The organism is Bartonella bacilliformis Ver097 (assembly GCF_000709795.1).
GTDB lineage: Bacteria > Pseudomonadota > Alphaproteobacteria > Rhizobiales > Rhizobiaceae > Bartonella > Bartonella bacilliformis_A.
The window spans coordinates 115,344-173,014 of sequence record NZ_KL503805.1; the positions used below are offsets into that span (position 1 = coordinate 115,344).

General features: G+C 37.4%; 49 protein-coding genes, 2 tRNA genes and 4 pseudogenes (1 of these 55 only partly in view). 29 read left to right on the plus strand and 26 right to left on the minus strand.

Annotated features, from left to right (window positions below; genetic code table 11):
* Positions 1–728: the 3' portion of a redox-regulated ATPase YchF gene (ychF, locus tag H710_RS05180; protein WP_041849762.1), read on the plus strand. The gene continues 376 nt to the left of window position 1, outside the view; the window shows 728 of its 1,104 coding nt (coding positions 377–1,104); its start codon lies beyond the left edge, outside the window; its stop codon occupies positions 726–728.
* A 156-nt stretch (positions 729–884) separates the two neighbouring features.
* Here ychF and H710_RS05185 read toward each other — a convergent pair whose 3' ends face one another.
* Positions 885–1,328 carry a PRC-barrel domain-containing protein gene (locus tag H710_RS05185; RefSeq protein WP_041849763.1) on the minus strand — a complete coding sequence of 148 codons (444 nt, stop codon included), beginning with the start codon at positions 1,326–1,328 and terminating at the stop codon, positions 885–887.
* Positions 1,329–1,781: 453 nt separating this feature from the next.
* Between H710_RS05185 and H710_RS05190 the strand changes: the two genes are divergently transcribed.
* Positions 1,782–2,249 (plus strand): tRNA (cytidine(34)-2'-O)-methyltransferase, encoded by a 468-nt coding sequence (locus tag H710_RS05190; RefSeq protein ID WP_041849764.1) that lies wholly within the window; start codon positions 1,782–1,784, stop codon positions 2,247–2,249.
* An 18-nt stretch (positions 2,250–2,267) separates the two neighbouring features.
* On the opposite strand, the gene H710_RS05195 is transcribed toward H710_RS05190, so the two are convergent.
* Positions 2,268–3,521 carry a CCA tRNA nucleotidyltransferase gene (locus H710_RS05195; protein WP_041849765.1) on the minus strand — a complete coding sequence of 418 codons (1,254 nt, stop codon included), beginning with the start codon at positions 3,519–3,521 and terminating at the stop codon, positions 2,268–2,270.
* Between the two features lie 240 nt (positions 3,522–3,761).
* On the opposite strand from H710_RS05195, the gene H710_RS05200 reads away from it, so the two are divergent.
* The 4 genes from H710_RS05200 to H710_RS05215 are packed head-to-tail and all read left to right on the plus strand — an operon-like array spanning position 3,762 to position 10,595.
* The gene (locus H710_RS05200; RefSeq protein WP_041849766.1) at positions 3,762–4,793 is read left to right on the plus strand and encodes an AAA family ATPase; all 1,032 of its coding nucleotides are present in this window, start codon (positions 3,762–3,764) and stop codon (positions 4,791–4,793) included.
* Positions 4,793–5,704: a DUF58 domain-containing protein gene (locus H710_RS05205; protein ID WP_041849767.1), complete on the plus strand. Its 912-nt coding sequence runs from the start codon at positions 4,793–4,795 to the stop codon at positions 5,702–5,704. The genes H710_RS05200 and H710_RS05205 overlap by 1 nt, the downstream gene beginning before the upstream one ends.
* Positions 5,701–8,499, plus strand: coding sequence for a DUF4159 domain-containing protein (locus tag H710_RS05210; RefSeq protein ID WP_041849768.1), 2,799 nt, complete (start codon positions 5,701–5,703; stop codon positions 8,497–8,499). The genes H710_RS05205 and H710_RS05210 overlap by 4 nt, the downstream gene beginning before the upstream one ends.
* Complete coding sequence (locus tag H710_RS05215; RefSeq protein WP_041849769.1) at positions 8,499–10,595, plus strand: glutamine amidotransferase; 2,097 nt, start codon at positions 8,499–8,501, stop codon at positions 10,593–10,595. Before H710_RS05210 ends, H710_RS05215 begins: the two co-directional genes overlap by 1 nt.
* Positions 10,596–10,653: 58 nt before the next feature.
* Here the strand turns inward: H710_RS05215 and H710_RS05220 are convergent, their stop codons facing one another.
* Positions 10,654–11,211 carry a GNAT family N-acetyltransferase gene (locus tag H710_RS05220; RefSeq protein WP_041849770.1) on the minus strand — a complete coding sequence of 186 codons (558 nt, stop codon included), beginning with the start codon at positions 11,209–11,211 and terminating at the stop codon, positions 10,654–10,656.
* Between the two features lie 261 nt (positions 11,212–11,472).
* Between H710_RS05220 and H710_RS05225 the strand changes: the two genes are divergently transcribed.
* A complete protein-coding gene (locus H710_RS05225) occupies positions 11,473–12,369 on the plus strand; it encodes a metallophosphoesterase family protein (protein ID WP_041849771.1) in 897 nt (298 codons plus the stop codon).
* A 181-nt stretch (positions 12,370–12,550) separates the two neighbouring features.
* Here the strand turns inward: H710_RS05225 and H710_RS05230 are convergent, their stop codons facing one another.
* Positions 12,551–13,465: a cation diffusion facilitator family transporter gene (locus tag H710_RS05230; RefSeq protein ID WP_041849816.1), complete on the minus strand. Its 915-nt coding sequence runs from the start codon at positions 13,463–13,465 to the stop codon at positions 12,551–12,553.
* A gap of 856 nt (positions 13,466–14,321) precedes the next feature.
* Here H710_RS05230 and H710_RS05235 point away from each other — a divergent pair.
* Positions 14,322–15,137: a TrmH family RNA methyltransferase gene (locus tag H710_RS05235; RefSeq protein WP_041849817.1), complete on the plus strand. Its 816-nt coding sequence runs from the start codon at positions 14,322–14,324 to the stop codon at positions 15,135–15,137.
* A 104-nt stretch (positions 15,138–15,241) separates the two neighbouring features.
* Here H710_RS05235 and mnmA read toward each other — a convergent pair whose 3' ends face one another.
* Positions 15,242–16,414: a tRNA 2-thiouridine(34) synthase MnmA gene (mnmA, locus tag H710_RS05240; RefSeq protein WP_041849772.1), complete on the minus strand. Its 1,173-nt coding sequence runs from the start codon at positions 16,412–16,414 to the stop codon at positions 15,242–15,244.
* A 252-nt stretch (positions 16,415–16,666) separates the two neighbouring features.
* Here mnmA and H710_RS05245 point away from each other — a divergent pair, with 252 nt between their 5' ends.
* Complete coding sequence (locus H710_RS05245; RefSeq protein ID WP_041849773.1) at positions 16,667–16,942, plus strand: DUF1153 domain-containing protein; 276 nt, start codon at positions 16,667–16,669, stop codon at positions 16,940–16,942.
* Between the two features lie 130 nt (positions 16,943–17,072).
* Here H710_RS05245 and H710_RS05250 read toward each other — a convergent pair whose 3' ends face one another.
* Positions 17,073–17,459, minus strand: coding sequence for a hypothetical protein (locus tag H710_RS05250; protein ID WP_041849774.1), 387 nt, complete (start codon positions 17,457–17,459; stop codon positions 17,073–17,075).
* Positions 17,460–18,025: 566 nt separating this feature from the next.
* On the opposite strand from H710_RS05250, the gene ctrA reads away from it, so the two are divergent.
* The gene (ctrA, locus tag H710_RS05255; protein WP_041849775.1) at positions 18,026–18,727 is read left to right on the plus strand and encodes a response regulator transcription factor CtrA; all 702 of its coding nucleotides are present in this window, start codon (positions 18,026–18,028) and stop codon (positions 18,725–18,727) included.
* Positions 18,728–18,917: 190 nt separating this feature from the next.
* Here ctrA and chpT read toward each other — a convergent pair whose 3' ends face one another.
* Entirely contained in the window at positions 18,918–19,556 is a 639-nt protein-coding gene (gene chpT / locus H710_RS05260) for a histidine phosphotransferase ChpT (protein ID WP_041849776.1), read from the minus strand.
* A gap of 194 nt (positions 19,557–19,750) precedes the next feature.
* On the opposite strand from chpT, the gene H710_RS05265 reads away from it, so the two are divergent.
* Positions 19,751–20,344, plus strand: coding sequence for a DUF1134 domain-containing protein (locus H710_RS05265; protein WP_041849777.1), 594 nt, complete (start codon positions 19,751–19,753; stop codon positions 20,342–20,344).
* 103 nt (positions 20,345–20,447) lie between these two features.
* Positions 20,448–20,708 (plus strand): hypothetical protein, encoded by a 261-nt coding sequence (locus tag H710_RS05270; protein ID WP_041849778.1) that lies wholly within the window; start codon positions 20,448–20,450, stop codon positions 20,706–20,708.
* A 191-nt stretch (positions 20,709–20,899) separates the two neighbouring features.
* Here H710_RS05270 and H710_RS05275 read toward each other — a convergent pair whose 3' ends face one another.
* Together H710_RS05275 and H710_RS05280 are read right to left on the minus strand one after the other, a co-directional pair.
* The gene (locus H710_RS05275) at positions 20,900–22,018 is read right to left on the minus strand and encodes a DegT/DnrJ/EryC1/StrS family aminotransferase (protein ID WP_041849779.1); all 1,119 of its coding nucleotides are present in this window, start codon (positions 22,016–22,018) and stop codon (positions 20,900–20,902) included.
* A gap of 50 nt (positions 22,019–22,068) precedes the next feature.
* On the minus strand, positions 22,069–23,022 hold the full coding sequence (locus H710_RS05280) for a Gfo/Idh/MocA family protein (protein WP_041849780.1): 954 nt from the start codon (positions 23,020–23,022) through the stop codon (positions 22,069–22,071).
* A 171-nt stretch (positions 23,023–23,193) separates the two neighbouring features.
* Between H710_RS05280 and H710_RS05285 the strand changes: the two genes are divergently transcribed.
* Positions 23,194–23,267, plus strand: a tRNA-Met gene (locus H710_RS05285).
* 504 nt (positions 23,268–23,771) lie between these two features.
* On the opposite strand, the pseudogene H710_RS05290 reads toward H710_RS05285, so the two are convergent.
* From H710_RS05290 to xseA, 10 genes and pseudogenes are all read right to left on the minus strand, one after another.
* Positions 23,772–24,122, minus strand: a pseudogene (locus tag H710_RS05290) (phage tail protein); the annotation flags it as partial.
* A gap of 268 nt (positions 24,123–24,390) precedes the next feature.
* Entirely contained in the window at positions 24,391–24,603 is a 213-nt protein-coding gene (locus H710_RS06405; RefSeq protein ID WP_041849781.1) for a hypothetical protein, read from the minus strand.
* A 1,064-nt stretch (positions 24,604–25,667) separates the two neighbouring features.
* On the minus strand, positions 25,668–26,450 hold the full coding sequence (locus tag H710_RS05305) for an ABC transporter ATP-binding protein (RefSeq protein ID WP_041849782.1): 783 nt from the start codon (positions 26,448–26,450) through the stop codon (positions 25,668–25,670).
* A complete protein-coding gene (locus H710_RS05310) occupies positions 26,447–27,322 on the minus strand; it encodes an ABC transporter ATP-binding protein (RefSeq protein ID WP_041849783.1) in 876 nt (291 codons plus the stop codon). Before H710_RS05310 ends, H710_RS05305 begins: the two co-directional genes overlap by 4 nt.
* Entirely contained in the window at positions 27,315–28,244 is a 930-nt protein-coding gene (locus tag H710_RS05315) for an ABC transporter permease (RefSeq protein WP_041849784.1), read from the minus strand. The genes H710_RS05310 and H710_RS05315 overlap by 8 nt, the downstream gene beginning before the upstream one ends.
* A 2-nt stretch (positions 28,245–28,246) precedes the next feature.
* Entirely contained in the window at positions 28,247–29,320 is a 1,074-nt protein-coding gene (locus H710_RS05320; RefSeq protein WP_041849785.1) for an ABC transporter permease, read from the minus strand.
* A 118-nt stretch (positions 29,321–29,438) separates the two neighbouring features.
* Positions 29,439–31,043, minus strand: a complete 1,605-nt coding sequence (locus tag H710_RS05325; protein ID WP_041849786.1) for an ABC transporter substrate-binding protein — start codon at positions 31,041–31,043, stop codon at positions 29,439–29,441.
* A 424-nt stretch (positions 31,044–31,467) separates the two neighbouring features.
* On the minus strand, positions 31,468–33,093 hold the full coding sequence (locus H710_RS05330; RefSeq protein ID WP_041849787.1) for an ABC transporter substrate-binding protein: 1,626 nt from the start codon (positions 33,091–33,093) through the stop codon (positions 31,468–31,470).
* A 245-nt stretch (positions 33,094–33,338) separates the two neighbouring features.
* Complete coding sequence (locus H710_RS05335; RefSeq protein ID WP_041849788.1) at positions 33,339–33,965, minus strand: DNA-3-methyladenine glycosylase I; 627 nt, start codon at positions 33,963–33,965, stop codon at positions 33,339–33,341.
* Positions 33,943–35,373, minus strand: a complete 1,431-nt coding sequence (gene xseA / locus H710_RS05340) for an exodeoxyribonuclease VII large subunit (protein ID WP_041849789.1) — start codon at positions 35,371–35,373, stop codon at positions 33,943–33,945. The genes H710_RS05335 and xseA overlap by 23 nt, the downstream gene beginning before the upstream one ends.
* A gap of 363 nt (positions 35,374–35,736) precedes the next feature.
* Between xseA and H710_RS05345 the strand changes: the two genes are divergently transcribed.
* A complete protein-coding gene (locus H710_RS05345) occupies positions 35,737–36,015 on the plus strand; it encodes a DUF6460 domain-containing protein (protein ID WP_041849790.1) in 279 nt (92 codons plus the stop codon).
* A gap of 150 nt (positions 36,016–36,165) precedes the next feature.
* Here the strand turns inward: H710_RS05345 and H710_RS05350 are convergent, their stop codons facing one another.
* Positions 36,166–36,831 (minus strand): hypothetical protein, encoded by a 666-nt coding sequence (locus H710_RS05350; protein WP_052472894.1) that lies wholly within the window; start codon positions 36,829–36,831, stop codon positions 36,166–36,168.
* A gap of 272 nt (positions 36,832–37,103) precedes the next feature.
* Here H710_RS05350 and H710_RS05355 point away from each other — a divergent pair, with 272 nt between their 5' ends.
* Genes H710_RS05355 through H710_RS05365 form a run of 3 tightly spaced genes read left to right on the plus strand, consistent with a single transcriptional unit; the run spans position 37,104 to position 40,494 of the window.
* Entirely contained in the window at positions 37,104–37,856 is a 753-nt protein-coding gene (locus H710_RS05355; RefSeq protein WP_041849791.1) for an electron transfer flavoprotein subunit beta/FixA family protein, read from the plus strand.
* Between the two features lie 46 nt (positions 37,857–37,902).
* Positions 37,903–38,832: an electron transfer flavoprotein subunit alpha/FixB family protein gene (locus tag H710_RS05360; RefSeq protein ID WP_041849792.1), complete on the plus strand. Its 930-nt coding sequence runs from the start codon at positions 37,903–37,905 to the stop codon at positions 38,830–38,832.
* Positions 38,833–38,835: 3 nt separating this feature from the next.
* Entirely contained in the window at positions 38,836–40,494 is a 1,659-nt protein-coding gene (locus H710_RS05365) for an electron transfer flavoprotein-ubiquinone oxidoreductase (protein WP_414946182.1), read from the plus strand.
* Between the two features lie 391 nt (positions 40,495–40,885).
* Here H710_RS05365 and H710_RS05370 read toward each other — a convergent pair whose 3' ends face one another.
* The 6 genes from H710_RS05370 to H710_RS05395 all read right to left on the minus strand — a co-directional run bounded on the left by H710_RS05370 (position 40,886) and on the right by H710_RS05395 (position 46,279).
* Entirely contained in the window at positions 40,886–42,028 is a 1,143-nt protein-coding gene (locus H710_RS05370; RefSeq protein ID WP_041849794.1) for a flagellin, read from the minus strand.
* Between the two features lie 140 nt (positions 42,029–42,168).
* Positions 42,169–42,948, minus strand: a complete 780-nt coding sequence (locus H710_RS05375) for a pyrroline-5-carboxylate reductase (RefSeq protein WP_041849795.1) — start codon at positions 42,946–42,948, stop codon at positions 42,169–42,171.
* A gap of 186 nt (positions 42,949–43,134) precedes the next feature.
* Positions 43,135–43,473, minus strand: a complete 339-nt coding sequence (locus H710_RS05380) for a YraN family protein (protein ID WP_041849796.1) — start codon at positions 43,471–43,473, stop codon at positions 43,135–43,137.
* Between the two features lie 6 nt (positions 43,474–43,479).
* Positions 43,480–44,367, minus strand: a complete 888-nt coding sequence (gene rsmI, locus H710_RS05385; protein ID WP_041849797.1) for a 16S rRNA (cytidine(1402)-2'-O)-methyltransferase — start codon at positions 44,365–44,367, stop codon at positions 43,480–43,482.
* 57 nt (positions 44,368–44,424) lie between these two features.
* The gene (gene pyrF / locus H710_RS05390) at positions 44,425–45,123 is read right to left on the minus strand and encodes an orotidine-5'-phosphate decarboxylase (protein WP_041849798.1); all 699 of its coding nucleotides are present in this window, start codon (positions 45,121–45,123) and stop codon (positions 44,425–44,427) included.
* 61 nt (positions 45,124–45,184) lie between these two features.
* Positions 45,185–46,279, minus strand: a complete 1,095-nt coding sequence (locus H710_RS05395; RefSeq protein WP_041849799.1) for an Mrp/NBP35 family ATP-binding protein — start codon at positions 46,277–46,279, stop codon at positions 45,185–45,187.
* Positions 46,280–46,825: 546 nt separating this feature from the next.
* On the opposite strand from H710_RS05395, the gene rpmH reads away from it, so the two are divergent.
* From rpmH to H710_RS05445, 12 genes and pseudogenes are all read left to right on the plus strand, one after another.
* Positions 46,826–46,960, plus strand: a complete 135-nt coding sequence (gene rpmH / locus H710_RS05400; RefSeq protein ID WP_041849800.1) for a 50S ribosomal protein L34 — start codon at positions 46,826–46,828, stop codon at positions 46,958–46,960.
* A 128-nt stretch (positions 46,961–47,088) separates the two neighbouring features.
* Positions 47,089–47,448: a ribonuclease P protein component gene (gene rnpA, locus H710_RS05405; RefSeq protein WP_041849801.1), complete on the plus strand. Its 360-nt coding sequence runs from the start codon at positions 47,089–47,091 to the stop codon at positions 47,446–47,448.
* A gap of 16 nt (positions 47,449–47,464) precedes the next feature.
* Complete coding sequence (yidC, locus tag H710_RS05410) at positions 47,465–49,300, plus strand: membrane protein insertase YidC (protein ID WP_041849802.1); 1,836 nt, start codon at positions 47,465–47,467, stop codon at positions 49,298–49,300.
* Positions 49,301–49,948: a ribosome biogenesis GTP-binding protein YihA/YsxC gene (yihA, locus tag H710_RS05415; RefSeq protein WP_041849803.1), complete on the plus strand. Its 648-nt coding sequence runs from the start codon at positions 49,301–49,303 to the stop codon at positions 49,946–49,948.
* Between the two features lie 135 nt (positions 49,949–50,083).
* Positions 50,084–50,776: a glutathione S-transferase family protein gene (locus H710_RS05420; RefSeq protein ID WP_041849804.1), complete on the plus strand. Its 693-nt coding sequence runs from the start codon at positions 50,084–50,086 to the stop codon at positions 50,774–50,776.
* Positions 50,777–51,213: 437 nt separating this feature from the next.
* A complete protein-coding gene (gene dapB, locus H710_RS05425) occupies positions 51,214–52,026 on the plus strand; it encodes a 4-hydroxy-tetrahydrodipicolinate reductase (protein ID WP_041849805.1) in 813 nt (270 codons plus the stop codon).
* A 20-nt stretch (positions 52,027–52,046) separates the two neighbouring features.
* Positions 52,047–52,667 carry a 2,3-bisphosphoglycerate-dependent phosphoglycerate mutase gene (locus H710_RS05430; RefSeq protein ID WP_041849806.1) on the plus strand — a complete coding sequence of 207 codons (621 nt, stop codon included), beginning with the start codon at positions 52,047–52,049 and terminating at the stop codon, positions 52,665–52,667.
* Positions 52,668–52,773: 106 nt separating this feature from the next.
* Positions 52,774–52,858, plus strand: a tRNA-Leu gene (locus tag H710_RS05435).
* Between the two features lie 501 nt (positions 52,859–53,359).
* Positions 53,360–53,822 (plus strand): annotated as a pseudogene (locus H710_RS06495) (DUF1561 family protein).
* Positions 53,823–53,921: 99 nt separating this feature from the next.
* Positions 53,922–54,014 carry a hypothetical protein gene (locus tag H710_RS06500; protein WP_348519597.1) on the plus strand — a complete coding sequence of 31 codons (93 nt, stop codon included), beginning with the start codon at positions 53,922–53,924 and terminating at the stop codon, positions 54,012–54,014.
* 22 nt (positions 54,015–54,036) lie between these two features.
* Positions 54,037–54,895, plus strand: a pseudogene (locus tag H710_RS06560) (DUF1561 family protein); the annotation flags it as partial.
* Positions 54,896–55,363: 468 nt separating this feature from the next.
* A pseudogene (locus H710_RS05445) lies at positions 55,364–57,285 on the plus strand (DUF1561 family protein).
* The last annotated feature ends 386 nt before the right edge of the window (positions 57,286–57,671 follow it).

The window sequence follows — 57,671 nt, forward strand, 5'->3', positions numbered from 1 at the left end:
CGACGATTGTTGAAACTGAACTTATGCTCTCAGATCTTGAAAGCTTAGAGCGACGTATCATACCAATCCGAAAGACTGCAACTGGAAAAGACAAGGAATCTCTAACAATCCTGCCTATCATGGAAGCAGCACTAGCCTTGTTGCAAAAGGGAAGTCCTGTGCGATTATTGCTCAAAGATCTTCCTTCTGATGAGCGACGTATTCTTAATAGCCTAAATCTTTTAACCTCAAAACCTGTGCTTTATGTTTGTAACGTAAATGAAAATGAAGCTGCTCATGGCAATGATTTTACTCAAGTGATTGAAAAAATAGCAGAAGAACAGAACGCACAAACTATTATCATTTCTGCTTCTATCGAATCTGAAATTGCCCAACTCACTGATGAAGAAGCAACAGAATATCTTAATGCTCTAGGATTATCTGAGCCTAGTCTAGATCGACTCATTCGTGCTGGTTATCGTTTGCTTGATCTCATTACTTATTTTACCTGTGGACCTAAAGAAACACGGGCATGGACAATTGTCCGTGGCACAAAAGCACCCCAGGCAGCAGGTATTATCCACTCAGACTTTGAACGTGGTTTTATTCGTGCTCAAACTATCAGCTATGAAGATTATATTACTTTAGGAGGAGAAAACGGAGCAAAAGAAGCAGGAAAAGCTCGTGATGAAGGAAAAGAATATATTGTACAAGACGGTGATGTCATGCTGTTTAAGCACAATACTTAATTTCTTTCTTTTGCAATTTCATGACCTCTTAGTAACTAAAAGGAAATTTCTTTGCGTCAGATTATCTTTATGCCTTTAAGAATACTCTTCAACAAAAATAAGCCCTATAATGAGCGCACTATTTTTTAATCTTCCATAAAAAATAAAAACGCAAAATTAACGTACCCAAAGGCCTTCATACTTAAATTCTGGAGCGTCCTGCAAAGCATCCTTTGTCATATGCGTGATAAGCTTCCATTTGCCATCATCATATGTCATCTTAATTGCTACTGAAGGAACAACAACATAACGATCCCCCATACCTAAAAAACCACCAAAAACGATAATAATTCCCTCAATATTATTTTGACGCAAAAGAACATCTTTTACTTTGCCAATATTTTCACCTTCCATAGTGTATATATCTGCACCAATAAGACTTGAAACAACAAAATCAGCTGTTAAAGGTGTTACCTCATAATGAGGAGATATATCTGAATCAACCTGTACAACATCACTTGCCAAAACTGTTTCAAATTCTGAAGGGAGCGTAAAAGATTGACTATAAGCATGAGAAAGCATAAAAATTAACACAAGAGCAATGGAAGTCATTTTCTTCATTATTCATCTCCGTTTTTATTTAATGCATCATCATCGAATTTTTTCCCTCTATGCTTTCAAACCAGTGACTTTATCACTTTTTTTTTCAATTTTTCTTAGATCTTTCATCTAAAATAGGCCAAATTTGTTTTTTGCAATATCAATAAACTTCATCCCAATAATTAAAAGCAAGTCTTACTAATTATAAGAAGATAAACTGCTTACAGTTAAATGCTCAAGTATCGCACATGCAATTTTCAAACTTTTTTGAAATTCCATCCTCATAGGTTAAAATAAGGCACCGCTCAAAAAAATCCTGAACACAATGAAAAAGCTAAAACATGACTTCACTCTCTAAAGAAAAATAACTTACATGACAACACAGATAAACAAAAAAACCTAACTCCCCTTATACCTGAATTAACCTGCATCACTTCTTTACAAGTGAGTATATAAAATCATATTGGACAAAGTATGACACTTCACATCGCTCTTTTTCAACCAGACATTGCTGGTAATACTGGAACAATTTTACGTCTTGGTGCATGTCTTGGCGTGCATGTGCATATCATTGAACCTGCAGGCTTTGATCTATCAGATCGCAATCTCAAACGGGCAGGTATGGACTATCTTGAACGTTCCTCTTTAGAGAGACACATTGATTGGCAACATTTTCTTGATGCCATGCAGAAATTTAATCGTCGTCTTTTGCTCCTGAGTACAAAAGCAACAACGTATTACACAAATATATGTTATCAGAAAAATGACGTTTTACTTTTTGGTCGTGAGTCAGTAGGTGTTCCTGCTTATGTTCATCAAGCAGTTGATTATACATTAAAAATTCCTATGCAACAGCAAATGCGTTCTTTAAATCTCGCAATGAGCGTGGCCATAACAACAGGAGAAGCTCTACGCCAAATTGGTTATGATGGATTAAAGTAAAAAAAACAAAGAATAATGTTACGGTTCAAATTTTTCTAATAGCTCATTACGATCTATTAAAAACCCGCTTTCAACCCATATCATCTCTAATTCTTTGAGTTTTTGTCCTACAATCTTCCCTTTAGCAAAACCTCTTTCTATTAAATCCTTACCACTGACAGGAAAGACAGGCATCTCCCACCTTTGAGCAAGCTGATAAAGCTTCATATAATGCTCTATTCTTTGAGAATTCTCGTTTCCCTCTACAGGACCAGCACATACAATTGCTACAGATAAAGATAAATGATCTAAAATCGGCTGTCGACCATGAAAATAAATTAGTTTTTGCAAACAGATCTCTGAACAATTTTGACTTATTGATTCTACCTTTGCCCACTCTCTTAACCGCGTTTTTTCCTTATTAGAAAAACGTAAACGACGAGCAATATCTTGAAGGCGTTCAGAATCAGGTGGAAGAAGACTTTGTAACCTCAATAACGGATCTTCTTTCCAACCAAGAACATGCTCTGTTTTCACAAGTGAGTGAATTGCATCAATACCCCATTTTTCTGTTTCAGGAAAAATAAGTGTTAAAATGCCACTTTGACGCATCCATAAAAGGGCACGTGTTGGATCTGAAGCAGCAAGAAGTTTTTTTATTTCTTCCCAAACACGTTCAGATGAGAGTTTATGCAAACCTTGTTTTAAAGCAACACACGCTTTCAATCCTTGTGCATCAGGCCGTCCTGCTCCATACCAAGCAAAAAAGCGAAAAAAGCGTAAAATACGCAAATAATCTTCACAAATACGCTGTTCTGCAACACCAATAAAACGTATTGTACGGCTTGCAATATCACTCAAACCTCCTACCAAATCATAAAGTTGGCCAGTGGCATCACAATACAGTGCATTAATAGTAAAATCTCGTCGTTCAGCATCTTTTTTCCAGTCACGGCCAAAAGCAACTTTCGCGTGACGGCCATCTGTTTCAACATCAGAACGAAGAGTTGTCACCTCATAAGAACATGATTCAGCAACCACCGTTACTGTACCAAAATCAATACCAGTAGGAACAGCTTTAAATCCTGCTTCTTCTACGCGCTTGATAACTTTCTGTGGCAAACAAGTTGTCGCAATATCAATATCACTAATGGGCTGTCCTAGAAGTTGATTACGGACTGCACCACCAACAACACGCGCCTCCTCATTATCCAACGACAAAATACGAAGAAGTGTTTGAATATTTTTATGCTGCAACCAATCAGCCTGTTTGAAATTCGGTATTGTGTTCACTCTCCTTTAGCCCTTTAACGAATTTTCATGATCAGCGCTCCATAACGCCAATATTGGAATACTTTCCACAGTCTACCATCTCTCTTCAATGCAGCATATCTTTATTATCTATATATAAAATACCAAAAAAACGCCTATCACACTTATTTTCTCTTTATTTTTTGATACAAATCATAAAATATTTATGATCAATATAAAAACAATTATTATTTTGCGACAAATGCCTTAAGGAAGAAATCAATGAGTCAAGATGATACATTATCCAACTCTGTCAAAAAGGCCAATATGAATGATGATGGAAAATTCACCGTTAGTGATATTGATAAGGCACATAAAGAATTAGATCTTCTGCAAAAGGAAATTGACAAAGTTATTTTTGGCCAAAATCATGTAATTGAACACACCTTAACAGCTATTTTAGCAGGGGGTCATACCCTTCTCGTTGGCGTTCCAGGGCTTGCTAAAACACGCCTTGTCGACACATTAGGAACTGTATTAGGACTTGATACAAAGCGCATCCAATTTACACCCGATTTGATGCCATCAGATATTATCGGTTCTGAAATTATGGACTCAGATAAAAATGGTAAACGCTCTTTCCGTTACATTCAAGGTCCTATTTTTGCACAAATTCTTATGGCTGATGAAATTAATCGTGCTTCTCCTCGTACACAATCAGCCCTTTTGCAAGCTATGCAAGAATACCATGTTACTGTTGCTGGAACCCATTATAACTTACCACAATCTTTTCATGTCCTTGCAACCCAAAACCCTCTTGAACAGGAGGGAACCTACCCGCTTCCTGAAGCACAGCTTGATCGCTTTTTAATGCAAATTGACATTGATTACCCTGATTTAGAAACAGAACGGCGTATTATTTTAGAAACGGTAAATCAAAAAAGCCAAGTTGTAAAATCAGTTTTGTCGACTAAAAAATTGCAAAAAATTCAAAAAATCGTTCGCACAATACCCGTTTCTGAAAATGTTGTTGAAGTTATTTTGAAGTTGGTGCGTTCAGCTCGCCCTCATAAAGATAATTCGCTTGCGAATAAATATATTGCTTGGGGTCCTGGTCCTCGAGCATCACAGGCACTTTCACTTTGTGCCCGTGCTCGTGCTCTCTATCACGGACGTTTATCTCCCTCACTTGATGATATCCAAGCCTTGGCACAACCCGTATTGCAACATCGGATGGCACTCAATTTTTCTGCACGTGCTGAAGATATAACTGTAAGAGATATTATTGCTACTCTTGTGAAAGGCGCTCTTTAATGGCCATTGGCAGAAAAGTTTTTAAAGAAAGTGCAAAATCGCTTACAAAAAAACTACATAAAGATGTAGCCAATATACCCTATTGCCTCTTACAAGCACGCCTTATAGCAAACACAATGATAACCGGATGGCACAGCCAGCGCAAACATGGCAATGGAGAAAATTTCTGGCAATTTCGTCTTTATACTGAAGGAGAACCCATTACACGCATCGACTGGCGCCGCTCAGCACGTGGTAAAAATACTTACCTACGCGAATATGAATGGGAAATGGCGCAAACCGTTTGGATTTGGCCTGATCAAAGTGCCTCTATGCAGTATTGCTCGCGCTTTTCTAAAAGCTCTAAAGGCAATTATGCTATCATTCTTTCTCTTGCATTAGCAACACTTCTTGCGCGAAGCGGTGAGCATATTGCTATCCCTGATTTAATGGCTCCCACCATGACATCCAATGTCGCGGAACGCATGGCTCTAGCTTTAATTCATTACCAAGATGAAAATCCATTTCCGAATTTTTCAACTATAACACGATTCTCACAAGTCATCATCATCAGTGACTTTCTAGATCATCCTGAAATGATTATTCAAAATTTAGGAGCTTTAGCTGCAAAACAGGTCAACGTACATCTGATTGAAGTTGCTGATCCAGCCGAGGAGTCTTTTCCTTACACAGGTCGTACAGAATTTTTTGATCCTGAAACAAAAGAAAAAATTCTTCTAGGAAGAGCAGAACACCTCCGTGAGGATTATTGCAACCTCTACCAAGCAAGACGACAAGAATTGATCAATTTTTGCTCACACCAAGGATGGACCTACTATGTTAGTAAAACTGATCGGCCTTTAACAGAAATTATTTTGCAATTCGCAAACAGAATGAGTGGTGCTACATCTCATGGAAGGAGATCACTTTGAGTTTTGGTGCTCCCTTAATTTTACTTGGTTTTTTTGCTCTGCCTATGATTTGGTGGTTATTGTGGATAACGCCTCCCAAACCTCATAAAGAGATCTTTCCTCCTTTGCGTCTTTTGATTAAACAAACTAATCAACAGACAACAACCAACCATACACCTTGGTGGTTATTGTTGTTACGATTAGCCATAGCAGCGCTTATCATTATCGCTTTGGCACGTCCCTCTTGGCATCAAAATCCAATTATACTCTCTGGATCTCAACCGCTTGCACTCATTATTGATAATGGATGGGCCTCTGCTGAAGAGTGGAAAAAATATATTGTTGTTGCGGAAACTTTACTTGATCAAGCAACAAAACAAAAAAAAGATGTTTATTTTCTTGCAACAGCTGAAAATGACCCCAAAGAAATTGGCCCTTTACCCGCAGAAGTTGCAAAACAACATTTAATGCATTTACAACCTCAACCCTGGCCTATCGACCGCTTAAAGGCATTGAATCGGCTCATTGAAAAAACTCGTGGTCAAACACTTGATATTGCCTATTTGAGTGATAGCTTACAAACAAATGAAGATGATCAGGCTTTTACTCTCATTGAACAGTTAAAACCTGAAACATTCCTGTGGTATTCATCCGATATTTCTAAACTTACCGGTATAAAAGCTATCGATAATCATAATGGAAACATGGTAGCACGCATTATTCGTGCAACTACTCAAGGTGAAACTCCGATAACGCTAAGCCTTTATGATTTTAAAAGTAAACCCCTTGGACGCTTTACAACAAATTTTCATGAAGGAGAAGAAGAAGTTCTGGTTCCTTTCAACTTACCGCTTGAATTACGCAATGATATCTCATGGATTAAAATTGATAATCATGCCCACGCTGCTGCAACGTTTTTAGTTGATAGCCGTAACCGAATAAACCGTGTTGCTCTCTTATCATCAAGTATCAATGAAATGGTACAACCATTACTATCTCCATTTTATTATGTCATTAAAGCATTGCAGGGCTACGCAGAACTTATAACAACAGGAGGAGGAGAGCTTTCAGCTGACATTGATTACTTACTCAAACAAAACCCTTCTGTCTTCATTTTGGGTGACATTGTTAACATGCCACAAGCAGCAGAAAAAAAGCTCTCTGATTTCGTCAATAAAGGGGGAACACTTATTCGTTTTGCTGGAGATAATCTCAGTTCAACAGAACAATATGATAGCTTATTACCTGTGCCATTGCGCCCTGGTAAACGTTCACTCGGCAGTGTTATGTCATGGGCTAAACCACAAAAATTAGCACCTTTTGTGCAAAATAGCTTCTTCTCTGATCTTCTTTTTCCAGAAAATGTAACTGTTTCACGCCAAATTTTAGCAGAACCAACCCCAGATCTTTTTGAAAAAACATGGCTCAGTCTTGCTGATGGATCCCCTTTTATCACAGCAACTGACTACGGAAAAGGTGTTCTCATTTTTATCCATACCGCACCTGATCCTACATGGTCTAATCTTGCGCTTTCTGGATTTTTTGCACAAATGTTGCAAAAACTTATCACACTCAGTGTATACAACAACACCTCCTTAACTCAAATGAAAGCAATGGCACCACAAAATCCCTGGCGGATATTAAATGCCGATGGACAATTGCAATCCCCTCCCTTTCATGTTGTTCCACTCATTATTGATGAACAAAAATTCCCCATACCATCCTATCATACCCCACCTGGGTTTTATGGCGTTAACAATAATTTTTATGCTTTGAATCTCTTAACGCCTTCTTCTCGCTTAATAAAAACTTCATTACCAAATTCCTTAGGAAAAAATCCTTTATCATATGAAATGAAAGAACAACATTTTACTGGACCACTTTTAGGATTAGCGCTTTTATTATTTGCTTTTGATAGTTTTTTCGTTTTATGGATGAGAAAAGCTTTTTTTTTCAATCGACAACTCAGTATGTTCCTTCTATTACTTTTTATAATAGGCCTGGCCAGCTTATTCTCAGATATATCAAATGTCTACGCACAAACCACAAAAACTCATGATGAAATCATGGTGAAAGCGGCGGGAGCTACCCACCTTGCTTATGTTATAACCAATAACCATGAAATTGATACCACAAGTAAGAGTGGACTAGAAACACTGAGCCAGTTCATTGCAGATCGTACAATGCTCTCACCTGGTTCTGTTATAGCTCTTGATCTTGATAAAGATGAACTTGCTTTTTATCCTCTAATTTATTGGCCTCTTGACGCTAACAGTCCTATGCCAACGCAAAAAGCTCTTGAAAAAATAAGTGCTTTTATGAAAAATGGAGGAGCCGTTTTATTTGATACACGCGATCAGATAAATACCAATCTGACTCTTGAAGAAATTGCAACCCCAGCGACACAGAGATTACGGGCTATATTAAGTGAACTTAATATTCCAACCCTTGAACCTGCATCTGCTGATCATGTTGTTTCCCGTTCTTTTTATATTATGCCTGATTTTCCTGGACGTTACCGTGGATCACCTTTATGGGTTGCATCATCATCAATAAATAAAAAAAATAAAAATTCTATGATGACTGACGATAATGTGAGTTCTCTTTTTATCACCGCTAATGACTTTGCTGGTGCTTGGGCCTTAGACTTCAAAGATACATGGAAATATCCTCTTGTCTCCAATGATTCTATGCAACGTCTATGGGCATTTCGTGCAGGATTGAACATCGTCATCTATGTCCTTACAGGAAACTATAAAGCTGATCAAATCCATGTTCCTGCACTATTAGAGCGTTTTAACAAAGAGAGAAGGTAATGATAGAATCTCTGACTTTTCAGCCTTTCCTTCCTATTTTTTGGATTCTCTTTTTAGGCGGGATTCCTGCTTTTTTTATCATCGTTGGCTTCATCACAAAGCAGCGCGGAGCTTTATTACGTCTTACAACCTTAGCTTCTCTCATTCTTGTTTTACTCAATCCTGTTATAAAAAAAGAGCAACGTGAACCCGTTAAAAGTATTGTAGGAATTCTCATTGATCATAGTAAAAGCCAAACTTTAGGTACACGTACAGAAGACAGTGACAAAGCACGCATACAATTAACCAACGCACTGGCGCGCTATCCACAATTTGAGCCGCGCTTTATTGAAGCTAGAAAACGTTCTGATAATCATTATGCATCATCAGAGAATTTATTTTATGCTTTGACACAAGCCACATCTGATATACCACCATCCCTCTATGCAGGAACAATTTTGATCACTGATGGACAAGTGCACAATATTCCTGAAATATCAGAACTTCATCATAAAGCACCAATCAACGCCCTTATAACAGGAAGAACAGATGAATTTGACCGCCAAATTAAACTTATCTCTCCTCCCCGTTTTGCTCTGATCAATAAACCACAAACACTTTCTATTTTGGTTGAAGATAAAGGCCAACCCAAAAAGGAAATGTCAGCGCAAGTAAACGTTTCTGTGAGTGTCAATAACCAAGAGGTTGGTCGCTATTCTGTAACGCCTGGTATCATCTTTCAAACTGACATCACTCTTCCTCATACTGAAAAAAACATCGTTCAAGTGACTACAGATACACACGAGGGTGAATTAAGCTCTGATAACAATCGAGCCATTGCTATCATTGAAGGGATCAGAGAAACTTTGCGAGTTCTTCTCATTTCGGGTGCACCTTATAATGGTGAACGCACATGGCGTGATCTTTTAAAGAGTGATTCCAATATTGATCTTGTTCATTTTACTATTCTGCGTCCTCCTGAAAAAGCGGATAACACCCCTTCTAGCCAATTATCACTAGTTGTTTTTCCTACAACTAAGCTATTTGTTGAAGAAATTAATAATTTTGATCTCATCATTCTTGATGGCTACCAACATTCCAGTGCACTACCACTCATTTATTATGATTATATCACCCAGTATGTACAAAAAGGTGGTGCATTACTAATGGTTACAGGACCTGAATTTGCTGGTGAACAATCACTTGCTAAAACACCTTTGATAAGTATCCTACCCGCATTACCAAATGGAACTGTTATTGAAAAACCTTTTCGTCCTGCATTAACAAAAGAGGGCGAACGTCACCCTGTTACACGAAATCTTGCAACACCCACCCACCCAGCTACTCAATGGGGACAATGGTTAAGACAAATTGCAATTAAACAAACAGGCCAAAGCCTTACCATCATGAAAGGAGCTGATGAACAACCACTCTTACTCCTCTCCCATATTGGTAAAGGACGTGTAGGTATGTTGCTGTCCGATGAAAGTTGGCTTTGGGCACGAAATTTCGAAGGTGGAGGTCCCTACGCTTCTCTCTACCGTCGTATTGCCCATTGGCTCATGAAAGAACCAGAACTTGAAGAAGAGAAATTAAGTGCTGTGAATGATCTCCATCGTTTAACAATTCGTCGACAAACACTTGAAGATCACCCAGAACCCGTTGAAGTCATTTTCCCCTCTGGCAAAAAAGAAAATATCACTCTCAGTAAAGAACAAGAAGGTGTATTTATAGGAACTATAAATGCAGATGAAATAGGGATCTTTACAATCCACAATGGCAACCAAACAGTTCTTGCCCCTATAGGTGCACTCGATAATCCTGAATTATCTGACTTAATTTCAACAGAAGAAAAATTGGCGCCCATCATTCAAAACACGGGTGGCTATATAACACGTTTACATCACGAAAAAAGAAACGGTATTCATATTCCTCCCATAAAGATAGTTGGACCACAAACGAAATTCATCTCTTCCTTTCCTCAATCAATTATTCTAAAGGAAGCAACAGAAACCCGTTTGGTTAGCGCTGTTCATTTTTCAATCTTTTCCGGATTTTTTGCTCTGCTAACGTGTCTGTTATTTCTCAGTAGTATATGGTATCGTGAAAGTCGCTAAAAATTCTGACCAATTTAACCATTTTCAAGCAACTGACAGCCTCTTTACAGCAAGTATATCAATTACATGAACGATAACGAACTTTTCCTTTTGCTACTTTTAGTAGTGCACCTTCTTGTAATTCCAAAATAAGCAATCTTTTTGGATCTACCGGTGCAGGCATGTGTATCTGTTTATGTTCAACATTTTTAAACCCAAAACGACCATAATATTTTTTATCCCCAATTAAAATCACCAAAACAACATTATGATTTTTTGCTGCGTGTAAGGTCATATACATTAACTTTCTACCGACCCCAGCATTTTTATATTCGGGACGAACAACAAGAGGGCCTAATAAATAAGCAGCTTGCTCACCAACTGTTATAGGAGTCATCCTCACTGAACCAATGACATTGCCTCCAAGACAAGCGACAAAAGAAAATTGACAATTATGCCGTCCCTCCTCCCGCAATAAATAACTTGCACGTGTAAAACGACCAGGACCGAAAACCATCTTATTGATTTGCTCAATTTGAGCATCATGATCACGTGTTTCAGGGTGATAAGTTATAGCCTCACTATCGGTCAGAGAAAAGGAAACGGAAAATCGAGAATCCAAAGATACATCTGTCATGGACTTTATGCCTAGAAAAAATTAACATGCGAACAAAGAGACTTACTTCCTTATTTGAGGAATTCTTTCGTTATCGTTTATTTTTTCACGCATGTCTTATCCCTCTCCTAAACTTCCCTGCTCTTAACATTCTTTTTGGGTAACGTAAATGTTAAAAAAAATTTCTATTATTTGCCAACAAACTGTTTTTCATATCACAACTTCCTACCTCTTTTAATTGTGTATGGGATTTTTATCATTGCCTAAATCATTTTCAACATTATGATAGAGTTCATGTTTTATCTTGCCCATATATCAGATATACACCTTTCACCTGTGCCACAGCCTTCCTTTTCTGAACTTTTTGGAAAACGTCTTACTGGTTATTTTCATTGGCAAAAAAAACGTAAAAACCAAATGACAACCGGTGTTTTAGAAACTTTAATGTACACTATAAAAGCAAAAAATCCCGATCATCTTGTCATTTCTGGCGATCTTGTCAATCTCTCTTTGGATAAAGAATTTGAACAAGCGCGAAACTGGTTACTAACCCAAGGACAACCTCATGATATTTCTTTAACCTTTGGGAACCATGATGCCTATGTTCGCAGAGCTCTCCAAAAGGCCTGCACTATTTTTCAACCTTGGATTCAGGGTGATTTTCCTCAAAAAAATGCTTTTCCTTATATGCGCGTTCGTGATAATATCGCTATTATAGTAGCCTCTTCAGCTATTGCGACACCGCCTTTTCAAGCATCTGGCTATTTTGGAAAAAGGCAAGCGCAAATTTTGTCTCAGCTTTTAGATGAAGCTGCAGCACGCAATCTCTTTCGAGTTGTGATGATTCATCATCCCCCCTTTCACCATGCAACCCTTTGGCATAAAAAATTATGGGGAATAGAACGTTTTCTAAATGTCATCAAATGCTATGGATGCGAACTTATTCTTCACGGCCACACTCACTTGCCTACTTTAAATATCATTGAAGAGAAAAAAAGGAAAATTCCTATTGTTGGTGTTTCTTCTGCATCACAAGGCTGTGGTGGAAAAAACCCACCTGCAAATTTTAACTTTTTCACTATTGAGCACGCTCATCATCAATGGTACTGCCAGTTACAACGCTATAGTGTTATCAATAAAAATAATGACATCGTGTGTACTGAAACAATAAATCTCTAAATTTTTGAAACAAAAACGACCAGGAAATACTCACAGGAATATTGTTAATCAACGCATGCAATACTTTTCCTATAAGATGTATTTTGCCTCCATATAATATTTAAGCTATCATTCAGGTCTTTATTAAAGAAAATGTTTATAATATTGACCTTTTAAATCTCCTTAATTTATTGATTCATAATCAAAAAACTACATTAAAGGAACAGCCAACACTAGGAGAAAACTTGGCTTCGCTTTCAGGCTCTATGTGAATAATAATGCGTGCATTTTCAAATTCCACCTCAAGCGCTTCCTCAATTTGATTACACACTTGATGGGCTTCCCTCACCTGCATTGTTGCTGGTACAACCAAATGAAACTCTATAAAAATAGCCCTACTAGCAACACGAGTACGCAAATCATGCACTTCAATTGCACCACGCGCATTTTCTAAAATAATATCATAAATGCGCATCGTTTCAGTGAATTCAACTCCAACATCCATTAAGCCCTGAACAGAATTGTTCACCACTTTCCACCCCTGCCAAAGAATATGAAAAGCAATAATTATCGCTAAAATGGGGTCTAAAAAAGCCCACCCACTCACAAAAGCAGCAACTAATCCAATTAGAATACCAAATGACCCCAAAACATCTGTTATTAAATGCTCCCCATCAGCTTTAAGAGCTGGTGAGCAATGAATTTTCCCCTGCTTAATAAGAACAAAACCCCAACAATAATTTATAACACTCGCTGCAGCACTAATACCAATCCATGTTCCAGGTTTTTGAGATACTCCAACATCCCCAAAAGATGACCATGCTTCTCTCAAAATCATGATTGCAGCAACAATGATCAGTGTACCTTCAAAAATAGCAGAAAAATATTCTGCCTTGTGATGCCCAAAAGGATGATCTTGATCAGCTGGTTTCAAACTTATTTTTACCGCCCACCACGCTGCCAGCGCCGCAACGATATTCACAACTGATTCTAAAACATCAGAATAAAGTGCAACTGAGCCAGTAATATGATAGGCCCAATATTTCAGAGCACAAACAAGACAAGCGACTACAATAGACCCTATCGTCAATTGTTGTATCTTGATTTTTGCACTCATAATCACACCCACGCTTTGCTAAACGCACCATAAACACCTTTTTATGATAGCATCGATATCTTTTGCTATTCCTCTAATAGCATCATGGTCTCAACCTAAAAGGAAATAATTATTATAATCTACTGTTACCCTTTGTAACAACCGTTCTATTACTAGTTGCACCACAATTATAGAACAACTCAAATATGGCTCGCAAAAAACAAGAAAACTCCTTTAAAACTATCAAGTTCTTTAACTTGATCACCAATTTTTCTTGAATAATCTAATATTTCCTCTGCTTAATAATCTTTTTTACTAAAATTCATCATGGCCTTGCACAACTTACTGTTGTTCCTTTTTCATTAAGCCAAAAAGCTACTACATAAAAACACAAATAAAGCTGCCTGTATATATCCTCTTTGCAACTCTATCCTATCATAAGATGAAAATACAATGACTGTGATACTAGCCCAACTCCAAAAACAATCGTAGAAATAGCAAAACACTTCTTAAGCTTTATTCTTTAGCAGACAAGGCTGAAATTCCAAAAATCACATTAGTAAAAGAAAATTTTTTTGATAAAGCACCCCTACAAAAAAGAATCTGGGAATTGGGAACCCAGATTCTTCTTCCCTAATGAATAGGGATTACATGGACTTAGGAAATAGCGGGGACCTAAGACCCTGTACTTGATACGAGAACAATATATTGTGCCGCATCCAGCAATTTTGTGTTTTATACCTATGATTGTATATAGTCAATATAAATTCTACTTTAAATTTAAAAATGATGTAATTTTTTATTTCTCTTCTCTATTCAGTCATAAATGTACTATTCAATCTCTGGTGATTTAGAAAAAATAATGTTAAAATTCAGTATGACTCTAAATATCATTACAATCCACGAGACCGGTGATCCGCGCTTGGAACCTTATCGTAATATCCGTGAAAAAGATCTTGTAGGAAGGCAACACCAGTTCGTTGCTGAGGGAAAAGTAGTATTGTCAGCACTGCTGCATTCAAAAAATTTTTCGACTCTATCGCTACTTGTTGTTGCAGCACGCCTTCTTGAAATTATGCCCATTTTAAAAGAAACAAAACCAACATGTTCTATTTATTGTGTTCCGCAAAAGATCATGGATGATATTGCTGGTTTTCACGTTCACCGTGGCATGCTCGGTATTGGTGAGCGCAAAGCACTACCATCATTACAAGAATTCTTACAAGATCTTCCAGAAAGCGCTTTAGTGCCAGTTTTATGTGGTATCTCTAAGAGTGAGAATATGGGTACGATCTTTCGCAACGCAGCTGCCTTTGCTAGTTATGGCATTATCGTTGATAAAACTTCCTGTGATCCGCTTGACCGAACAGTGATCAGATCTTCTGTTGGTGCAACTCTAAAAATACCCTATACACAAGGAGATGATATTGAGAGCATTATAAAAACTTTAAGTGATGCAAACTTTCATCTTTACACGCTTTCCCCCTTTGCTCCACGCTATCTTAAAGAAGCAAAAACAATGAAACATACTGCTCTTATTTTGGGAAAAGAGGATGATAGCTTACCAACTCATGTTTTGCAAAAATCAGAAATCTTGCGTATCCCTATGGCTTATGGCTTTGATAGCCTCAATATTGCTACAGCATCAAGCCTTGCACTGGCACATTTTTCTGATTTTGATAAACTCAATTAAACCGATAATATTCAAATTGTAAAAACACTTACCCTTTGAGTATAGAGTATTTTACTCACACATAATGGTTGTTTTGTTGAAAAAATAGCCACGGTTTTTGTATTTCAATTATGCAAAACTTTCTGTAATCTTTCTTCAGCATCCGCAGAACGCTCTGAATGCGTAATAAACCCGCCTCCAAGAACACGCGCTCCATCACCACTTTCATTATAAAAAACACACGCTTGACCAGGTGCTACACTGCTTTCACCTTCCAAGAGGTCAACAGAAAAAATTCCCTCTCTATAATATAACCGAGCTGGACACGGAGGACGTGTTGAACGAATTTTTGCGGCCACATCAATATAATTGGGAAAATCGCCTAACCACTCATCACCAAGCCAATTAACATCACGCAGAAAAAGCTTACGCGTCTCTAACATTTCACGTGGACCAACAATAACCCGTGCATTTTCTACATCAAGGGAAATGACGTAAAGCGCTTCACCGGTTGCAACACCAATGCCACGGCGTTGACCAATAGTATAATTAATAATTCCTGAATGCCGACCTAAAATTTGTCCATTAATATGGAGGATATCTCCAGGAGAGGAAGCCTCTGGACGCAATTTTGCAATCACATCAGAATATTTCCCCTGTGGTACAAAACAAATATCCTGACTATCATGCTTATCAGCAACTGCGAAACCCATTTCTTCTGCTATTTCTCGAACACGCGCTTTTGGAAGATCGCCAAGCGGAAAACGCAGATAATCAATTTGTTCTTGCGTTGTTGCGAACAAGAAATAACTTTGATCACGTTCAGAATCAAGAGGGCGAAACAATGCCCGATGCGTACCATAAGAAACACTACGAATATAATGGCCTGTCGCTAGAGCATCCGCACCTAATTCACGGGCAGTCGCCAACAAATCAGCAAATTTAACAGTTTGATTACAAGCTACACAAGGAATAGGTGTTTCTCCGCGTGCATAACTTTCTGCAAAAGGATTAATCACAGCTTCACGAAACCGGGATTCATAATCAAGAACGTAATAAGGTATCCCAAGTGTTTCTGCCACACGACGAGCATCTTCAATATCTTGTCCTGCGCAACATGCCCCTACACGATGTGTTGCAGCACCATGATCATAAAGCTGCAATGTAATCCCAACAACATCATACCCTTCTCTTTTTAAAAGTCCTGCAACAACCGATGAATCAACCCCACCAGACATTGCAACAACAACACGAGAATTTTCAGGTGGTCCTGGCAAATCAAGGCTATTCAAAAACATATATTCATTCTCTATTAATATGTGCCATTGTTACTCATATATACCTTGTCACTATTTTCAATATGAGCCATCCATCACGTCTTCATATTATTTTTTTATCCTGCCGACAACTAGTGGCACTAATTTTTATTAAAGAGTGGCACAAAATGAAAATAAGCGAAATAAAAAATATTTTTTCTTTCAATGAGTTTAGTTCTTTTTTAAAGTTCACGCTTTACAGAAAAATCTGATCCTATAAAAGTAGAGAATATAATGACCGATTTGGTAAAATCACAAATGAAATACGTTACTGGCCCAGATGGAAACCCGCTTACACTTACTGATCTACCTCCAATAACAACAAGACGTTGGGTTATTCGTCGTAAAGCTGAGGTTGTCGCAGCTGTCAAAGGTGGATTGTTAAGTCTTGATGAGGCGTGCCAGCGCTATAGTTTAACCGTAGAAGAATTTCTTTCATGGCAAAACTCGATCCATGAACACGGCTTAGCTGGATTACGGACAACAAGACTCCAACAATATAGATATTAATTGCCAATTCAGTGATTAATTATTGAATTTGAGAACTGACGGTAAAATAGCTAAACTCATACAAATTTAGCTATTTCTTACTCTTTAGCATATACAATCTAAAAGATTTATATCCTATCTGAAAAATTTATTATCCAACCCTTAAATGAGGTTGAATAGAAACAGAGTCATGATCTTTTTTTGTTTTGTTTTCTCGCCCATCAAGAATTTTTGCACGTTGCAATTCTGTTTCAATTTCACATAAAGTCGCTTGAGCATTTTCTTTTCGAAGCTGTAGATCGTGAATGGAATCTGTAATATTGTCAAACCTTTGCCTCGCTGCACGAGCAAAAGTTGAATACGCAAAATGATTAATATCACTATTTCCAGATTTACGTTCTTCATCAATAATTTGCGCTTTTAAATCTGTCATTATACGCTCAAATTCTTTGATCATCATCTCAAGTTGTGCAATTTCACAACGCTTCCCACGAGCTTGAAACATTTTTAACTGCACCACACTCTCACGTAGTTTCATACCCATCACTCCTTGATTGTACAAAATGCACCAACAAAAACTTACATTCGCGCTACGAAAAACAGTTTCAGAACCATCCTCCAAACTTTCTCAATAAAAAGAGGTTTTCAAAGATAGACAACACTTTTTTGAAGACATCACAAACGCAAAAACGCCTCACAACACACAAACTATTTCTACACATTCCATAACTATTATAAGGATAGAATAAAGTGGATTAATGCTCGGTAAATAAATACAAAAATTTCAAAAAGACTGGTTCAGCGCAGCTTGTTATCAAATTTTTAAAAATAAAAAGTATACAAATCATTTTCCTATGGAATCAAAGAAATCCTGAATTTTTCTAAAATAATTTAGTAAACCTCTTCCAAAAATAAAAACATTTTGTTAACCACTATCTTGGATAGTAAGGTAAACAGCCACAACTATTGCGTATACTGGTGAATTGTTCATAGGCATTTTAATCATAATTGTTTGATTTTTAGGTTATTTTATAAAGAAAGCTTTACCATCTGTTAATAAAACAAGTGGCTGTACCTGATTCGGGAGAAGTAAAAGGGACTAAAATGCGCGTATTATTAATTGAAGATGATAAAACAATGAGCCAAAGCATCGAATTGATGCTGAAATCAGGCAATTTTAATGTTTATACTACCGATCTGGGAGAAGAAGGAACGGACTTAGGTAAGCTTTATGATTATGATATCATTTTACTTGACCTAAATTTACCTGATATGTCAGGCTATGATGTCTTACGAACCCTACGGTTAGCAAAAATCAAAACTCCTGTACTTATTCTTTCAGGCATGGCGAACATTGAAGACAAGGTGCGCGGTTTTGGTTTTGGTGCTGATGATTATATGACGAAACCTTTCCATAAAGATGAATTGATTGCACGCATCCATGCTGTTGTGCGTCGTTCTAAAGGCCATGCACAATCAGTTATCGTCACGGGTGATCTCATCGTTAATCTTGATGCTAAAACAGTTGAAGTTGCAGGCCGTCCTGTCCATTTAACTGGTAAAGAATATCAGATGCTAGAGCTTCTCTCCTTGCGCAAAGGCACCACACTTACCAAAGAAATGTTTCTGAATCATCTTTATGGTGGAATGGATGAGCCTGAACTCAAAATTATTGACGTTTTTATTTGCAAACTACGAAAAAAACTAGATGCTGTATCTTCTGGCATAAACTATATTGACACAGTGTGGGGACGCGGTTACGTGTTACGTGATCCGATTGTAGAAAATACACAAAAAACTGCTTAAAAACGCAAAAAGCATACTTAAAATCTCGGGGTTATAAAATGCCGAGACTTTTTCTTCTTATTAAAATAAAAATCCTTACACACAAGATCGATTTATATACGAGAGCACTTGCACAAATCAGAAATCTTAAATCCTGCTCTTTAAAAAATTTTGTAACTAACCTCATATAACTTAAGAGATTGCACCCTTTTTAAAGGTTTTTTATACTTTCTAAAATAAGATAATCATCAGTTTCATGTATGCTTACTTTCATAGTTAATATTTCAGCAAGTAGCGCCGTATAATAAAGTTGTATCGTGTGAGCATCGACTGGTTCTTCTGGAAGTTTCCCATTATTTAACTCAATAAAATAGGGAGAAATTTTCAATGTTTTACCATAAATCTCAAACCGAAACGAGCGTGTATCTGCATCTTGTAAAATCATCACAGAAATTTCACCACCACGCGGAACAGTTGTATTTGCAATAAATAATAAATTAAGCAAAAATTTCACTTCATCTTTTAGCAAAAGTAAAGAAGGAGCTTGCCATTTTAATGTTGCTTTTTCTTCTGCCATATACTGTTGGGCAACCTGTTTGACAAAATTCGTATCGACTTGACACCTTACTGATCCTGCATTACCAAAAGCTAAGCGCGCAAATTGTAAGCGTGCAGACGCTTTTGCAACAGAAATACGCACCAACTGCAAAGCATCTTCATCAGCACATCCTTCATCATAAAGCTCCATTGCATTTTGAATAGCACCAATAGGTGAAATCAAATCATGGCAAAGACGACTACAAAGTAAAGCAGCCAAATCTGTAGACTTCAAAGAAGCGGTTAATGTCATAATTATTTATAACTCCTAAACTTTAAAGCTAAAATTCATTTTAAAATAGCATTCTAACATCAAATGCATATACGAAAATCTAACAATTATGTTAAAAATTTCTGTTTAATGATAAATTTAAGGATTTAAATAACTTTATATCCTATTACCTATTTAAATTAGATAAAAAGATCACCTTATATGAAGAAAATCCTATGACTCTCTCTTTTTTATTACGCTTTTACAAAAAAATTATATTTTTAATATCCTTCCTATTTGTTACTATCAGCATTGCTAATGCTCAACTCCAATCAATAAATAATGAGCAACATTACTCGATGAAAGAAATCGTTGCTTCTGGTCACGAGTTTTTTGGCCAAACGACCGGCAATATCGCAACGGCCATTGAAAAAGTATTTTCACAATATGGTCAACCCAATGCTTATATTTTAGGAGAAGAAGCCTCTGGTGCCTTTTTTGCTGGATTAACCTATGGTGAAGGAGAAATTTTCACCAAAAATGATAATAAGCGCAAAATTTTCTGGCAAGGTCCCTCTTTAGGATGGGACTTTGGCGGCCAAGGCTCTCGCCTCATGATCTTAATTTATAATCTCAATAATATAAATAATTTATGGGGACGCTATGCCGGTATTTCAGGTTCGGCTTATTTAATTGCAGGAGCTGGATTTCATGTTTTAAAACGTAATAATATTCTACTCATTCCAATACGCACAGGGATTGGAGCACGCCTTGGTATTAACATGGGATATTTAAAATTAACGCCTATGCCAACATGGAATCCATTTTAAATAGCTCTCTATTTAAAGAGAACTTTTGCCTATTTAATAATAAGAAAATAAAGTAAGTAGTATATCCTTATCATTAAGAACTTTTATAACGGAAATCAAAATAATGCGTGAAAAAATAGCTTCCTATCAACAGCGCTTACAAAAGATTCAAATTGGTAAATTTAATACTCCTTCTAGCAATAAACTCTTTAATGAATTGCGTGAAGAAACAAAGGAATTAGCGGCAACGATCGCTACTCAAATAGCTCTAAAGGAAGGAAAAAACTCGCCTATCAATGCATTAACCCAAAACTCTAAAAGCAAAAATGACCTTGCATCTCGTATTCGCGAGAAAATAAGCTATGCTCAAAAAACACCGCTTTAATAAGTACCTCTTTAAGATCAGCTCAAAAACGGCTTTTAAATAGACAAAATATCTTCATTTTTTCTATATAGCAGCTTCATGTCTCGTTCAGATTCTAAAAAAGAGAGAAAATATTAAGTGCTTATAAAGCCTAACATATTGGGACGATAAAAACCAATTTAATAACCAACCTTTAAGGGTATAGATATTCTTCAAGAGTGATAAAAATCTCTTATGAGCTGAATGATTATATCTTGATCGCTTTGTGATAAATAAGGATACATAGGTAAACTTAAAACGCAGTCCCCCAAAGTTTCAGAAACAGAAAGTGATCCTTTTATATAAGGAAAATGTTTATAGGCTGGTTGTAAATGCAGAGGAGTATTATAATAAATCATTGTAGGAATAGCATTGTCCTGTAAATAAGACTTTAATCGATCGCGATCTTTCGCCTTAATGGTATATTGCGCATAAGCACAACGAATATTCTTGTCCATTTCTGGCACGACAACAACATCTTTTAAACCATCAGAATAACGTTGAGCAATTGCCATACGCCTTTCCATCTCATCTTCAATAATAGCAAGCTTTTCTAACAAAACTGCAGCTTGAATTGTATCTAACCGCGAATTCAAACCAATACGCACATTATCATATTGCGTTTTGCCTTTACCATGAAACAGGATTGAACGTAAAGTTTCTGCTAGACCATCATCATTGGTCATCATAGCTCCTCCATCACCATAACATCCTAATGGTTTTGCTGGATAAAAACTGGTCGCTGCAACATCGCCAAATCCCCCACACTTAACGTCACAAAATTTACTTCCCATAGCCTGAGCTGCATCTTCAATAACAAAAAGATTTTCCTTTGCAGCAACCGCAGAAATTTGAGCATAATCAGCGGGAAGCCCAAATAAATCAACAGCAATAATCGCTTTTGGATTGAGATTCCCCTCTTTTTTAATCGCCTCTATTGCTTCACAAAGTTTACCGACATCAATATTAAATGTATCAGGCATAACATCAACAAAAACAGGTTCTGCTCCGACTAAAGCAACAACTTCCGCAGTAGCACAAAACGTAAAACTAGGACAAAAAACAGCATCCCCCGAACCAATATTTTTAGCCATAAGAGGCATCACCAATGCATCAGTTCCATTAGCACACGCAACGACATGCTTAACACCAAGATACTCTGCTAATCGCTCCTCAAACTCTGTTACTTGGGGCCCTAAAATATATTTACCACTGGCCACGACATGTGCAATTGCAGTATTAATTTTATCTTCAATGCGTGCGCGCTGTGCTCCAAGATCGATGAACTGCATATTAACTCCATTGACAATCAAAATAATTTGAAAATTTTATCCTACTTTACCTATGGTAATGTGTGACTAGCAGCAGTCAAAATCCGTAAAACAGCAATAGCGTCATCACCATCTGTACGAGGCGATTGACGTGTCTCGATACAATGGAGAAAATGCTGTAATTCACGGGTGAGCGGTAAATCTTCACAAAGTCCGATATAATTCAATTCGTTAACATTAAAAGCCCTCTCTTTACCCTCCTGCCAAACAGAAAAATGACGAAATGCTAATTTACGGCTCCAAGGTTCCATATCATCAAAGATAAGCATAGCCTTTGTACCAACAACCGTTAAACGCCTTTCACGATAAGGACAAAAGCGTGAAGTAAAAAGATGGCTACGTATACCATTTGGAAACATCATATGAATATGCGCAAAATCAGAAAGCTGTTCAATTACTGCAGCTCCCTCTCCTCGAACCTCGGAAGGGCCACATCCTGTCAAAGCTAAAATCATTGAAAGATCATGAGGTGCTAAATCCCATAAAGCATCACTCTGCGCATGAAACTTTCCAAAGCCTAATCGATGAGAATAAATGTAACGTACATCACCGAGTTCTCCACTTTCCACAAATTCGCACATTTTTTCAAAAGCAGGATGGAAACGCAAAACATGACCGACCATAAAAACCCGTCCATATTTGCTAGCAGCCTGTACCTGATTCTCAGCATCAGTTACATTCAAGGCAATTGGCTTTTCAACCAAAACATCTTTGCCACTTCTAGTAGCACGCAAAACATTTTCTGTATGAAATTGTGGAGGCAATGCTAATACCAGCGCATCAATATCGATACGAGCAAAAAGATCGTCGGGTGCAATAGCCTCAACACCATGCACATTTGCTAAATCCGCAGCACAACCAAAATCAACATCAGATACCGCAACTAAAGCCCCAAGATTTTTCAGTGTTCGTACATGATTACTACCCCAATAACCGCATCCCAAAACCGCTACACGTGGCGCCATTTTTATGCCTTATCCTGTAAACTGTATGAAAATTACACTTCTATTTCTTCCATATCGAGGATAGAATAGAATGACAAGAGAAAAGCTTAAAAACGGCGCTTGACATCTTACTATTCTACCTCTTATATCCGGCAAAGAATAAGGTACTTTGTGTAGTGCCTTTCTTATGTTGGCGGAGTAGCTCAGTAGGTTAGAGCAGAGGAATCATAATCCTTGTGTCGGGGGTTCAAATCCCTCCTCCGCTACCGATTTCTTTTTATCGGTTGTAGCTTGCCAGCATTTTGTATCAATTTATTTTTTTTCAAAGAGCCTTCAAGGGGCTCTTAAAGGGTCCTCAGAGATCTTTCAAAAGTTGTTTAAAACTCTTCAACGGATCTTTTCTCTTTTGCTAAAATTGTCATTGGGAATGATGAATGCCTTAGAAAAAAGCATATCATTGAAAAAGAGAAGAACTTCCCTTTTCACTCAACTCTAATCTGAAAACGCACTAAATTGCTTAGTTGAGCAATAGGGTAAACTTTCCCCTATTGCTCTAGTGTGCATCATCACTTACCTATCAAAGGGATAAGTTGCCCCTTTAAGTGTCTGTTTCTACCAAGTTTCATTTCTCCCTATTTCCTTGCCCTTATTCGACGCTTTTAGGGTAATGACTATCGTATAGCCCGCTTTTTTTCTCATAGAGATGGATAACGGTTGCAACTTTCCATAAACCATTAATTTTGCTACGAACCCCTTGTAACATGGGAAACTGAGCGGCTAATAATGTCGTGGTCTTTACTAGTACTGATAATCACTATGGATCCATGCAACAAAGCACCATAAGTATGATCATTAATCCAACGCAGCATCTGAACGGATTTGGCACTTCGAATGGTTTTAGTGATGGTGTCAATAGCTTCACGATCACCAAACTTTTCCGGAAATAACACACCATAAATAAGTTTAGGATCATTGCTATAGCCGGTCAATTGTAACCCAGAAGCACTATCGAAATTCTCCATCGCAACCCATGAGGCAGAAAACTCTTCCTTGAACGATTGAAAATTAAGCCAATCAACATAAAATTGATGTGATCCTAACATCATGAGAAGATCTTTCATTGCCTTTCTCCTATCATTCTGTCTCTCCATGTAACGCATTGGCTTGCGTGCGTTGAAGAACATGACGGACCGCACGACCGGTAGCCACAGGATCACGCACCTCATTCACATGCACCGTGATATTTTGATGGTAATAAACGGATAAACGGTCTTAGTCTTTCTCTCTCCTTTCTGTTGCAGAAAGAGGCATTAAGATGAGCACTAACCCATTGTGCAAGAGGTTAAAGAGGTATTCCTCCTCTAAGCCAACTGGGAAAAGAAAGAGGTTCTATAAATCAACCATACCAATCCATTCTTTGATATGATGTGATAAAGATTGAAAGAAATCAGCCAAGTGCGTGAGAGAACATAAAACCGTCAACAATCCAATTGCTAACTCCTCCTCTATCTGTTCCATACCAACCTTGGCATCCTCAGAAAACTTTTTCCGAGTAAAAAATTTTTTAACCAGCTCCAAAAGTTCGTTAAGCTTTTCTTGCACTCATCCCATAGATTTTCAAACCATTGGGCACTCAATCCAAGACCTTGTTTGAACTTTTGCCAAGAGAAAGCAGCGGCATGAACTCTTTCCATTTAGCAATGGTTGCTATATCGGCACCTCAAAAACTGAAAACCGAATTAACAAAGCGGTTATTGAAGTACGACGTATTCTTGGTTTTACGCAGCGCAAGCCATTTACTAAACGTCTTGCGATACCCAAAGTATGATTACAATTATAAAACTGATTTACGCGAACCACCTGCGTTAACGTTGACAATTTATAAAAGTATTTGTGATATAGTCAGGAATTGGCTTCTCACTGGATAAAGTGAAATATTTACGGATATAGCAAAAAGGCGAAAGCAGCGAGTTTTAAACCGCAAGCTATCCCTGTTAGGCGAAAAAGCTTAGATGTTTGATTATACAACCTATCATGATACAAAAATAAAACCCCCTCCTCAAGATATAGCGAAATTAGCGGCTAAACTCTATGGAAAGTTACAAAAATTTGTTCAAAATATCAACAACATAGAAAAAATTAAGAAAATTTTACTGCTTCTAAAACTTCATTTAAAATGTTAAATTAAAGTTGAAAAAGTACATCTAGTCACGACACAAGATATGACTTAATACTCCTTCTAAAATGGAAAATGTAAGCGCATTTTTTTACATTTAAAAATAATTAATATATTGTTTTTAAAATATTATATCTGAATAAAAATAAAAACACTTACTACCGAGCGTTTTTATTTTTTTTGTTATTTTAGGCTTATTTTGAAGTTCGTTTCACTTCTTGCTTAATTTTTTTCAAAGAGCTTTCAAAAGCGGTTTTCTAGACTTCCAAAACCTTTTCTCTTTTTTACCATTGAAGCGCACTTTTTTCTGATTTTTGGTGTCAAAATCCAATCTGACAAAGTGCGCATTTAATGGCGAAAATTATACATAGAAACAATAGATTATCATTTATTCCTATCTCATCCTACTTCTTCCCACTTAGTACAAAATCTAATGTCGAACTACAGTGATCAGATAAAGGAAATCTCTCTCTTTCCCTTACGTTTATGTTTAGAATTCTTCATCTTCATGAGCAATAGGCTCAATACTGGCTTTAAGAAACATTTTTGTATAATCATTCTGCGCGCGCAAATGGCGTAAATCATTATTGCTCAACTCCTCAAGAATAATCCCTTCATGCATAATTCCAACACGCTCACATATATGAGCAACAACAGAAAGATCATGGGATACCATCAAGTAGGTCAATTGTTTTTCTTTCCGTAATGATTTTAACAAATTTAAAATTTCAGCCTGCACCGATACATCTAATGCAGATGTTGGTTCATCAAGTAATAAAACCTCTGGTTCAATAATCAGCGCACGTGCAAGAGCAACACGCTGGCGTTGCCCTCCAGATAGCTCATGCGGATAACGATAAAGAAATGAAGAACCCAAACCAACAGAATTTAAAATATCACACACCCGCTCTTTTTGATTATCCATATCATGAATCTCTAGAGATTCCCAAAGCACAGCATACACCATTTTTCTTGGATGAAGTGAGGCATAAGGATCTTGAAATACCATCTGAACACAGCGTAAAAAATCTTTGTTTCTTTTCTGAGGAACAGCTGTTCCATTGAAAAGAAAAGACCCATTATAATTGGAAATACGCCCAACCAATGCATTCAAAATAGTTGATTTTCCACATCCTGATTCACCAATTAAACCATAAGCTTCACCGCGTTTAATATGAAAATTAACATCTTTAACAATTTCTGTGGTCTTATATCCACGCTTAAACGTTACAGACAAATTCAAAACATCAATAATATTTTCACGATTGCTCACGGTCGAACTCCTTCAACACCATTAACAATCGTTGGACTATGCAACCAATCAGGATTTCGCTCAGGAACAGTTAAAACCTCAGCCGGATGATTAAGCCGCGGCATACTCGCTAACAAAGCCTTTGTATAAGGATGACATGCATGAGACAAATCACTCGCAGGCAATTCTTCTAAGATACGACCAGCATACATCACTAAAACACGATCACAAAAATCAGCAATTAAATTCAAATCATGACTGATGAAAATAAGCCCAGTTCCAAATTGTGTAACAAGCTCATCCAATATTGTTAAAACCTGATATCGTATTGTAACATCAAGTGCAGATGTTGGCTCATCTGCAATAATTAAATCAGGCTTAGGGATAAGCATCATGGCAATCATAACCCGCTGCCCCATTCCACCTGATACCTCATGAGGAAATAACTGCATAACATGTTCAGGATTGCGAATATGAACAGATTCCAACATAGAAATTGTTTTTTCCCACGCTTCCACTTTCGAAACACGATAATGAATACGGTAAGCTTCTACAATCTGGTCCCCAATTCGGATTAACGGGTTAAGCGAATATTTGGGATCTTGTAAAATCATTGAAATACGTCTTCCTCGAATCTTACGCATTTGAGGTTCACTCGCAGCTAACAAATCAACATTGTCAAAATTCATCTTTTTGGCTTTAACAATTGCTGAACTTGGATTGAGTTTCAAAATTGCGCGCCCGGTCATTGATTTTCCGGACCCAGACTCTCCAACAATACCAATTTTTTCTTTTCCTAAAGAAAAGCTAACACCCCGCACAACATCTACAACGCCACGTGTTGTAGGAAATGAAATGCGCAAATCTTCTATTTCTAATAAATTTTTATCCATTGCGTGGATCCAATATATCGCGAAGTCCATCTCCTAAAAGATTAAAAGCAAGGCTTGTCAACAATATTGCACAGCCTGGAACAGCTGCCAACCACCAACTGGTCATCATAAATTCACGGCCAGTTGAAAGCATTGCACCCCATTCAGGACTTGGTGGTTGAGCTCCCAGTCCCAAAAAGCCAAGACCAGCAGCTGTTAAAATGACTGCAGACATATTCAATGCCAATCGTACAATAACTGAGGGAATACACATTGGTGCAACATGAAATAAAATAATTCGCCAAGAAGATGCACCCTGCAAAGCCAAGGCGGAAACATAATCAGATGAGCGTATCATCAAAGTTTCTGCACGTGCTAAACGTGCTATTGGTGGCCATGTTACGATGGAAATCGCAATTGCAGCATTTTCAATGCCAGGTCCCAAAGCCGCCGCAAACGCGAGTGCTAAAATCAAACTTGGAAAAGCAAAAAAAATATCAACAATACGCATTAAAACAATATCAACCCATCCCCCTATGTAACCAGATGCAGTGCCCACAATCAATCCCACTGGTCCGACAATAATCGTCGTTAGAAAAACAGTATAAAGAGTGATACGCGCACCAAAAATTAACCGACTAAAAACATCACGTCCTAATTCATCTGTTCCCAGATAATGCAACATAGATGGTGGCTGCAATCGAAAGAAAAGGTTACTGCTTACAATATCATGAGTAGCCATCCAAGGTGCGAAGATCGCACATAAAATAATAGCACAGATGATAACTAAGCCAAATACAGCTGAAAAATTGCAACAAAATTTAACAAATGAATGATAAAATCTTTGTATATTCGCTTGAATTGCTGACTGTGGAACATCCTCCTTTAACCAACGTTTCAAAGAAAATGATGCTTGTGATCCATCATTATTAGTAAGTGTCATAGTCAACGTGTCCTTGGATCAAAGATGCGATAAAGCAAATCGGAAAGTAAATTAATGGAGATAAAGAGGCATCCTACAAGTAACGTGCAACCTAAAACTGCATTCATATCTCCTGCTAAAAGTGCATTGGTCAAATAACGCCCAAAACCAGGCCAAGCAAAAACCGTTTCTGTTAAAACAGCACCTTCTAATAAAAAAGCATAAGAAAGCCCAACGACAGTAACAGTCTGAACAGAGACATTCCGAAAAGCATGGCTCCAAACTGTTCGTGCCCACGACAATCCTTTAACACGTGCTGTTATAATATATTCCTGATTAAGCTGCTCGATCATAAATCCACGAACCATACGACTAATATAGGCCATACCCCCAAAAGCTAAAATTAAAGCAGGCATAATGATATGACTAAAGGCATTGCCAAAAGCCTCCCATTGACCTTGCCTAGCGGTATCCCAAAGAAAAAATCCAGTTGTAGATTCAAAAGAATATTCATAAACAAAATCAATACGCCCTGGCCCACCAATCCAACCAAGTTTCGCATAGAAGACCAACAAGGCCATTAATCCGAGCCAGAAAGTTGGTGTGGAATAACTCATTAACGTAAAAATACGGACAAAATAATCAATCCATGAATTGCGGTACATTGCTGCAAAAACACCAAGTGGAATCCCTACACTCGTACTGATGATAATAGCAATTGTTGCAAGTTCTAATGTTGCAGGAAATACACGTATAATATCTGATAAAACAGGGCGCCCTGAAATTAAAGAATCCCCAAAATCAAACACAAAAATATTTCGGAGATAGTTCCAATATTGGACAATCAATGGCTGATCAAGACCCAATTTATGAAACATTATATCATAAGCTTCTTGACTAATATTATCACCAAGAACAGCAATAACAGGATCTAAAGGGAGCAGACGACCAATGAAAAAAGTGATTGTTATCAAACCAAGCAACGTAACAAATATCGAGATAATCAGCCTTAATGACTTTACAAAAAAAGCCCTTACATGCAGTGCTTGCTGCTTTTGTGATATAATTGTATCAACTTCTGAAGATGATAAAGTCATTATAGTGATTTCCTAAATAATTACGATACATAAGTCTGGTAACATTTTCTCCATAGAGTGAATATTTCAATCAAGCTTTAAAATAACTTTTTTGTATTTTATGTTGCTCAATATATGCTTATTTCTCAATTAAATTATAGAAAACGCGTGACATACCACCCCAACCCCATTTTTTCACCTCAGGCCCTACCCCAATAGTGTAATATGTTTGAAATAAATAAGCCATAGGCCCATGATAAAGAACATAATTCTGTAGATCACGATACTGTTCAAAGCGCTTATGCTGATCTTTTTCAAACAAAGCATCCATCACCATTTTATTGACTTTTTCATCATAATAGCCAGCACGCCAAGCTAAATACATCGTGTGCTTTTTGGTAAATGTTGGATCAGGATTAAATACATGACGTAATGAAGGAACATGTCCATCAGGATCAGATGTATTCCACCCCATAATAGCCATGTCATAATTTCCACTACGGACACGACTTAACAACTGAGCTTGTGCCATTCTTTCAATTTTGAGCTCAATACCAATTTTGCGTGCATTCTCTTGGATAAACTGCGCAACAGAAGACATATAGGTTAAACTGCCAATGAATAGATCCGCTTTGAAACCGTTAGGATAACCAGCTTCACTGATTAACTGTTTTGCCTTTTCTAAATCTAACTTAAACGGTGTTCCCTCTTTTTCATCCAAAGCGCCTAATACACCCAATGGCATATAACTTGCGCGAGGAACGCCAATTCCTTTTAAAACAGTTTTGCCAAGAGTGTCATAATCTACTAGATAACGGAGCGCTAATCTCACTTTTTCATTAGCTAAAATTGAATTCTTATTATTCAGTGATAAATAAATGGATTGCGGCCGCAAAGTACGTTCAACTCTAACAGGTCCTCCTTTCTTTTCAATGTCTAAAATATCTTCTGAAGATAGATCACGCGCTACATCTACATCACCCTTTTCTAAGAGAAGCCTCTGACTTTCTGCTTCCGCTACATGGCGGATCAAGATCTGTTCAATTTTTGGCTTTTCTCCCCAATAATGTTGTGTAGCTTCTAAAACTACCCTTTCTCCTGGATTCCAATTCACCAATTTATAAGGACCAACACAAGCTGAACGGGTAGCTAAATACTTATTCCCCATATCTCCATTAACAGCATTTTCTTCAAGTATTTTGCGATCAAGTAAAGCAGAAGAATAGGATTGTATTACTGAAGACAATATAAGATAAAGAGGGTAAGGCTTATCAAATTTCATTTGTAAGGTCTTGTCATCGAGAGCCTTAATCTCAGTTTCAATATTTTCTTTTGTAAATCCATAATCCATAAATGATTGAGCATAACTTAAGCCCAATTTAACAATCCGCTGGATTGACCAAGCAAGATCATATGCAGTTGCAACCCTTCCATCATTAAATTTTAAATCATCACGAAGATAAAAAACAACTACTTTTCCATCATCCAACACATCCCAAGATTCAGCCATCGCAGGACGAATTTTTTTAAGATCCTGCGGATCAAATTGTACTAACGAACTGCACATATTGCCTAATAGTTCACTGGTTACAATTTCAACAGCTTGTGCTGGGTCAAAATGGCTAATCGCATCAATATTCCACGCCATCACCAATGTATTTCGGGGAATTTTACTCTGTGCTGTTGGCATCAATCCAAATAAAAAAACAATCGATTTTAATAAAGTATAAAAATTTTTAAACATTCTTTTGTACCTTTATTGCATTTCCTTTTTGAATTTCTTTTTATTATCCCCTATTCAACACCTATAATCTTTTTATTTTCTTTTCCACTAAAGTACAACAGATTGAGTTTATTTCATCAATTAAAGTCAAAGCGTATTTTCAGTCTTCATGCCCGATTGAAATCGTAAATCCCCAATGAACATGATCAATCATTAGCACAATACGCACAGATACACGCACCGCCATAATCATACTGGCAACATTCTTCAACAATGCACAAAGCCTACTTTAAATGAAAAATCCCTGGAAATTTTAAATATTCCCCCCTGCATGGCAATCGCATACTCTAAACTCTTCATGTAGAAGGAAACGGTCCACTCTGATCTCATGGACTTCATGAGATCAGCTTCACTTTTGTAATTTACATGATAATTCAACATGCGCTTATTTTTCAATGAGATTATAAAAAATATCCGACCTATTATTCCAAGACCATTTTTTGATAACTGGAGAAATAGCAACAACATTATATTTCTGAAACAGAAAAGCATAAGGCCCTGTTTGCATAATTTCATGCTGCAAATCAGCATATTTCTTCATCCGCTTTTCTATATCACTTTCAAACAAAGCATCTTCAACTTTATGGTTTATTTTCTCATCAAAATACCCATGATGCCAACTAGGATAAGCTGTGTTTCTAGCCTCAAATCGATTATCAGGATTATAAACAACCCGTGATGCCATTGAATGTGGATCTACAGATTCGCTATTCCACCCTAAAATAGCTGTATCAAAAGAACGTGCAGAAACTCTTGAAAATAATTGTGATCCTGCTAAACGCTCAATTTTAATACGTATCCCTACTTTTGCTGCATTATCCTGAATGGATTGAGCAATTAATAAACCATAAGGGGTATTTCCTGACACTAGATTTATCTCAAATCCATCGGGATAACCCGCTTCAATTAAAAGCTGTTTAGCTTTTTGGATATCAAGCTTAAAAGGATTTCCTTCTTTTTCATCCAAAGCACCTAAAGTGCCGATAGGCATAAAACTAGCACGAGGAATACCAATATCTTTGAGAACTGTCTCTCCAAAACTATCATAATCAATAAGATAGCGCATAGCCAAACGTACTTTTTCATCGGCGAAAATAGGATTTGTCATATTAAAACCCCAATAAAACATAGCCGGCAGCAATATTTTTTCAATCTGAATGTTTGCCGTTTTTTTAAGTTGTTCCAAAGCTTCAGGTGTTAGGTTCCGTGCGACATCAATATCGCCTTTTTCTAATAATAGACGCTGCGTCTCTGACTCAGCAACATGGCGAATTAAAATTTGTTTAAGCTTAGGCGCCTCTCCCCAATAATGAGAGTTAGTGCGTAAAATAACTGCCTCTCCAGGATTCCAACGAAATAATTCATAGGGCCCAGCACCAGCAGCGTGGGTAGCTAAATACCGGTTTCCCATATCACCATCTTTTTCGTGTTTCATAATCGTTTCACGATCAAGCAATGTAGCCGCACGATTAGCTGCAATATTACTCAGGATAAGCTCTGCTGGATAAGGCTTATCAAATTTCATAACCACAGTTTTCTCATCTGGTGCTTGAAGTGCATCATCAACTGTTTGTTCTGTAATACCATATTCATTAAATGTCGCTGCACTGGCCATTTTTAATTGAATAACCCGTTTCATACTCCAAACAAGATCGTGAGCATTAGCAGGTCGACCGTCATTAAACGTTAAATCATCACGTAGATGAAAAGTAATCACTGTAGTATTATGATCGCCTGAAACATGCCAACTTTTTGCCAAATTGGGTATCATTTTCGTTGCATCATTTGGAGCATGATCAATTAAACGACTACAAACATTGAGAATAATTTCATTGCTGTAAGAATCGTTAATTTGTGCGGGATCAAAGGTACTAATTCCATCAAGATTCCAAGCCATTACGAGCGTATCAGCAGGTGTTTTCGCTAAAACTTGTTGCGAAAATATACCTAAAGCTACAAAAGCAGAAACGAAAGAACAGCTTCCCTTATATATCTTTTTTCTCATATTCATGAATTTCTCTCTCTCCACTTTTCCCTATCGACCAGTTATCCCGGAATGATATCATAAATTCTTATTAGTAAATGTTGACTAAGCATAATGCAAATACTATTCTATAATAGTGCTTTTTTTCAGTTACTGAAACTTATTTATCCACTACCTTATGGCAAACAGATGGCGAACTACGTTGGGTTCATCCTTGATATCAGAGAAAACAATTACAATTTATACATTAAAATAAAGAAGATCTTTGAATTTTATCGAAAAAAGCACCCTTCCAGATGATCATTGACAATTCCTACTGCTTGCATAAAAGCGTAGCAAATAGTAGGACCAACAAATGTCCAACCGCGTTTTTTTAAATTTTTAGAAAGACGCATAGAAGCAGGTGTGAAAGAATTAGCTTGGAATATTTGAAAATCTACCTTGTCATAACGCTCAAATTGTGGCGGCTGAAAAGACCAAAAATAGTCGGATAAACTCCCCCATTCTGTTATGATTTCCTTTGCACTAAAAGCATTATTGACCACTGATCGAATTTTTCCCTGATGACGCACAATGTCTTTATCTTGCATCAAGGTCTTTATCTTCACTTCATCATAATGAACAATTTTTTCAAAATCAAAATTATCAAACGCCTTACGAAAATAAGAGACTTTTTTCAAAATTGTCAGCCAAGAAAGCCCTGCTTGAAAACCTTCAAGACAGATTTGCTCAAATAAGTGGCGATCATCAAAAACAGGCTTTCCCCATTGATCATCATGATAAGCACAATAAAGTGGATTGGTTCCTGCCCATGAACAACGAATTTTTCCATCGACTCCCCTAAGCAGCCCTTTATCAAGAATTGACTTTTCCATATCAAAAAAGCAATCCTTGATCATCTTCCTGTGGTTTGATCCGTTTGTTTTTCAAAGATCCACTGAAAGCACGGTCATGTGTTAAAACGTTAATTTCACCATCAAAAAAGCGTAAACTTATTTGACCTGTTTCAGGTAACTGCACCAATCGTTTAATCGGCATATGATCTTTCCCTAATGCTAAAACAAAACCACGCTCCAAAATATTTTGATAAGAAGTGCTTTTTAAAAGCCTACATGCCATCTCTACCTGAGCCCTTTGCTTTTCAACATTGCGTAAAAAAGCGCGATGAAGACGCCCAGTATATTCTTGCACAGTGTGTTGTGCTTTTTTAGTATTCAATAAACGCGAAGAAAATCGCAAGCTCAGTGCATGAAAATAAAAACGTTTTTTGTCATAACTGGTACAAAGAGCACGCCGTAATCTGCTTGAAATTTCATCAAAACCACGCCGTGGTAACGCAAATAATTGATCAACAGTAGGAAGCCCCCGCACAAGAGCACGCAATTTTTGTCGGTGAAAATCAAAATAACGTGCAAGTCCTACACGAAAGCGCGCATCAAGTGATGTTAAATGCACTTCAATATCAAGCTTAACAGGAACAGCTCTTTCTGCTGCCCCTGTTGGAGTCGGTGCCCGCCAATCAGCAGCATAGTCTATCAAAGTCCAGTCTGTTTCATGCCCAACGGCAGAAATTACCGGAATAGCAGAAGCGTGAACAGCACGAATAACGGCTTCGTCATTAAATCCCCATAAATCTTCTAAACTCCCTCCTCCACGTGCAACAATAATCAGATCAGGCTTAGGGACCCCCTCCCCTGAAGAAAGAGCATTAAACCCCTCAACAGCTGCAGCAACTTCCCGACCACTTGTTTCTCCTTGAACACGTACGGGCCAAACCAAAATATGCAAAGGAAAACGATCGAATATACAATGAATAATATCACGAATAACGGCTCCTGTCGGCGATGTTACAACCCCTATAATTTTAGGCATATAGGGCAAAGGCTTCTTATTGGCTGCATCAAATAAGCCTTCCTCTGCAAGCTTTTTCTTGCGATTTTCTAACAGAGTCATCAAAGCACCAACACCTGTTGGCTCAAGAGCCTCAATGACAATTTGATATTTTGACGAACCCGGATAAGTCGTAAGCTTGCCCACAGCAATCACTTCCATTCCCTCTTCAGGAGGAAATGAGAGCTTTTTCATAACGCTTAGCCAAATTACAGCCTCCAACCGAGCTTTGTCATCTTTTAGAGAAAAATAGGCATGACCTGAAGCGTGAGCACCGCGGTATCCTGATATTTCTCCGCGTATGCGTACATAACCAAACTTGTCTTCAACAACACGTTTTAAAGCATTTGCTATTTCAGAAACACTAAATTCTGCTACATTCGTTACCACTGGTTTTTCAGTAAAAAAATCCGCCATATTTCTCAATTCGCCTAATTATTGGACGCTTTAATACAAATTTTCAAACAATACATCTCTATTAGAATAAACAATATTCATCAAAATAGCATTCCTTAAAATTATAATTTAAGGCATAATATGTGAATACACTCAACCTTTTTAAAAATTTTTACAACCACTCAAAACTCAGAAATATTGATAAAATTACCAATATTTTTTGATAAATCCTAAGAAAATCAAAAGTCCGATACATAAATAAGGAAATATTGCATGAAAAATTCAAGAGAAAAAATTAAACAGTAAATAATAAAAGAAAAACCCTTTTTTCTTGCCTATTATGCCCTATAGCCCATAGTACACTTTATTTTAGGGGCGATAGAAATGCATAAAAAAAATTTGTTTAACTCTCTTCACTCATTTCTTGGTGATACACCAGGGCGTATTACCTTCAAACTCCTTATTTTTTCTGTGATTGCTGGCATTGTCATGAACCTCTTTGGGTGGACGCCTATAAGACTCATTGAAGGAATCATAAAATACTTACAAGCTCTATGGAATGCAGGATTTATAACTTTTATAAACCTCGTCCATTTGGCCGCAACAGGAGCAGTTATTGTCGTACCTGTTTTTCTTATTTCTCGGATTTTAAGTAAGAAATAAAGACCTTTAAAGCCTTCCTAATCTTACTCTTATAGCCAAAAATCAAAAAAAACAAACTTTTGAAAAAACACAAAACATGATGTCATGATCGTTATAGATGCAATCAAGAAAAAACGGATAAACAATTTTTACGCGATAAATTTTGAGATTTTAGTGACGTTTTTTGAAAGAAAGCGCACGCCGCGCAACTCCAATTAAACCATTTGATGATTGTTCATCAATAAGACTTTTTTCTGTTAAAGAGTTTTCTAAACACTCCATAGAACCTGTTGTAACAGAACTTAAATTTCTCTGTTGCCGCGAATTTGCAGGCTCTATTTGTATAGGATTTAATTTTTCTTTTTTCGAAAAATTTACCTTCTCTTGATATGAGGAATTTTTTTGGCTCTCTTCACACGCCATATTCGCAAGATGACGCACAACAGAATCAAGTGATTGTGCAGAAAAAGCATCCTGTGTTACAATAGGTTTTTTGAAGCTTTTTCTTTCATGAAGTAGATACTGGATAAGCGTTTTAGTAATGTCTAAGCATTCAAAAATCTTCTTTTGTGCTTGACTACGCGCATAATGCTCAGCCACAATAGCACGACTAATGTCATCCAAATAAGATGTTATGCTATCATTTGCAGAATTACGCATCATTAAGCGACGGGATGGTCTTTTTGTCTGCATTTGTGCATACACATAACGTAATTTGTCAGCAATATCCGACATTGTCATCTCAACAGATTTCTCTGTATCTTGCCTATGTTCCACACCAAGAGCAGAAAGCTTGTTATCTGTAACGGAATTTGCAATGTAATGCCTTATATTCACAAACACTACCCCTATTATATTTCTTAAAGAATCTTATTAATTGTGAGGAATATGACCTATTTTGGTAAATAGAGTTTTAAAAACCACAAGAAAAATAAGCCGGACTATAATGAAAAAGCAATTAATCAATAGCAAACCGAAGAAAATAAGAGAGTATAAAAAAGCAATTATATAACTAAAAAACAAATTATGATAAAAATTTAATTTTAAATGATTTTGTTTCTTGTGGTTGCTACTATAAATCTATGATCATATAAACGAAGAGGATCATTATGAAAGTAATTGTTGCTGTTAAACGTGTTGTTGATCATAACATCAAAATACGTATTAAAGCTGATAGCATGGGTGTTGATCTTTCCCATGTGAAGATGTCTATGAACCCTTTTGATGAAATTGCTGTGGAAGAAGCAGTACGCCAAAAAGAAGCAGGAAAAATTTCAGAGGTTATTCTTGTTTCAATCGGACCAGAAGCAGCACAAGAAACTTTGCAAACAGGACTTGCAATGGGAGCTGACCGCGCTATCCTCATCAGAACTGAAAAGACACTAGAGCCTTTAGCAATTGCTAAAACACTCAAAAGCATTATCCTTGAAGAAAAACCAGACATGGTCTTTTTAGGAAAACAAGCTATTGATGATGATAGTAACCAAACGGGTCAAATGTTAGCAGCTCTACTGGGTTGGGGACAAGCAACTTTTGCTTCACATCTGCACATAGAAAATGGACAAGCGACCGTTACCCGTGAAATTGATGGAGGAACACAAACTATTTGTTTGCCTCTTCCCATGGTTATGACTGTTGACCTACGGTTAAATGAGCCACGTTATACCTCCCTGCCTAATATCATGAAAGCGAAAAAGAAAATCATTGAAAAAAAAGAAATCTCTCATCTCGGCATAGATACACAGGCACGTTTAACGACACTTCGTGTTGAAGAACCTAAGCCTCGTCCAGCTGGAGTGAAAATCAACAATGTTGCAGAACTTGTCAATATCTTAAAGGATAAAATATCCTTAAACATTTGATAGAAGACATTACCAAAAGCAATAATACATAAAAGGGCACAAACCTATGGCCATTCTTTTATTAGCCGAACATAACAATCATTCTTTATCAGAAGAAACTGCAAAAGCGCTGACTGCAGCTCAGTCCATTGGCGATAACATCGATATCTTAATCTGCGGCACAAAAGTTCAAACAATTGCTGAAAAAAGTTCTCAATTAGCAGGTATACGGCAAATCCTTGTTGCTGAAGCTGATTATCTTGCGCATCAATTAGCTGAACCTATAGCCGCAACAATTGTTAAGCTCGCTGGTGATTATGAAGTCATCATGGCTGCTTCTACCAGCACCGGAAAAAATGTGATGCCACGTGTAGCGGCTCTTCTCGACATAATGCAAATTTCAGATATCATTAATGTTGTCGCACCTGATACCTTCAAACGGCCAATTTATGCAGGTAATGCCATTGAAACGGTGCGCACAAGTGATCACAAAAAAGTTATAACAGTGCGCACTGCCTCTTTTTCTCCAGCCCCTCAAGGGAATTGTGCTCCTATTAACACAATAACACCAGCACCTAACCCAAATCTTTCATCTTTTGTAAAAGAAGAAACCGATAAAAGTGATCATCCTGATTTGACCTCAGCACGGATCATTGTATCAGGTGGACGTGGGCTTGGTTCACAAGAAAAATTTATGAAACTTTTGTTGCCACTTGCCAATAAGCTCGGCGCTGCTTTAGGCGCTAGTCGAGCAGCAGTTGACGCAGATTATGCCCCAAATGATTGGCAAATCGGACAAACAGGGAAAATTGTTGCCCCAGAGCTCTATATTGCTGTCGGTATCTCTGGAGCTATTCAACATTTAGCTGGTATCATGGACGCGCAAATTATTGTTGCCATTAATCAAGACGAAGAAGCCCCTATTATGAGCATTGCGGATTATGTCCTTGTAGGCGATCTGCATCACATCGTTCCTGAACTGGAGAAAGCTTTATAAATTATGAGTACTATATATCACCAACGTGAAAGCATGAAATGTGATATAGTTATTGTAGGAGCAGGCCCTGCTGGACTCTCTGCTGCAATTCGTCTGAAACAAATTGATCCTGAACTTTCCATTATCCTTCTTGAAAAAGGCTCTGAAGTTGGTTCCCATATTTTATCAGGTGCAGTGATTGATCCCATTGGTATTGATACACTCCTACCAGAATGGCGAAATGAACAAAATCATCCCTTCACCACACCTGTTACCGGTGATCAACTTTTTCTGCTAACACCAAAGCGTTCACAAGCACTGCCTAATATTTTTCGCCCTAAAATTTTATCAAATGATGGTTGCTATATCATTTCTCTTGGAAATGTTTGCCGCTGGTTAAGCAAAAAAGCTGAAATGCTGGGTGTTGAAATTTATCCCGGTTTTTCTGTATCTGACGTTCTTTATAATGATAACGGAGCTATTATTGGTGTTTTAACAGGTGATATGGGCGTGCAAAAAGATGGAACGCCTGGGAAAAATTATATGCCCGGTATGGCTCTACACGCCAAATATACCCTGATTGCAGAAGGAGCACGCGGTTCGATTGCTAAACAATTGATACAAAAATTTGATCTCAGCAAAGGCCGTGAACCACAAAAATTTGGTCTTGGTCTTAAAGAACTATGGGAAATTGATCCTCAAAAACACAAACGAGGTTTAGTACAACATTTTGCTGGCTGGCCATTGGATGATCATACAAGTGGTGGTGGATTTCTCTATCACCAAGAAAACAATTTAGTTTCTGTCGGCTTTGTTGTTCACTTGGATTATAAAAATCCTTATCTTTCTCCTTTTGAAGAATTTCAGCGCTTTAAAACGCACCCTAACTTGTATGAAATCTTTAAAGATGCCAAACGCCTTGCCTATGGTGCACGTGCCATCAGTGAAGGGGGATGGCAATCTGTGCCAAAACTCACTTTTCCTGGTGGTGCACTGATTGGCTGTGCTGCTGGCTTTATCAATGTTCCTCGGATTAAAGGCTCACATCATGCCATATTATCCGGCATATTGGCAGCCGATAAAATTGCTGACGCTCTTGCACAAAATCGCTCTCATGATGAAGTTAAAGAAATTGAAGATCAATGGCGCAAGGGCCCTATTGGAAAAGACCTTTACAAAGTGCGTAATGCCAAACCCCTTTGGGCAAAATACGGCACAAAATATGGAATAAAACTTGCTGGATTTGATCTATGGTGGCAACAACTCTTCGGCTTTTCCTTATTTAAAACTCTTTCTCATGGAAAACCAGATCATGAATATCTTGAACCAGCAGAAAAATTTCAACCAATTATTTATCCAAAACCAGATGGGATTGTGACTTTCGATCGTCTTTCAAGTGTTGCGCTTTCCAATACCCACCATGAAGACAACCAACCTTGCCATTTGAAAATAACTTCATTGGAAAAACACAAAAATTCTGAATATGCAATTTACGGAGGACCTTCTACACGTTATTGCCCTGCCGGTGTCTATGAATGGCTAACCCCTAACGATCAGAAAACCTATATTATCAATGCTGCCAACTGTATACATTGTAAAACATGCGACATTAAAGATCCAAACCAAAATATTAATTGGACTTGTCCTCAAGGCAATGAGGGACCTGTTTATCCCAATATGTAATCAGAATCTCATCATCTCCTGCTACAAGATCTGTTCTTTCTAAAAAGACCATTTATAAAACTCTATCACAAATAAAGACCCACTTAAATAAACATTGTGCTTCATCTCCCTTTTTGGACGAAGCCACACACTATTGTGCAAACTATAAAACACATTTTGTATCTAAAATTTCGTAAAATGCTTTCATCACTGCATGAAAATTATTTATGAGTAAAAATCACACAATAGCATAATGAAGGAAAGCCAATATTGATGTTAGTTGCTGCTGACATAAATGTAGAATTTCCACAATATGGTCAGCTTTACAGAATTCATTCATCTCAGATGTTTAAAAAATATAAAAAAGACCACGCAATGCGCGGTCTTTTCTTATATTTGTAATGTTGTAATATTAATTACGGAACAAACCCAAAATATTCTGGCTGCCCTGATTTGCAATAGAAAGAGCCTGAATACCGAGCTGCTGTTGAACTTGCAAAGCTGACAATTTTGCAGATTCTGCATTCATATCAGCATCAACAAGTGCACCAATACCTGCTTCGATATTGTCTAACAATCTCTTAACAAAGTTCAGCTGGCTGTCCACTTGATTGATAGCGGATCCAATTTTAGACCCTGCAGTAAGTGTTACATCAACAGCATGACGCACTGTCTTTTGAACACTGTTAAGAATCATACTTTGTGCAACTGAAGGCAGGTCACCAACACCTTTCATATTAACGAAATCATTCAAAGTCATGCTATCAGCAACAACTTTAAAATCACTTTGTGCCTTTGTCCAATCTTCCTTATTGTCTTCTACAGCTTTTTTAGCTGCCTCTAATGCTGTTTTTGCTGCTTCATCATTAGGATTAGCAGCAACAGCAGCTTCTGCCTTAGCAAGAGTATCTTCTAAACCTTTTTGTTTATCAGCAGCTTCAGTAAAGGTTTTGACAGCCCCATCGACATCATTTTCACTCTTACCGAAGACACCCTTTAAAATACCTTGAGTCATATCAATAGTACCATCAGGACCCATGATACCAAAATTTAACTCTGCACCACCGACTTCAATCATATCTACATAAACAGCAGAGCCTTCACGACGGTAACCAGCAGCAATACCAACTGTCTGACCACCATTAGAAAGGATATTTTTTCCACCAAAAGCAGCAGATTGGATCGCATTAGAAATATTTTGCATATTTCCTTTGATGGAATCCTGAATCTTCGTGATATCATCATCAGATTTTTCACGCGCAGAAACCATTGATTTTTGGATATCATCAAGAGATTCTTTGGTTAAATTAACAGCTGTCGCAGCAACGTTCACCTGTTCTCTACCCAAATTAATAGCATCAACAACAGCGCTCATTGTGTTACTGTCATGCTTCATCATTGATGAAATAGACCAATAAGCAGTATTGTCAGAAGCACTTCCAATACGCAAACCCGTTGAAATACGGTCTTTTGATTTATCTAAATTGTTATCAATGTTACGGAGTGTCTGCAATGCAGTCATTGCAGATCTATTAGTCAATATACTAGAACCCATAATCTCGTCCCTATAACGAAAGAAAAAAAGGGACATGCTGCATTTACAGCCAATAATAGAGCGACATCATGTCTATTAAATAACTTAACCTATTATCGCTTTATTTGTATCAAAAAGACACGAATCAAGCAAGTATTTTTTTAAGTATTTATTTTTTGCAAAACAATCTCTAAAGCTTTTGTTAAAGCGCTCGTCCCATCATGACGAGAAAAACAATCTGACAAAAGTTCGTTTGTGCCCCCTTTGGTTGAAAATTCTCTCTCAAGCTGTGCAAAATCAACACCTGTTGAATTCTTATTTTCTATTGTTTTGCGCATTGCATCAGAAAGATTACCAAACATCATGGCAAGAAAATTTGCTGATTGCTGTTTCTCCAACCCCTGCATTGTTAACCACTGATGCGCTGTTTCTATAAAATTAAAATACACTCCCATCAACGAACCAGCTGCCATGAAAAGATTAAACTGATCTTCCTTATTTAGTACCACTGTGCCTCCTAATGCATCAAACATAGCGTATAAAAATGGGTGATCAGGATAGATTGGTGTTAAATTTTTGCATTCCGCTACAAAAGGAAGTGGCATAGCACGATACACTTTATGATTTATCCACCCCTCAACCTCTGCGGCTGTTGCCATCGCTAACACAGAAATCACAAGTTGTTCTGGACGAAAATAAAGAGAACGCACAATCTCTTCTGCACTTTGACTGCGCAAACACAGAAAAACACAATCACTCTCATCTAATAATGCTTGATTGCTCTCCGCAATAATTACCTTATCATAATCACGTGAAAGACGCTCTGCTATGTGTGCACTGCGTGGTGAAACAATAATTGAATGCACATCGAAAGCACTGGCCATCAAACCATCGATCATCGCAGCGCTAATTGTTCCTGTTCCCAAAAAACCAATTTTCATTCCTTACTTTCATCCTTTCACCTTAGAGCTCAACCAATACTTCCTAAATAAGGAACAAACTTGTTGCAAATTTTCATAGCTGCTATATTTTGTCGTTTATAGCGATAAAATAACTATTTTCCCTTCATATACAAAAACGAAGTATTTCTAAACTGCTACCCTTTAATTCAGATAGCATAAGAAACTTTATTGGTGAGACTCAAAAAAACGTGGAATATGATGCGGCAAACGCCAAGGCAAAATCGCATAGTCTTTTTGCTGTGCCAACCAAATATCAGCTGCTGCCTCAATACGTCTTTCATTCATTCGGCAAACTGCAACCATTGCATCAGCTAACGTTGCACGTGTTTTAACCTCAATAATTAAAACAAGATTGCCACGCCGCGCAATTAAATCAATTTCACCAAATTTTGTCTTGAAACGTTTTGCAACAATGCGAAACCCTTTTAAACGTAACCACCAAGCTGCCCACTTTTCTGCACGAATGCCACGATAAAAGGATTTTCGCCTGTCTTTTTTTTGCATAAATCTTCACATTCCCTTCAAAAGGGTCAAGCGCCGAAAAAGTTCTTGCTTTTTCAAACCTGTCTTTTTGGCTGCCAAAACAGCTGCCTTTGCAGCAGGATATTCACTAGTCAATTCTCGCAATATTTCATCAACCTCTTGCGAGCTCATGATCTCTGTAGAAATCTCTTCTTCTCCTACAAGAACAACAATTTCCCCACGAATACGGTCTTTTTTACTATAAATCTCAAGTAAATGTCCTAAATTATCAACATTCACTGTTTCAAATTTTTTTGTTAATTCACGACATATTGCAGCTGGCCTATCAGCTGTAAAAATAGCGACCATATCTTGCAAACTCTCTACAAGACGATGGGGGGATTCATAAAAAACTAAAGTTGCAGGAATAGATTTTAATGTCTCTAACCGTTTCTGACGCTGTGTTTTCTTCGCACTCAAAAAACCTGCAAAGAAAAAACTATCCGTTGGCAACCCTGTCACAACAAGAGACGTTAAAAGAGCTGAAGCACCAGGAATAGGAATGATTTTGTAACCCGCTTTGCGTGCTTCTCCTACCAATTTAAAACCAGGATCAGAAATAAGCGGCGTTCCTGCATCTGAGACCAGAGCTACAGATTGATTATCAGCTAACGCTTTCAATAGCTTTGGTCCTGCTTTTTGTGCATTATACTCATGATAAAGAAATGTCTTTTTCTGGATACCATAATATTCCAGCAAAACACGTGTTACCCGTGTATCTTCACAAGTTACAATATCAGCTCCGGCTAACACTTGCAAAGCACGAAGAGTGATATCTGCAAGATTTCCGATAGGTGTTGCAACCAAATACAACGCTGGTTCTATCATGGGTGCGGAATAAACATGAGCACCCACACAATATGCTTTTTCACTCACGCTCTTTTCCTATCCAATACTCTTTCTACTCAAATCTCATCAGTACCTCTACCAGTGTTAACACCCATCAGCCATTTCTGTTAAAATTTTCTTTGTTGCCGCTAAAGGATCATCGGCTTGAATAATTGGCCGCGCGACAACAAGATGGCTAGCACCAGAATCTAGCGCTTGTCTTGGTGTCATTACCCGTTTTTGATCCTCCTTATCACCCCCCATTGGACGAATCCCCGGTGTAACCAAGGCCATATCATTTCCGATTACTTTTCGTAAAGCTGCTGCTTCAAGCGCTGAAGAAACAATTCCACCCATGTCGGCTTCCCGTGCTTGCTCAGCTCTTTTAAAGACCAATTTTTTTAGGCTGTCTTTATAACCCGCATTGTGCAAATCAGATTCATCCATTGATGTTAACACTGTCACCCCAAGTAAACATAAATCGCTCCCTTTTGCAGCAGCAACAGCAGCTTTCATAACTGTTGGATAGGCGTGCAAAGTTAGCATCGAAACACCTAATTTGGCTATATTTTCTACAGCTCTTGCAACAGTATGATCAATATCGAGCAATTTCATATCAAAAAACACTTTTTTTTGTGCTTGAATAAGATCTTGAACAAAGTCCATTCCCCCAGAAAAAGCCAACTGATAGCCGATTTTATAAAAACTAACCTCATCACCCAATTGCGTAACCAATTTTTCTGCTTGTTTAATATTCGGAACATCTAATCCAACAATAAGGCGTTCACGCATTGCCATTATCATCAACAACTCCCTAATTTAAAATCGTTTTATCTTCGTATTTCCTACGAAAAAAAAGAAAATTTTAAAAAAATCTGTCTTTCATCTGATTAATAATCACACGATAAATTTCAGCATGCTTTCCTTCAGGAACCGCAACAAAGATTGGGACTCCCTCATCTGAAGAAGATCGTAAAACAGCATCAAGTGGGATTTCTGCTAAAAAAGGAATGCTTCGATTTTCTGCTTCTGCACGCGCACCACCATGGCCAAAAATATCATAACGCTTCCCTGTATCAGGTGCAGTAAAATAACTCATATTTTCAATAAGCCCTAAAACAGGAACGCCAATTTTCACAAACATTTCTATTGCTTTACGGGCATCAACTAAAGAAAGATCCTGCGGAGTAGACACAATCAAAGCACCAGCCAATTGTACCTGTTGCGCTAGCGTTAATTGTACATCTCCTGTTCCTGGTGGCATATCAATAACTAAAATATCAAGAGGCCCCCATGAAACATCTCTCAAGAACTGAGTAATCGCTGCCATCACCATGGGACCACGCCATACCACCGGTTTTGTTTCATCAACCAAAAAACCCATCGACATTAATTTAAGACCAAATTTCTGCAAAGGTTGAAACTTTTTATCGCTACTTAGCTGTATTTTTTGATCAACAAGCCCTGTCAATCTTGGCAAAGAAGGACCATAAATATCTGCATCCATCAAACCTGTCTGAAAACCAGAATCCTGTAAAGCTAAAGCAATATTAATGGCTGTTGTCGATTTACCAACGCCTCCCTTTCCAGAAGCAACTGCAATAACATGGCGCACACCTTCTATAGGCATTTTCACAGGCAATACACCCATTTTACGTTTCTGCTTAAACAAAGGTTCATTCTTGTGCGCTTGAAAAGATGTCTCCAATTTCTTTTCAGCTGTCAACGTTACGACAACTGTCTTCACTCCACCTAAAGCATAAACTGCTTCTTCAGCAGAACGACGTAATGATTCCAATTCCTGCGCATGTTCACTAGGAACCGTAATAGAGAAGAAAACTTTGTCATCAGCAATGAATATGTCTGAAAGCAACCCTAGGGATACAATGTCGCTATCAAAATTTGGTCCTTTAACTTTACGTAATTCTTCGCGGATAGCTTCAGCTGTAATAGAACTCACTCTCTTTCCTCTCTACAGAAACCAAGAAAACACAGCAATAAGAGAAAAATTCAGGTTAACAACCCTTAATATTTCCCCTTTTCACTTAAATATCAATCAACGATTCTTTATCTTTCAAAACGCAAGATAAACTCTAAACAAAAATCTCAAGATCATAAAATTCCTTGATAGATCTCTCAAAGCTCTGCATAGTGCACATGTGATAGTTGATATAAAAACAACATTTTCAACTATTGTATAATAATTCACTTTATCTTTATAGAATGAATTCTTAAGATCGTCCATGCACAACATAGCAAAATATAAATTGCGTTCTTACAGTCAGAAGTCATTGGCTACCTTAGAGAATTTTAATAAAAATAAACATCAATCAAAAACTCTTCCGTATTTTTCCAAAAATAGAGAGGTAATCTAAGATTGACTTTTTTGCGCTTTTCTTTATAGGATATTTTTTCAGAAATGATCTAACTGAATAAAATTTTTTGTCTAGTGTATAATTTGTACCATAAAACCAGGAAAGGCCGTGTACTACGGTAAATTAAGCAAATGAAACGTACTTATCAACCCTCGAAACTTGTTCGTAAACGTCGCCACGGATTTCGTGCTCGTATGGCGACAGTCGGTGGTCGTAAAGTGATTGCAGCTCGGCGTCTTCGCGGACGGAAGAAACTCTCTGCTTAATCTTTAAAGCTGGCACAACAGACTAAGTACCATTCATTATTTCTTTCATTGAGAAATTTTCATTATGAATGTTCAATGCTTGCTTTACTTTATTAATGAACATTTAGTAAAACTGTGATACGTCTTTCATGAAGCAAAAGCCTCCCTGCCGTATTCATAAGAGAGCTGATTTTTTAGCTGTTCGCAAAGGAGAAAAGCGACGTGGTCCTTTGTTTTTGCTTGAAATGAAATCTCGTCAAAAAACAGCAGAAACCTCTTTCCCTCTCGCTGCACGTATAGGATTTACTGTAACACGCAAAAATGGCAATGCTGTCAAACGCAATCGCATTAAAAGGCGTCTGCGTGAGGCAGTGCGTGTTGGATTAACAAATGACACGGAAGCAGGCGTTGACTATGTCATTGTTGCATATCCTGACGTACTTTATGCACCTTTTACATCTTTGATCAGTGAACTCAGCCAACGAATGAAGTCAAAAAAACAAAAATAATAGCAGGATAATATAAATGGAATATAATCGTAATTTCTTTATCGCTATTGGATTATCTCTTATCATTTTTATTGCATGGCATTTTTTGTATATTGTTCCTCAACATGAAAATCTGAAAAAAACGCAGACAATTGAACAACAAATGTTAGAACAAAATCCAGCATCACCAACTTCTGATGCAGATTTTTCTAATAATACACAAACAAATCAATTGGAGCTGACAGCCGATCGTTCAATGACACCTGAAGCACGTCGTGCAGAATTGGCCAAAACAGATCGTATTACAATTAAAACTGACGAACTTGAAGGCTCCATTAATCTTGTTGGAGCTCAATTTGATGATCTTTTTCTCAAAAAATATCACCTAACGGTTGACAAAACATCGCCTCAAATTTCTTTATTGAATCCCAACGGTTTCAAAACATCCTATCTTGCTGAATTTGGTTTTACGAGTTCATCTTTACCAGGAAAAGCCTTGCCACAATCAAATACACAATGGCAGATAGAAAGTGAAAATACGATCCTTACTCCTTCAACGCCTGTTACTTTAGTCTACAATAATGGGCAAAGACAAATTTTCCGCCGAACCATTTCCATTGACAATCATTACATGTTCACCATTGAGGATTCTATCAGTAACGAGAGTGACAATCCAGTACATCTTTCATCTTATGCTCGAGTTGCACGTGCTGCTCCACCAGAACACCCACAAGCAACCTATTTGCTCCATGAAGGTATGATTGGCATTGCTGGTGATTCACTTAAAACTGAAACATACAAAGCTTTATCAGAACTTAGCCTTAATCCTGAAAATGATCAGAAAAGCGTAACTTTTCAGAAAGTTACAGGAGGCTGGATTGGTATAACTGATAAATATTGGGCTGTAGCAGTTATTCCCTCACAAAATCAGGAATATACAAGCCGCTTTGTTTATTTTGATCGATTGAACACCCATTATCAATCTGATCTGCAGAGTGCACTTTTAAGCATTGCTCCTCATGAAACAAAAACCATAATTAATCATCTTTTTGCCGGTGCAAAACGCGTTGAAATCATTAATCAATATCAAAATCAGCTACAAATTAAGAAATTTGGCCTTTTAATCGATTGGGGCTGGTTTGATTTTATTACCAAACCAATGTTTTCTCTCATTCATATTTTTTACAAACAAACAGGCAATTTTGGTATAGCTATTCTTCTTATTACGGTACTTTTGAAAACACTTCTGTTCCCACTTGCTAATAAATCTTACATATCTATGGCACGCATGAAAATCATACAACCAATGATGCAAGAAATTAAGGAGAAATATGCAGAAGATCGGGTTAGGCAACAACAAGCAATAATAGAATTATATAAAACGCAAAAAATCAATCCCCTAGCAGGTTGCTTGCCAATGCTTATTCAGTTCCCGATATTTTTTGCCCTTTATAAGGTTCTCTATATCACCATTGAAATGCGACATGCGCCTTTCTTTGGCTGGATTCAAGATTTAGCAACTCCTGATCCAACATCTATTTTTAACCTATTTGGTTTGCTACCTTATGCAGTACCAACATTTTTTGTAATTGGTGCGTGGCCTTTAGTTATGGGAATAACAATGTTTCTACAAATGCAGATGAACCCACCTCCTACAGATCCTATACAAGCTACACTTTTTGCATGGCTGCCAATTATCTTTACGTTTATGCTAGCATCTTTTCCTGCAGGCCTTGTCATATATTGGGCATGGAACAATACATTGTCGATTATCCAACAAAGTATTATCATGAAACGTCAAGGTGTAAAAATTGAGCTTTTTAATAATATTAAAACCATTTGGCAAAAAGCACTTAAAAAAAGAAGTGCATAAATGACACAATGTTCTGCATTTTCTGGAATTTTTTTCCGTAATTGGATTTTCATTCGTGGTGTTCCCACAATACAATTTCTTCCACCTGAAGGGCCACCAGAAATTGCATTTGCAGGACGTTCCAATGTTGGAAAATCTTCTTTAATCAATGCACTTGTGCAGCAAAAAGGGCTAGCACGCACTTCAAATACACCAGGACGGACTCAAGAACTCAACTATTTTGTTCCTGACGGTTTCAGTGGCCCAAAAGAAGACTTTCCTCCTATGGCATTAGTAGACATGCCAGGTTATGGTTTTGCACAAGCCCCAAAAAATCTCGTTGAAGCATGGACACATCTGGTTTTTAACTATTTACGAGGTCGGACAACACTGAAACGTGTTTATATTTTAATTGATTCACGTCACGGAATTAAAAAAAATGATGAAAAGGTTCTCGATCTTCTTGATAAAGCAGCTGTTTCTTACCAAATTATTCTAACAAAGAGTGATAAAATAAAATCGAATATGTTGGAAACCTTAATGACAACTACACAAATAAGCCTTCTTAAACGTCCTGCTGCTTATCCTGAATTGCTTACTACCTCTGCGGAAAAAGCCTTAGGTTTGGAAGAATTGCGTACGGCTATTTTGCAAGCAGTTGTGCAATAAAATAGCCCCCTATTTATATATTATTAAGTACAATTATTAACAGTTTTTCATCATCTTGTTCTTTCAACAAAGCATCTTTATAAAAATTTTTATTGTCTGAAAGAATTCATTAACTTTATTTGATCGTGCCAAATTATGTTAACACTTTTTCACTATCCCCTATCCTCTGCCTCTCGCTTTATACGCCTTGTTCTTGGGGAATATGGTATAGCCACCCACCTTATTGAGGAACATGAATGGGCAAGAAGACCAGAATTTCTTGCACTTAATCCAGCAGGACATTTACCGGTTCTTCTTGATGAACAAGAGACGGTATTATCAGGTGCTATTGTTATTTATGAATATTTAGATGAAACACGTGGCAGTTTACGAAAAGAAAAACAATTTTTTCCTGAAAATCCTCTAAACCGTGCTGAGGTACGTCGTCTCAATCACTGGTTTTTAAATAAATTAGAAAATGAAGCAACGCGCCATATTGTACGAGAACGAATCTATAAATCTGAAATGCCTATAGCTATTGGTGGCGGAGCTCCTAATTCGCAAATTTTACGGACTGCACGCGCCAATATTCCACCGCATATAAACTATTTAAATTGGCTTTGTGCATCTCGTGATTGGTTAGCTGGCTCTGAATTATCCTACGCAGATTTAGCGGCAGCAGCTTCTATCTCTGTACTTGATTTTCTAGGAGAAATTGACTGGGAACAATTCCCTGCTGCCCAAGAATGGTATACGCGGATTAAATCGCGTCCATCTTTTCGCTCTCTTTTAACTGACAGAATCCGAGGAATTACACCAAGTTCTCATTATACTGATCTTGACTTTTAAGCGAAAAATTCTGCTAACCCGTACCATATGCCTTATTAGCAATCCACAGTTTTAATCAATTTTTTGCTAATTACCAAAAACAGAATCGATCGCATTATAAGATTTCAACTGCGTTACATGACTCTCTGTTTCTAAATATTTTTTGAGAAATCTGCATATAACCAATCTAAAATATATGGAACCTCACAGATATGATATCTCTTATCACAATAATAATTTATTTTTCATAGGGAAAATTATATTAGGCACTACATCACTCTGAAAACATTATATCTGTTTCTTTCTACGAACACCTTATCATTCTGAAAACAATGCGTGTAAACCTGCTATCAACTTAAATAAACGCGCAAAAGATTTAACCTTTATGTAAAAAAACAATTGGAAAGAAGAAGAAAACTTGCTTACATACAAAGAACAAATATCATGAGGAGAAGAGTATGCGCCTTGTTGTTGTTGGTGCTAATGGAAGAATGGGGCGCGAGCTTATTACAGCTTGCCAAAATAGAGAAGATATAGAATTGAGTGGCGTTCTTGTACGCGAAAAATCACCATTTGTAGGACAAGACGCCAGCATATTAATTGGTTCAGCCCCACTTGGAATTCGTATCACTGATGACCCAGAAAACGCTTTTTCCAATGCAGATGGTATTGTAGATTTTTCTCAACCACAAGCCAGTGTTATCCACGCTGATTATGCCGCTCAAAAAGGCCTCGTTCATATTATTGGAACAACTGGATTTAACAAGGAAGAAGATGCACAAATTGCAATTTCTGCAACGCGGACAACCATTGTTAAGTCAGAAAATATGAGCCTTGGAGTCAATCTTTTAGCCAATTTTGTAAAAAAAGCAGCCAAAGCATTAGGAGCTCATGATTTTGATATTGAAATTTGTGAAATGCATCATTCTAAAAAAGTTGATGCTCCTTCTGGAACAGCTCTTCTTCTTGGAAATGCAGCAGCCGAAGGTCGTCATGTTGCACTTAAAAAAGTCAGTGCTAGCGGTCGCAACGGCTATATAGGTGAACGCAAAAAAGGTACTATTGGCTTCGCCTGCCTAAGAGGTGGAACAGTTATTGGTGACCACAGCGTTATTTTTGCAGGTTTAAATGAACGCATTACTTTTTCACACTCAGCACAAGAGCGTTCTATTTTTGCTAATGGTGCATTAAAGGCAGCTTTATGGGCAAAAAATTATAAAAATGGTCTTTATTCAATGCTTGATGTCTTAGAATTGAACGATTCATTTTAAATAATTGCAGGAAATTCATAATGAAACGCACACTTGTATTAGTCCGTCATGGACAAAGTGAATGGAATATCAAAAATCTTTTTACTGGCTGGAAAGACCCAGATTTAACAGAAAAAGGGCGTACAGAAGCAATAACAGCAGGAAAGAATCTAAAAAAATCTGGTTTGAAATTTGATATTGCTTATACATCTGCATTACAGCGTGCACAAAAAACTACTCAACATATTTTAGAACAGATGGGACAGCCCGACCTGCAATTGATAAAAAACTCAGCCTTGAATGAGCGTGATTATGGTGATCTATCTGGTCTCAATAAAAATGACGCACGTCAACGATGGGGACAGGAACAAGTGCATATATGGCGTCGTTCTTATACGATCGCTCCCCCCAATGGGGAAAGTTTGCGTGATACTGGTGCACGCGTTTGGCCTTATTACTTTCACCATATTCAACCTCATATTTTGCGTTCTCAAACTGTTTTAATTGTTGCACATGGTAATTCTCTTCGTGCTCTCATTATGGTACTTGAAGGTCTAAGTAGCGAAGAAATTGTATTGCAAGAATTAGAAACTGGTGTTCCTATTATTTACGAATTTAATGCCGACTCAACAATTCTATCAAAAAAAATTATCGAACCTTAAATTACTAAAATCACAATCAGTATAAAAAACTTCATCCAATCTATTGCTTCATGAACTTTTATAATTCGATTGACAGGTTTGTATCACCAGCTTAGATAAACTTTATGCCCAGGTGGCGAAATTGGTAGACGCGCAGGTTTCAGGTATCTGTGCTGCGAGGCGTGGAGGTTCGAGTCCTCTTCTGGGCACCAAATTTTCCAATGTTTAAATACATTGATTTGATTGATCTTTTTTTAAGTGAGGGAATAGAATTTTCTAATTCACCTCTGCAAACCTCATCAAAATTGACCTCTAAAAGTAGAATGCAAAGCAAAATTAACTCTTTTACCAAATAAATCTGGGTAAACGCTCTTCACGCTCAATCCCTATTTCATTGCCACTAATTTTAAAATCAAAAGCCACTCTTGCTTGGTAGATATATCCCGAACATAATGGCCATTGTAAAAGAAAGACAACGGCCTACTTTTTACAAAACGGCATTGTTTCTTTAAGCTCTACGGAGTTTTTAAAATTCAACGTTCAGGCACATCCATAATAAATGGAAAATGACGCGAATTAAGCATTAATAATTTATTGTTTTATCCATAGCACCATAAGTTTTGTTTTTCGAGACAACACAGTATGAAACAAAGTGTGATTTTCTGACTCATCCATAAACAATCACAGAGGGGAGAAAATCAAAAGGAAATATAATGAAATTAAGGCTGTTGCTATTCTTCTTGAGCTTGCTCTTGATTCTTCATACTTCTTTTTCTGCTCTTATTCCTCCAAAACCTGAGCTTATCCTGCAACGACCTCTTGATAAACCTTATGAAAAAGTTATTAGCATTACACTCCATACAAAAGAAAAATATTGCTATGTTCCAGTCTTTACAGAAGGAGAAGGCTATATATGTCGATGACTATAATTCTTTTATCGTTAAACCAGCTCGCTATGATCTATTTCAAAGAGTTGCTTGGAATGTGAATGATACATGGTTGTGCATGACTGCTCCCAACTCAGTGACAGGCCTTGATGGGAAAGCAACATCTGAATGGGGGTATCTCTTATTAAGACCCTGTGTGATCAATAATCCAAATCAACAATGGGTCCTTATATTGTATGATGATTACACAATCCTTATCAGAGGATTGAATAAGGTGGAACTATTGTAATGATAAAGCTTATGAAAAAAATGATCCTTTTTACTGGGATCTTTCTCTGTTAGAGGAGCGTGAAGGTTTCATTCTGAGCTATAAAGCAATCCGTTAAGAATCGCTCGATATGGACACCATTGGGGTGTTCCTTATACAGCTATTAAGCCGATTTACATTAAAACAGACACAAGAACACTCCCCAATATCTAATTTTGTTCTTGATAATTTCGTTAACCAATGGAATCGCTACGTCAATGGGAATTTAGGGAAGATACTTGCTTATTGCCCTACTCTTGGAAAAAAGACAATGTTAAAACACGAGTAAAACGATCCCTACCTAACGATTTTAAACTTACCGATGAATGGATACAAAGATTATGGCAAATTGCTAGAAGATTCTTTAAAAAGAGAGCTGCATCAAGATGGAACAGGTTATTTATTTAATACAGCTCCTGGTGTGGATCCATTTACTTCATTTCGCCAGAGATTTCCTCATCTGGCAGCAAGACTCGAAATGACAATTTTTTATCTTGATGCACCTTGGCATGAAGGAGAGGATCATTTCACACGAACGAGTAGGATAACTTGCGCAGCTGCATTAATGTTGTTACCCCAATATGAGTGGAGGCCCTCAAATTTTGTAAGAACGCACAGCAAAATGAGAAGTGAGATTCAAAATTTGTTGCGTGCTCCTATTGGAACAATTTGGTATGCCGCAATTGTTAGATCGGATAGTAGTGGTACAGGCATCATTGGTCACGCACAACCTATTTTAAGTACAAACCAAGGATCAAGGATTAGTCCTAATCCCTACAAACGCACCTGGTATTGATTTGGACGAATTAAGAGAAGCTCTTATCGTAACAACAAATCTAGATGTATTGATTTCTGAGTTTTCAGTTAACGGCACTCGAGAACTTTATTCATTCATAGCTTATCAAATGGCTCTGATAGATGAAATTCCATTAAGTCTTTATATATCTCAAAACAATTGCACTGGAGAAGGAGATCATAGAAGAGGCAATGGACAATTTCCAAGAAGCTCTCTCCTTAATCAGTGTCTAGGCAATGGCAGGTGTGCCATTCAATAAAAATTAACAAATGAAAGAATTTGATAAGGAAAGGTAAGAAATCAAGCTAGATAAATTTTTTCAAAAAGACGAATGTTACTAAATTTTATTAATGGACAATGGCGTAGCCTTTTAAGTTTTTGCAAGCCATTGCTTCAAATGTGTGAAGATCGTATAGCGCGTATTATAAAACGCTCAAAATCAAAAACCAAAAAATATAATCAGTATCATCCGTCCCATTAAGCGAGACATCATCTTCATACTTCGGTATATTTAATCACTGTTAGCAAAAGCTATTTTTCTTCTGTCTCCTCTGATTTTGAATGAATGTTAATATTCAAATACGCCGTGTATGATGAAGACAAATAACATAAATAAAACATAAAAAAATTATTTCATTTAGAATATCGTAAAATCTTATCCTCAGAAAGAAGAGTGTAAAATGTGGTTTTTCAACTAACTCATCAAAAAAATGGGGAGAAAGTCAAAGTGAAATGGAAGATCCTTTTATTCTTCTTTAGTTTATTACTAACTGCTCACACGTCTTTAGGAGCTCCTGTTCCGGGAGTGATTCAAACTCCTCCTAACCATCCTCAGGATAAAGCTATCCACGTTAAGATCCATACAGGAAAAGAGTATTGCTATGCTCCAGTTTTTACAAAAGGAGAAAGCTATATCTACATTGATAATTGTAACTCTTCTAGCGTTAAAAAAGCGCGCTACGACCTATTTCAAAGAGTAGCTTGGGAAGTAAATGATACCTGGTTGTGTATGACCGCCCCTAGCTCAATCACAGGTATTGACGGAAACTCCACAACTGACTGGGATTATCTTTTATTAAGACCTTGTGTTCTCAATGATCCTAATCAACGTTGGGTCATTGAAAACCGTATCTTGTATACAGCCGATAAAAAATTTCGTGTTAAAGACTATAAGTGGTATGCTTATATTTCAAAGGATAAAAGCGCTTATTATGACCACACTTTAACCCCTCAAATGGATTCCTGGATCAAAAGGATTGTTACTCCCGTTAATCTCAGTTTCAGAACATCTATAGCGTGGCTATTTATCAATATATACCCTCCCGTTTTCCATCTCTACTATCTTCAAAATAACTCATCCTCACTCTCTGAAATGCCTCTTTATTATAACCCAGAAAATGGCCATATCGCGCAATATTACTCTAACAGTGGGTACCTTTATTGTATGGCTTCCAAACAATCTCTCTTACAAAATTGGAATTGGGTAGAATGGACATATTGTACAGATGAAATTCCTAAAAAGAAGGATTCTGCCTTCTGGGATCTTTCTCAGTTAGATGGGCGTGACGGTTTTATTCTGGATTCTAATAGTAATGCGTTAAGAATCACCCAACATGGTCCCAATTGGGGTGTCCCTTATACAACTAAGCCTGATTACCTTGAAAAAGACACAACAAATTCTCCAAAATCTAAATTTATGCTTTCTCCTGGTATTGAACAATGGAATCTCTACGTTAATGGGAATTTAGGAAAAACACTCACTGATTGCCCTGCTCCTGGAAACAAGGAGAATGTTGCTCAACCTTCCAAGACACGCGTACAACGACATTTACCTCCTGATTTTACTCTCACTCCGGAGCGGATACACAGACTATGGCAGATTGCTACAAGTACTGTCGCTGGGCGTCAAGAAGAAGTTGGCTATTGTGGAGCCTGCACGTTGCATACTGCACAAATGCTCGCTGAATTGCTAGAATACCATCAAAGACCCCCCTTAGAGATGGCGGTTACTTCTTTAATACGCAAGCAGGTGCGGATCCATTTCTCTCATTTCGTCAAAGATATCCTGGTCTTACAGCAAGACTTGAAACAACACAAGTTTATGCTACAGTACCTTTGTTTGCAGAGGAGAGTAGGCATGAACGAGCGCATAGAGCAGCCCATCTAATGATATCGATGTTTTTACCCGACTATTTATGGATATCTTCAGCTACTGCAAGCACGCAGCAAGATATGCTAAGAACACTTCGAGATCTAGTAAACCTTGCTCCTGGAACTATTGGGTTTCTTTTAATTTCCAGAGCTAATGCAGCTGGTACAGACCGAATTGCTCATGTTCAACCTTTTGTGATGACACACCAAGGATTCGTATTAATAATTACAAATACACTTGGCATATCTTTTGAACGATACAGAACTCTTCTCAGTCCAACCACAAACTCAGCAAGATTGTTGTATTATCTCTCAGTTGAGGGACGTCGAAACATTTATGCAATTACAACTTTTCAAATGGTTGGATTCAATGCACCGCCTTTGAGTGTTTCTATGTCTCAAAGAAACTGTACTGGAGAAGGAGAGCGTAGAAGAGGTAGTGGAGAATTTCCAAATACTACAACCATTAATCAATGTGGTAGTGGCAGATGTATGTGAATCATATTGAAGATTAAAAGTTATTGAAAAATGAAAGAGTTTTATAAAGAAATGGCACGAGATCAAGCGAGATAAGTTTTTTTCAAAAAGACGAATGTTACTAAACTCTTTCAATGGACAATGGCATAGCCTTTTAAACCTTTGGGAGCCATTTTTAAAATGTGTGAAGATCGGTCAAGTGCATTCATAAGACGCTTAAAATCAAAAATCATAAAATATTATCAATACCATCCGTCTCATTAAGCGGAACATCATCTTCATACCTTGAAGTACTGATCCTCTCTGGAAAAAGCTCTTTATTTTCTGTCTCCATAAATAAAACATAAAAATATTATCTTATTCAAAGTTGGGTATCAAGCGCGATTTTTTAACGAACTCATCAACAG

Excerpts from the sequence above, each read along its gene's own strand:
- H710_RS05370 (WP_041849794.1), bottom strand. The coding sequence starts at position 42,028 with ATGGGTTCTAGTATATTGACTAATAGATCTGCAATGACTGCATTGCAG.
- H710_RS05215 (WP_041849769.1), top strand. The coding sequence starts at position 8,499 with ATGATAGAATCTCTGACTTTTCAGCCTTTCCTTCCTATTTTTTGGATT.
- H710_RS05220 (WP_041849770.1), bottom strand. The coding sequence starts at position 11,211 with ATGACAGATGTATCTTTGGATTCTCGATTTTCCGTTTCCTTTTCTCTG.
- H710_RS05420 (WP_041849804.1), top strand. The coding sequence starts at position 50,084 with ATGTTAACACTTTTTCACTATCCCCTATCCTCTGCCTCTCGCTTTATA.
- H710_RS05430 (WP_041849806.1), top strand. The coding sequence starts at position 52,047 with ATGAAACGCACACTTGTATTAGTCCGTCATGGACAAAGTGAATGGAAT.
- H710_RS05280 (WP_041849780.1), bottom strand. The coding sequence starts at position 23,022 with ATGGCGCCACGTGTAGCGGTTTTGGGATGCGGTTATTGGGGTAGTAAT.
- ctrA (WP_041849775.1), top strand. The coding sequence starts at position 18,026 with ATGCGCGTATTATTAATTGAAGATGATAAAACAATGAGCCAAAGCATC.
- H710_RS05200 (WP_041849766.1), top strand. The coding sequence starts at position 3,762 with ATGAGTCAAGATGATACATTATCCAACTCTGTCAAAAAGGCCAATATG.
- H710_RS05375 (WP_041849795.1), bottom strand. The coding sequence starts at position 42,948 with ATGAAAATTGGTTTTTTGGGAACAGGAACAATTAGCGCTGCGATGATC.
- H710_RS05355 (WP_041849791.1), top strand. The coding sequence starts at position 37,104 with ATGAAAGTAATTGTTGCTGTTAAACGTGTTGTTGATCATAACATCAAA.
- H710_RS05315 (WP_041849784.1), bottom strand. The coding sequence starts at position 28,244 with ATGACACTTACTAATAATGATGGATCACAAGCATCATTTTCTTTGAAA.
- pyrF (WP_041849798.1), bottom strand. The coding sequence starts at position 45,123 with ATGATAATGGCAATGCGTGAACGCCTTATTGTTGGATTAGATGTTCCG.
- dapB (WP_041849805.1), top strand. The coding sequence starts at position 51,214 with ATGCGCCTTGTTGTTGTTGGTGCTAATGGAAGAATGGGGCGCGAGCTT.
- H710_RS05245 (WP_041849773.1), top strand. The coding sequence starts at position 16,667 with ATGACCGATTTGGTAAAATCACAAATGAAATACGTTACTGGCCCAGAT.
- H710_RS05365 (WP_414946182.1), top strand. The coding sequence starts at position 38,836 with ATGAGTACTATATATCACCAACGTGAAAGCATGAAATGTGATATAGTT.
- H710_RS05275 (WP_041849779.1), bottom strand. The coding sequence starts at position 22,018 with ATGCAGTTCATCGATCTTGGAGCACAGCGCGCACGCATTGAAGATAAA.
- H710_RS05310 (WP_041849783.1), bottom strand. The coding sequence starts at position 27,322 with ATGGATAAAAATTTATTAGAAATAGAAGATTTGCGCATTTCATTTCCT.
- H710_RS05325 (WP_041849786.1), bottom strand. The coding sequence starts at position 31,043 with ATGTTTAAAAATTTTTATACTTTATTAAAATCGATTGTTTTTTTATTT.
- H710_RS05335 (WP_041849788.1), bottom strand. The coding sequence starts at position 33,965 with ATGATCAAGGATTGCTTTTTTGATATGGAAAAGTCAATTCTTGATAAA.
- H710_RS05380 (WP_041849796.1), bottom strand. The coding sequence starts at position 43,473 with ATGCAAAAAAAAGACAGGCGAAAATCCTTTTATCGTGGCATTCGTGCA.
- H710_RS05230 (WP_041849816.1), bottom strand. The coding sequence starts at position 13,465 with ATGAGTGCAAAAATCAAGATACAACAATTGACGATAGGGTCTATTGTA.
- H710_RS05205 (WP_041849767.1), top strand. The coding sequence starts at position 4,793 with ATGGCCATTGGCAGAAAAGTTTTTAAAGAAAGTGCAAAATCGCTTACA.
- H710_RS05235 (WP_041849817.1), top strand. The coding sequence starts at position 14,322 with ATGACTCTAAATATCATTACAATCCACGAGACCGGTGATCCGCGCTTG.
- H710_RS05265 (WP_041849777.1), top strand. The coding sequence starts at position 19,751 with ATGACTCTCTCTTTTTTATTACGCTTTTACAAAAAAATTATATTTTTA.
- rnpA (WP_041849801.1), top strand. The coding sequence starts at position 47,089 with ATGAAGCAAAAGCCTCCCTGCCGTATTCATAAGAGAGCTGATTTTTTA.
- rpmH (WP_041849800.1), top strand. The coding sequence starts at position 46,826 with ATGAAACGTACTTATCAACCCTCGAAACTTGTTCGTAAACGTCGCCAC.
- H710_RS05185 (WP_041849763.1), bottom strand. The coding sequence starts at position 1,328 with ATGAAGAAAATGACTTCCATTGCTCTTGTGTTAATTTTTATGCTTTCT.
- chpT (WP_041849776.1), bottom strand. The coding sequence starts at position 19,556 with ATGACATTAACCGCTTCTTTGAAGTCTACAGATTTGGCTGCTTTACTT.
- mnmA (WP_041849772.1), bottom strand. The coding sequence starts at position 16,414 with ATGTTTTTGAATAGCCTTGATTTGCCAGGACCACCTGAAAATTCTCGT.
- yihA (WP_041849803.1), top strand. The coding sequence starts at position 49,301 with ATGACACAATGTTCTGCATTTTCTGGAATTTTTTTCCGTAATTGGATT.
- H710_RS05270 (WP_041849778.1), top strand. The coding sequence starts at position 20,448 with ATGCGTGAAAAAATAGCTTCCTATCAACAGCGCTTACAAAAGATTCAA.
- H710_RS05360 (WP_041849792.1), top strand. The coding sequence starts at position 37,903 with ATGGCCATTCTTTTATTAGCCGAACATAACAATCATTCTTTATCAGAA.
- H710_RS05320 (WP_041849785.1), bottom strand. The coding sequence starts at position 29,320 with ATGACTTTATCATCTTCAGAAGTTGATACAATTATATCACAAAAGCAG.
- xseA (WP_041849789.1), bottom strand. The coding sequence starts at position 35,373 with ATGGCGGATTTTTTTACTGAAAAACCAGTGGTAACGAATGTAGCAGAA.
- H710_RS05250 (WP_041849774.1), bottom strand. The coding sequence starts at position 17,459 with ATGAAACTACGTGAGAGTGTGGTGCAGTTAAAAATGTTTCAAGCTCGT.
- H710_RS05330 (WP_041849787.1), bottom strand. The coding sequence starts at position 33,093 with ATGAATATGAGAAAAAAGATATATAAGGGAAGCTGTTCTTTCGTTTCT.
- H710_RS05190 (WP_041849764.1), top strand. The coding sequence starts at position 1,782 with ATGACACTTCACATCGCTCTTTTTCAACCAGACATTGCTGGTAATACT.
- yidC (WP_041849802.1), top strand. The coding sequence starts at position 47,465 with ATGGAATATAATCGTAATTTCTTTATCGCTATTGGATTATCTCTTATC.
- H710_RS05225 (WP_041849771.1), top strand. The coding sequence starts at position 11,473 with ATGATAGAGTTCATGTTTTATCTTGCCCATATATCAGATATACACCTT.
- H710_RS05345 (WP_041849790.1), top strand. The coding sequence starts at position 35,737 with ATGCATAAAAAAAATTTGTTTAACTCTCTTCACTCATTTCTTGGTGAT.